Consider the following 57671-nt stretch of genomic DNA (forward strand, 5'->3'; position numbering starts at 1 on the left):
ACATCGCGGGCCGCCGCCGGCCGCCGTCAGGGCCCGCCCCGAGGGCGCGGTGAGAGGACGAGCATCGTGACGTCGTCCCGCACGTCCGGGCAGTACCGGACGAGGTCGGTCCACACCCGCTCGGCCAGCGCGGCCGGATCCTCGTCGGCGAGGCCCGGCAGCCGCTCGGCGAGGGGATAGAAGACCCCGCCGGCGTCCCTGGCCTCGGTGACACCGTCGGACGCGAGGAACAGCCGGTCACCGGCCCGCAACGGCACCGAGACGACCCTCGGCGGAGTGACCCCGGTGAGGCCCAGCCCCAGCGGCGCGCACGGCTCGACGTCCAGCTCGACGGTCCGCCCGTCCCGCAGCAGCAGCGGACCGGCCTGCCCGCACGCCATGATCCGCACCACACGCGCGTCGGCGGAGAAGTCCAGCAGCACCGCCGTCGCGAACAACTCGGCGTGCGGCTCGCCCGCGGAGTCCACCGCCAGCCTCCGGTCGAGCCGGGCCGCCACCGCCTCCGGATCCGGCTGGTCCAGCACCGCCTCCCGGAACGCGCCCAGCAGCGACGCGACCGTGGCGACCGCCGACAGCCCGTGCCCCTGCACATCGCCCATGACCGCCCGTACGCCGTAGGGGCCCGCGCGTACGTCGAAGAAGTCGCCGCCGACCAGCGTCCCGCTCTGCGCGGCCCGGTACAGACCCGCGCACCGTACCGGCCCGACCTCTTCCGGGAGCGGCGGCACGACCGCCCGCTGCGCGACCTCGGCGACGGCCCGTTCCGTCACGAGCTGCGCGTCACGCCTGCTGCGCACGAAGGACAGCAGCACGCTCAGCGCCGCCACAAAGCAGACGGTCAGCAGATCGGTGCTGCCGGGGTTGTCCAGACGGAAGACGGGAACCGTCAGCACCACCACCGCCAGCGCGCCGAGCACCGCCGTCATGACCGGCCCGTGGGCCAGCACGGCCAGCGGCGGGATCGCGCCCAGCAGGAAGCCGACGTCCAGCGGCACCGGACTGATCAGCTCCGCCGTGCACACGCCCGCCAGCAGTACGGAGGGCAGCAGCCGCGCCCAGACCGGCGGCGGTGCGCCGCGCAGCCAGCTCCGCCGGTCCAGGTCCCGATCCCGATCCCGGTTACGGTCCCTGTCCCGGCGCGGCAGCCGGGCGCGCGCTCTGCTCACACCACCACGCTGCTACGCCCCACCGGGCGCCGCACTCCGGGCCCGCGTCGCCAGGGGCGGCGGTCAGCGGCGGCAGACGGGGCGTGCGCGCCCGCTAGAACGGCGTGAGCGTCAGCCGCAGCCCCGTCGGCGCCGTGTCCTGGATGTACGAGGCGAAGTCGGCCACGTCGTCGAAGGCGAAGCCGTACGCCTTGCCGTCCCGCGCGGCCGCGTGCATGGCCTTGGCGTAGTGGTTGGTGAGCCCGGTCCGGTAGAAGGACGCGGGGTCGGTCGTCGGCTGGGCGGCGGAGCCCACCAGCGTCGAACGGTTGAAACCGGCGCCCAGGATCGCGGCGACCGGCCCCGTCGTCCCGTCGTTGGGAGCGGCGAGGGCGCCGTCGCAGAACAGCACGTCACGGGTGGACGGCTTCGCGAAGGAGACCTCGGCCGGCCCGGTGAACGACAGTCGCCCGCCGCGCGCCCGGCCGGTGAACGTACCGGCGTTGGTGGTCACCGAGAGATCCTTGCCGGTGTACGTGCTCCACACCTCGTCGATGTAGGGCGCGAAGTAGTCCTCGGAGAAGAGCCCGGCGTCCAGGCCGTGGCCGGGCGCGATGATCCGGGTGTCGTCCACGACGAGCCGCTCGAACTCTGGGACCTTCCGCACGGCGGCGAACGCGGCCGCCCGGCCTCCCTCGCGCAACGTGCCCGTCGTCTGGTCCTTCGCGCCGGTCAGCCGGATGCTCAGCGGCACGCTGAACATGTCGACCATGGTGGTGTTGCAGAACATCCCCGACGCGTTGTACGTGAACTCGGCGCAGTCGTGCAGCACCCCGTAGTTGGGATCGGACGTCACCCAGCCGGCGGGGTACTGGAGCGCCGGCCGGCCCGCCCCGTCCGCGACGACCTTGAACTTGAGTTTGGCGCCCAGCGACACGTAGATCCGGCCCGACATGTACGGCAGGGACAACCGCGTCTCGCCGCTGCCGGCCAGGGCGATCGCGTAGTCGGTGAAGCCGTCGGGCCCGTTGTCCGACAGGGCCACCGGGGCCGGTGTGCCGTCGGGCGTGAGGCGTACCTGCCGGCCGTCCGCGTTGCCCACGACGTAGACGTGGACGCTCGCGTTGCCGAAGGATCCGCTGTCGTTGACGAGGGTCAGGGGGAGGCCGGCCGCCGCCTTCGGTCCGGTCGTGTCCGCCAGGGCGTGGGGGGCCAGTGCGGCGACGGCCGGGGCGGCGACGACCGTGCCGCCGAGAGCGGTGAGGAGCGTACGGCGGGTGAGCGGGCGTCGGTGACGAGGAGTCATGTGGGGGGTCTCCTGGTGTGCGGGTACGGATGCGGGCCACCGTCGTGAGAGCGCTCTCAGGCGGCTCCGCGTCACGGATGGTATGGACGGGCAGTACTCCCGCCAACCCGTCTGTCATGCCGAAATCCCTTCTCGAGTTCGCTACTTGGGCGCCCTGACGGTCGCTTAACCGGCTCTTAAGGGCCACTTAAGCCGCGTCGGAAAAGCGATGGACGGTCAAGTCGGTGATCCCGTAGCGTGTCGGCGTCACGCCCCGAGACCGGTGGAAGGAGGGCAGAGCCGTGCAGTTCACACCGTTCCAGCGCTCCCTGCTTCTCGTCCCGGCGTGCCTCGACTGACCTCACCGGGAGCGCTCTCCGCACCATGCATCCCGGAGGAATTCCGTGACCGATGTGGTCATCCGCGCGCTCGACGCGAGCGACGCCGATCTCTTCGACACCCTGCCCGATCCGCTGGGCGCCCGTGAGGGCCACCGGCTGACCCGGCATCGCCCCGACTGGAAGCGGGTGGCCCTGCGCGACGGCAGGGTCGTGGCCCGCGGCGCCTGGTGGGGCGGCCCCGACGACACCGAGCCCCTCAGCCTCAACTGGTTCGACGTGGCGGAAGGCGAGGAGGAAGCGGGCGCCGCGCTCCTGCGCTCCGCCCCCTGGCAGGTGGAACTGGAACTGAACCTGCCCGCGGGCTGGCGCGACGACCCGGCCCTGCGCGCCGCGGCCGAGACCCGCTTCACCGCCGCACGGAAGGCTGGCTACGACCTCCTGGTGGAACGCCTGCTGTACCGGTGGACCCCCGACCGCGGCCTGCCCGAGCGGCCCGGGCGCCTCACCTTCCGCGCCGAACCGGACGACGCCGTGTTCTTCGACGCGCTGCGCCGCATCCACTCCGTCACGCTCGACGCCCACGCGCTGAAGGCCATCGAACAGGGCGGACTCGACCAGGCGGCCCAGGAGGAACTCGACTTCTTCCACTGGTGCCCCTCACCGCGCGAGTGGTGGCAGGTCGCGTACACCCCGAAGGGCGAGATGGCCGGCATCCACATCCCGGCCCACAACCCCACGGGCCCGTGCATCGGCTTCATCGGCGTCCTGCCGGACCAGCGCGGCCACGGCTACGCCTACGACCTCCTGGCCGAGTGCACGCACTTCCTGGCCGACCAGGGCGCGGACTTCATCGCCGCCGCCACGGACCAGGGCAATTTCCCCATGGCCGCGAACTTCGCCAAGGCCGGTTTCCCGGTGGTGAGGGAACGGCTCAACTTCGACTTGGTGTAGGAACCGGGCCGGCCGTCCTGCGGGGCTAACGCCCGCCGTCGTTCAGCAGTGCGTCGGCCGCCGTCAGGATCTCCGTGACCCGCAGGCCGAACGCCGCGTCGCACGCGTGCGGGCGGCCGGTCCGGGCGGCGGCGAGCAGGGCGTCCGCGGCCCGCCTCAGTGCGGGAACCGCTCCCTCGGAGCTCTCCGGCAGGACCGCGGCCCCGGCCTCCCCGAGGAGCTCCACGGCGGCACCGGACGCGGCGGGCGGTGCCGTCAGGCTCAGGGTGAGGGTGCTCGACGCGCCGCTGATGTGGTCGAGGACGACGTGTGCCGTGTCCCCGGGGCCGTACGCCGCCGCCGACACGCGCCGCACGTCGCCCAGCACCGGCAGCAGCACGGACAGGGCGTGCGGGCCGACGTCCCACAGGGCGCCCTTCTCCCGCCGCCACGGCGTGGCGAAGGGGCTCTCGCTGGTGAACACCGCCCCGAGCCACTGCGCCCGCCCCGTGAACCAGCCCGGGACCGCCGCCTGTTCGGCGATCCACGCCGCCGGCCCGGGCTGGAAGCGGGTCGTGAAGAACACGACCGAGGCGACCCCGGCCTCCTTGGCGGCCTCGAACACGGCCCGCCCCTGCTCCACCGTCGGCGCGAGGGGCTTGTCGAGCAGCAGATGACACCCGGCACGCGCCGCCCGCGCGGCGAGTTCGGCCTGCACGTCAGGAGGCAGCGCCACGGCGACCGCGTCCACGTCGGCGAACAGCTCGTCCACGTCGTCGTACGCCCGGACACCGTGCCGCTCGGCCAGCTCCTTGGCGGCCTCCGGTCGACGCCCCCACACACCGGCGAAGTCGAGCTCGCCATGCCCGCTCAGTGCGGGTGCGTGGGCCAGCTGCGCCCAGGGTCCGGTGCCGAGCAGTCCTATGCGCATGCCGCCGCCTCTCCACGCTGCCTGAAACCGCGGGCGGCCGGTTCCGGCCGACCGCTCGGCGAAGAGCGTGTCACACGGGACCGGCCGCCCGGGAGCCCGGTCAGGGGTCAGGGGGCCTACTGGGCCGCGGCGTCGAGCAGTACCGTCGTGTCGTCTTCGGCCTGTCCGCGCACATCGGCGAGCGGATCCGCGTGGAAGTGGGAGAGGTGAGAACGAAGAAAGGCAAGGAGAGCTCTCCTTGCCACTCTCAACCTATAGCAGACAGGGGGCCTTGCGGCAAGACCCCCTGTGTGCCGCAGACTGTCCGGCCTACCAGGACCTGCGGATACGGGAGCATGACGTGACCCCCCTGACCACCAGCGCGTTCGACCTTCCCGACCGCCTCGCGCACAAAGACGACCCGGCGCTGATCGCCCGGGACGAGCGGCACTTCGCCGCCATCGCCGCCCGTCTCGAACAGTCGATCGCCGAGCTGTCCGACCGCCTGGCCGCCGAGCGCAAGGCGCCCGGCGGGAAGGGCCGGCAGGCGATGGACCGGGACGCCGAGATCCACCGGCTGACCGCCCGCCTGCGGGCACTGCGGCGCTTCGGCCTGGACCTGTGCCTCGGGCACATGGTGGGCGTGGATGACCCCGAGCCCGTGTACGTGGGACGACTCGGCCTCACCGACAGCGAGGGGCGCCGGCTGCTGGTCGACTGGCGTTCCCCCGCGGCCGAGCCGTTCTTCGGAGCCACCCACGCCAACCCGATGGGCCTGGCCAGCCGCCGCCGCTACCGCTGGACGGACGGCCGGATCAGCGACTACTGGGACGAGGTGTTCACCGCGGACGGAGCCGTCGGGCACGCCGCGCTCGACGACCAGTCCGCCTTCATCGCCAGCCTGGGCACCAACCGCTCGCCCCGGATGCGGGACGTGCTCGGCACCATCCAGGCCGACCAGGACGCCATCATCCGCGCCGGTTCACGGGGCGCCCTCGTCGTCGACGGCGGTCCGGGCACGGGCAAGACCGTCGTCGCCCTGCACCGCTCCGCCTACCTCCTCCACTCCGACCCGCGGCTCGGCCACCGCCGGGGCGGCGTGCTGTTCGTCGGCCCGCACCGGCCCTACCTCTCCTACGTCTCCGACGTGCTGCCCAGCCTCGGCGAGGAGGGCGTGCAGACCTGCATTCTGCGGGACCTCGTCACCGAGGGAGCCGAAGCGGCCGTCGAGACCGATCCGGACGTGGCGCGCCTGAAGTCGTCGGCGGACATGGTGAAGGCGATCGAGAAGGCCGTCGCGTTCTACGAGGAGCCGCCCACCGAGGGCATGACGGTCACGACCCACTGGTCGGACATCCGGCTCAGTGCCGAGGACTGGCTCGTGGCGTTCGCGGCGGCGGAGCCCGGCACCCCGCACAACGACGCGCGCGGCCAGGTCTGGGAGGAACTGCTCACGATCCTGGAGGACAAGCACGAGGGCGACGCGCCGGCCGCCCTGCTGCGCAGGTCGCTGTCGCGCAACAGGGACCTGCTCACGGCCTTCAGCCGCGCCTGGCCGCTGCTGGAGGCGAGTGATCTCGTCGGAGACCTGTGGTCGGTGCCGGCCTATCTGCGGATGTGCGCTCCCTGGCTCAGCCGCGACGACGTGCGAAAGCTCCAGCGCGAGGATCCCCACGCCTGGACGGTGTCCGACCTGCCGCTGCTGGACGCGGCACGGCAGCGGCTCGGCGACCCGGAGGCGTCACGGCGCAAGCGCCGGCACGCCGCAGCCGTCGCCGCCGAACGCGAACGCATGGACAGGGTCGTCGACAACCTGCTGGAGGCCCACACCCACGACGACGGCGAAGGGGTGCTGGTCATGCTGCACGGGCAGGACATGCGCAACTCCCTGGTCGACGAGTCCGCCCTGCCCGCCGAAGACCCGGACCGGCTGGCCGGGCCGTTCGCGCACATCGTCGTGGACGAGGCCCAGGAACTGACGGACGCGGAGTGGCAGATGCTGCTGCTGCGCTGCCCGTCCCGCAGCTTCACCATCGTGGGGGACCGTGCGCAGGCCCGGCACGGGTTCACGGAGTCGTGGCGGGAGCGGCTGGAGCGGGTCGGGTTCGGCCGGGTCGACCTGGCCTCGCTGAGCATCAACTACCGGACGCCGGCGGAGATCATGGCGGAGGCCGAGCCGGTCATCCGGGCCGCGCTGCCGGACGCCAACGTGCCGACCTCGATCCGCAGCCGCGGCGTTCCCGTCGTGCACGGATCCACCGCGCAGCTGCACTCCGTCCTCGACTCCTGGCTCGCCGCCCACGCGGACGGGATCGCCTGTGTGATCGGCGATCCCGGGTTCCGGCCGGCTTCGCCCCGGGTCCGTTCGCTGACCCCGGAACTGTCGAAGGGACTGGAGTTCGACCTGGTCGTCCTCGTCGACCCGCAGGACTTCGGCACGGGCATCGAGGGCGCGGTCGACCACTATGTCGCGATGACCCGGGCGACCCGGCAGCTCGTCGTCCTCACGAGTTCCTGACAGGGGCTCCGGCCGGGGCCCTCCCGCAGTGGGGGCCCCGGCCGGAGGTTCTGGGACGCCCCCCTACGCGGCGAGCTCCTTGCGGATGCGGTCCAGCATGAACGCCGACGACTCCCGGGCCCGCTCCTCCCAGGCGAAGACACAGGACGTGGCGACACCGTCGAAGCCCAGCTCGCGCAGCGTGCCGAAGAAGGCGTCCCAGTCGACCTCGCCCTGGCCGATGTCGAGGTGCTGGTGGATCCGGGCCGCAGTGCCCGGCGGGTTGAGGATGTAGCGCAGGCCGGACGAGCCCTTGTGGTTGAAGGAGTCCGCGATGTGCACGTGCTGGAGCTTGTCACCGGCGTAGCGCATCATCGCCGCGATGTCGGCGCCGGCCTCCGAGGCCCCGGAGAGGTGGAAGGAGTGCGGCGCGCAGTACAGGTAGTTCACCCACGGCTTGTTGATCGCGCGGACGAGATCGACGGCGGGGGTGTTCTCCTCGCAGAAGTCGTCCGGGTGCGCCTCCAGGTTCAGAGCGATGCCTTCGCGCTCGAACACCGGCAGCAGCTCCTCCAGCGAGCGCCAGAAGGCGGCCTCGCTCTCGGTGGCGCGCTCGGGACGGCCGTTGAACTCCGAGTTCATCAGCGGGCATTCGAGCTCGACGGTGATCTCGATCATCCGCTTCCAGTAGCGGACGGCGGCCTGCCGCTCGGTCTCGTCCGGCGAGGACCACTTGTACAGCGGCAGCACAGAGGACAGCTGCACGCCGTGCGTGCGCAGCGAGTTCTTCAGCTCGGACACCCGCGCGTCGTCCGCACGGGGGTGCAGGAAGAACGGCATGAAGTCCGCGCGCGGCGACAACTCGATGTACTCGTAGCCGAGTTCGGCGACCGTGCGCACCATTTCGTCGATCGGCAGGTCGCGGAGCATATAGGGGTCGAGGGCGATTTTCACGCGGTCCCTCCGTAGAACGCGGGGCGGGGCTTCATGTCGACGGTGACTCTCTCGCCGCCGGTCTCCAGGGACCGGACGGCGGCGTCGGTGATGACGGTGGCGGCGTAGCCGTCCCAGGAGGACGGGCCGGTGGGCTCGGCGCCGGCGGCCACGCCCGTGACCCACTCGCGGAACTCGGTGTCGAAGGCCTCCGCGAACCGGTCCTTCCAGTCCTGGAGGACACCCGTGCCGTGCCGGGCGGCGGTGCGGATCCCGACGGCCGCCGGGTCGGGCAGCCGGACCAGGCCGTCCTCGCCGACGACCTCGCACTGGATGTCGTAGCCGTACTGGCAGTTGACGAAGACCTCCAGGTCGATCCGGACGCCCTCGGACGTCTCGAAGATCATGATCTGCGGGTCCTTGAGGTGCGCGAAGCGCTTGCTCGTGGCGCGCGGGGTGACCACCTGCGCGGAGACGATCTCGTCGTCGAGCAGCCAGCGCAGCACGTCGATCTCGTGCACGGCGGTGTCCTGGGCGGCCATGGCGGAGTGGTACGACTCCGGCACGGTCGGGTTGCGGTGGGCGCAGTGCACGATCAGCGGGGCCCCGAGCGAGCCGGTTGACAGGGCCTCCTTCATCTGGCGGTAGCCGGCGTCGAAGCGGCGCATGAAGCCGACCTGCACCAGGCGGCGGCCGTGCGCCCGCTCGGCCTCGACGATCCGCAGACAGTCCTCGGCGGTCGTGGCCAGGGGCTTCTCGCAGAACACCGGCTTGCCGGCCTCGATCGCGGCCAGGACGTGCTCGGCGTGGGTGGGCCCCCAGGACGTGACGAGGACGGCGTCCACGTCCAAGGAGGCGATCAGCTCCGCGCCGGTGGGCAGCGCGGTGGCGCCGGCCCGGGCCGCCACCTCGGCGGCGCGGTCGGTGTCGATGTCGGTCACGGCCGTCACGGACGCCCCGGTGACGACCTCGGTGAGCCGCCGGACGTGGTCCTGGCCGATCATTCCGGCGCCGATGACGCCTACACGTACGGTCATGGTCGTTTCCTTCGAAGGGAGGGTCAGGAGAGGCGGGCGCGGAGCTCGGCTTCGAGGGTTTCGAGGGTGCGGCCCTTGGTCTCGGGGACGTAGCGCTTGACGAAGGCGAGCGACAGCAGGCCCGCCACCACGAAGAGGAAGAAGGTGTTGGAGATCCCGATCCCGGAGACCAGGGACGGGAAGACCAGCCCGATCACGAAGTTGGTCAGCCACAGCACCACGGCCGCGATCCCCATGCCGAAACCGCGCATCCGCATCGGGAAGATCTCCGACAGCATCAGCCAGGTCACCGGCGAGATCGCACCCTGCTGGAAGGCGAGGAACGTGACCGTCATGGCGAGCACCGCGAACGCCCGCGCGTCACCCGAGGGCAGGACCAAGGAGAAGATGCCGATCAGCAACAGGGCGGCGGTCGTACCGGCCTGACCGGTCATCAGCATCGGGCGGCGCGGTACCCGGCCCAGCAGCCAGATGCCGACGAAGGTGGCCAGCACCGAGATCACGCCGTTGGCGATGTTCGCCGTCAGCGCGCTGTCGGCGGCGAAACCGGCGTCGGTGAGGATCTGCGTGCCGTAGTACATGATCGTGTTGACGCCGGTGATCTGCTGCACGATCGCGATGCCGAACCCGACGAACATCAGCTTGCGCACCCACGGCGTGCTCTTCATGTCCTGCCAGCCGCCGAGCTTCGCCTGCTCGTCCTTGACGGCGAGCGCGGACACCTCCTTCAGCTCGGCCTCGGCCCGGGCCTGCGACCGCACCTGCCTGAGAACTTCGAGGGCCTCCCCGAAGCGGCTCTGGGAGGCCAGCCAGCGGGGGCTCTCCGGCATCACCAGCATGCCGAACCAGAGCACCACCGCCGGCAGCGTGGCGATGACCAGCATCCAGCGCCACACGCCACCGGACTCGCCGCCGACCTGGGCGATGATCGCGTTCGACGTGAACGCCAGCAGCTGACCGCTGACGATCATCAGCTCGTTACGGGTGACGAGAGCGCCGCGCCGCTCGGCGGGTGACACCTCCGCGAGGTACACCGGCACGGTCACCGACGCGCCGCCGACCGCGAGACCGAGCACGAACCGTGCCACGATCATCACCTCGGTCGTGGGGGCGAGCGTGCAGCCGAGCGCGCCGACGAAGAACAGCACGGCCAGCAGCAGGATGTTGCGCCGCCTGCCGCGCGCGTCCGACAACCGGCCGCCGGCCACCGCGCCCAGCGCGGCACCCAGCAGCAGCGAGCTGGTGACCATGCCCTCGGTGACCGGGGTCAGGCCGAGGTCCTCGGTCATGTAGGGCAGGGCGCCGTTGATGACTCCGGTGTCGTAGCCGAAGAGCAGACCACCGAACGTGGCGATGATCGTGATCAGCCTCAGCCGCCGCCTGACCGCCACAGGGGCGTCGTCCGCGACGGCGGTGGCGGGCGGTGGGGTGGAGGCCGGTGTCGTGTCGTCCGTGACGTCCATGGCCGCTCCTTACCTGTCGATGTTCGGGCGCCGGGTACCCGACAGTCCGCAGCCGGCCAGGTGTTCACGGGTGCCGACCGCGATCGGCAGCGGCACCTCGGGTGCACACGGGTACAGGTCCTGCTCGACGATCACGAACAACTCCGCGTCCAGCCGGGCGAGTTCGGCCACGACATCGGCCGGCCTCGGTACTCCGGTCGGCGGTGACACGCACACTCCGCGCTTCACGGCCTCGCCGAAGGACAGGTCCTCGGCCGCGACCTGCGCCAGGATCTCCGGGTCCATCTGCTTGATGTGCACGTAGCCGACCCGCTCACCGAAGCGGCGGATCAGGTCGAGGTTGTCCCCACCGCCGTACGCGACGTGCCCCGTGTCCAGGCAGAGGTTCGTGTAACGGCTGTCGGACTCGTTCAGCAGCCGCTCGATCTCCGGCTGGGTCTGGATGTGGCTGTCGGCGTGCGGATGGACGACCAGCCGTACGTCGTACTCCTCCAGCAGCAGCCGGCCCAGCCGGTCGGCGGCCCGGCCGAACCCGGCCCACTGCTCGGCGGTCAGCTCGGGCGACTCGGTGAACGCACCCGTCTTCTCGTCCCGGTACATCGGCGGGATGAAGACGAGATGGTGCGCCCCCGCGGCGGCGGTCAGCGCGGCCACCTGCCGGACGTGGGCGAGCATCTCGTCCCACGCCTCGGGCCGGTGCAGCGCGCCGAACGCGGTACCGCCGGAGACCTTGAGCCCGCGGGCGTCCAGTTCGGCCTTCAGCCGCTGCGGGTCGGTGGGGAGATAGCCGTACGGGCCGAGCTCCAGCCACTGGTATCCGGCCTGGACGAGCTCGTCGAGGAAACGGGTGTACGACACCTGGTGCTCGTCCTGGGGGAACCAGACGCCCCAGGAGTCGGGGGCGGAGCCGAGGCACAGGTTGCCGACGGTCGTACGCAGCGGGGCTGGCGCCGTTGCCATGGTGAGGGTCCTTCGGGGAGAGGAAGGGGGGCCTGAAACTGATGCGCTCTACTAGCGCGCTCTAGTTCGAGTACGATGACCCCTGTCCAAATGTCATGTCAATAGGTTGTTGCCGGGAGATTGCGGGGTCCTCGTACGGATCCCGTGCGGGACGCCCCGTAAGGTGGTCGGCGTCGGAGGGTGGGTTCACACGTGGATGCATCGGGCAGGCAGCGGCCCACGATGGCGGACGTCGCCGAGAAGGCGGGCGTGTCCCGCGCGCTCGTCTCGATCATCTTCCGCAACCAGGCGGGGGCCAGCCGGGAGACGCGGGAGCGGGTCCTGCGCGTGGCCGACGAGATCGGCTACCGGCCCGACAGCGCGGCCCGGCTGCTGGCCCGTGGCCGCAGTCGCACGCTCGGCGTGATGTTCACCGTGCACCAGACCTTCCACACGGACCTCATCACCGGTATCTACCCCGAGGCCGAACGGCTCGGCTACGACGTCCTGCTCTCCGGGGCCACCCACGGCCGCAGTGAGGCCAAGGCGGTCGAGGCGCTGCTCAGCCACCGCTGCGAGGCCGTGATCCTGCTCGGCCCGGACGCCGAACCCGACTACCTCGCCGAGCTCGGGCAGCGCACGGTCGCCGTCTCGATCAGCCGCCGGGTGCCCCAGGCCCATGTCGACTTCGTGCACTCCGCCGAGGGCAAGGGCGTCCGGCAGGCCATGGACCACCTGGTGGAGCTGGGGCACCGCCGGATCGTGCACATCGACGGCGGACGCGGCCCCGGTTCGGCGGAGCGGCGGCGTGCCTACCGCGCCGCGATGCGCCGCCACGGGCTTGAGGCGCAGGCGCGGGTGATCCCCGGTGAGCACACCGAGGAGTCCGGCGTCGAGACCGGCCGGCTGCTGCTGGCCGAACGCGACAGCGGACGGCCGCTGCCGACGGCGGTCCTCGCCGGCAACGACCGCTGCGCGATGGGGCTGCTGATGGCCCTGACCCGGGCGGGCGTCGAGGTTCCGCGCGACCTGTCCGTCGTCGGCTACGACGACAGCCACCTCTCCCACCTGATGCCGCTCGGCCTGACCACCGTCCGCCAGGACGCGTTCCTCATGGCCGAGCACGCGGTCCGCTTCGCCGTCGAGCGGCTGGAGAACGGGGAACTGCCGCCGAGGGAGGCGGTGCTGGACCCCAAACTGGTGGTGCGGGGAACGAGCGGGCCCGTTCCGGCGGAGGACCAGCGAGTCCCCTCCTGAGCGAGTCCCTGTCTCAGCGCGTCCCCTTCTTCGCGAACTCGGCGACGCTGTCGACGTTGTCCTTCGTGACGAAGGCGGGCCCGGTGAGCACCGGCGCGGTGCCGCCGCCGCTGAAGTTGCCGTTCGTCCTGTAGAGCCACAGCGCGTCGACGGCGAGGTAGCCCTGGAGGTAGGGCTGCTGGTCGACGGCGAACTGGATGTCCCCGCTCTGGATGGCGCCGACGAGGTCCTTGTTGAGGTCGAAGGTGGCGATCTCGGCCTTGCTGCCCGCGTCCTTGACCGACTGCACGGCGGTCATGGCGATCGGGGCGCCCAGCGTGACCACCTGGTCGATCGTGGACTCCTTCTGGAGCTTGGCGGTCAGCGTCGACTTCACCGAGGGCATGTCGGTGCCGTTGACGTACAGGTTCTCCGTCGTGCCCTTGAAGCCCTTCTTCAGGCCGGCGCAGCGTGCCTCCAGCGCGACCTGGCCCTGCTCCTGGATCACGCAGACGGCGTGCTTGGCGCCCTGCTGGTTGAGGCGTTCGCCGAAGGCCTGACCGGCGATGTTCTCGTCCTGGCCGAAGTACTCGAGCATGCCGAGTTCCCGCCAGTTGTCCAGGCCGGAGTTGAAGCCGACGACGGGGATGCCGGCCGCCTTGGCCTTGGCCACGACCGCCTTCATGGCGTCGGGCTTGGCGGCGGTGAGCGCGATGCCGTCGACCTTCTGGTCGATGGCGTTCTGCACGAGGTTGGCCTGGTTCCCGGCGACGGGGTCGCTGGAGTAGACGAGCTTGATGTTGTCCTTCGCGGCGGCGGCCTGGGCACCCTTGCGGATCAGGTCCCAGAAGGTGTCGCCGGGCGCCGCGTGGGTGACCAGGGCGACGGTCATCCGAGGCGTGGTGGCCTTGCCCACGGCGGCATCGGTGCCGCCGGTCTCGGACTGCTTCCCGCCGGAGCCGCTGGAGCAGCCGGCGGCGAGCAGCGCGCCCGCGAGGACGGCGGTGGTCAGGGCTGCGGATCTGTGGTGTCTGCGCATGTCGGGTGCACCTCGGTGTGCTGGGAAGGGGGCCGTGCCCGGTCCGGGGAGGTAACTGGAGCGCGTCACTAGCGCGCTCTAGTGGCAGGTACTATGCGGGCGCCCTGGGGTGATGTCAACAGCTTTGTCAGGACGTTCCAACAAACAGGACGTTCCGACAAACGGGGCCGCCCGCACACACCGGCAGTGCACGGCGTGTGCGGGCGGCCCGCGGGCTGGACGGTCCCCGACCGTCCAGCGCTCTGCGCTGCTCAGCTCTCCGGTCTGCTGATGTTGACCATCCACGGGACGCCGAAGCGGTCCGTGCACATGCCGAACACGTCGCCCCACATCTGCTTCTCCAGCGGTACCGACACCGAGCCGCCCTCGGAGAGCTTCTCCCAGTAGCCGGTCAGCTCGGCGTCGTCGTCGCCGCTCAGGCTCACGGCGAAGGGCTGGCCCGGCGCGGACTCCATGTCCGGCGGATTGTCGGCGCCCATCAGGGTGAAGCCGCTCGGCGTCTCCAGCATGCCGTGCATGATCTTGTCGGCGTTGGGGGCCTCCGCCTGGCCGAAGTCGCCGTAGGTGTTCAGGGCCAGGGTGCCTCCGAAGACCTCCTTGTAGAACTCCATCGCCTGCCGGGCGTCGCCGTTGAAGGACAGGTACGGGTTGAGACGCGAGACCATGAGAACCTCCGTGAAGGGGCCGAGGGCCATGTGCGCGCAGCGTAACGCCGGGCACCGGCGGCGGCTCGTCGAGCGGTGCCGTGCCGGGGGCGGCGCGTCCCTCCCGGTGACCGGCGCCGTCGCCAACCGCGCTGTTAGCGTGGCGCCTTGAGCAGAGGGGGAGGACCGCGCTCATGACAACGACCACCTTCCGCATCGGCGGGGATCTGGACGTACGCCGGCTCGGATTCGGAGCCATGCATCTGCCGACCGAGGCCGGCCCCGCCCGGAAGAACGCCCTCGCGGTCGCCCGGCGGGCCGTGGAGCTGGGCGTCACACTGATCGACACGGCCCACATGTACGGCTGGGGAGCCAACGAGGAGCTCCTTGCCGAGGCACTGCACCCCTATCCGGACGAGCTGCTGATCACCACCAAGGTCGGTGTCGCGCGCATCGAGGGCGAGTGGCGGCTCGACGGGCGGCCCGGCACCCTACGCCACCAGGTCGAGCAGGCCCTGCGCCGGCTGCGCGTCGAGCGGATCGAGCTGCTCCAGCTCCACCGCATCGACCCCGGGACACCGCTCGCCGACCAGCTCGGCACGCTGCGGGACCTCCGGACCGAGGGCCTGGTCGGCCGGATCGGGCTGTCGGAGGTCACCGTCGCCGAGTTGGCGCAGGCCCGGGAGATCGTCGACATCGCGAGCGTGCAGAACCGCTACAACCTGCTCGACCGTGAACACGAGCCGGTGCTCGACGCCTGTGCGGCGGCCGGGATCGCCTTCCTGCCGTGGCGGCCCGTCGCCTGGGGGAAGGCGGGGGCCGAGGCGGAGATCGCGGCCGTGGCGGCCGACCTCGGTGCCACGCCCACGCAGGTCGCGCTCGCCTGGCTCCTCCACCGCTCACCGGTCGTCCTGCCGATTCCCGGCACGGCACGCATCGAGCACCTGGAGGAGAACCTGGCCGCGGCGGACCTCGACCTGACGCCCGCCCACCGCGACCGCCTCGACCGGCTGGCCGGGGGAGCGGGGAGCGCGGCGGGAGCGGACTGAGACAGGGCCTCGCCCGCGAGCGGACCCGGGCTCCCGGGTCCGCTTGCGGGCACACGGGGCTCCAGGAAGGCTCAGGCCTCGTCGGACGACCCGCTGTTCCAGTCGTACGGGCCGCCGCCGCGCCACTCGATCAGCTCGGTGTCGTCGACGGCCGTGTCGGCGGTGGGCAGGCCCTCGCGGTGCAGCAGGTCCAGCACGTCGAAGAGGCTGTAGGCGACGCCCATGCGCTCGCCGCGGATGGTCACCAGCCGTCCGCCGTCCGACGCGGGCGGCTGCACGACCACAGGGGGTTGACCGTCCATAGCCCCACCATGCTCCCGAAATCGCCGGTGCGCAGCTCGGCCGGGTCAAAAAGGGGGCACGAAGGGGGGCGAGCCGGTGAACCCGCCGGTGCTGAGCCGGTCCGGGCCACCGATCCCCGGCCCCGGTGACGGAGGCTCTGTGCGCCGGTGACAAGGCGCGATCCGGAAACTGAGTTCTCATCAGCACCCCCTGAGCGAGCTCCTGCCGGCGCCCTAGCGTCCGTGGCATGGACATGAACCGTAGGACAAGAGGGAAGTGGCGGGGGGCCGCACTGGCGGTGCTGCTGACCGCCGGGACGCTCACGGCCGCGGCTCCCGGTGCCCGGGCCGACGGCGCGCGGACCGAGACGCCGGTCGCGTCGACGTCGCCGGTGACCGGGGTGACGGAGTCGGTGGTCCGGGTGAAGGCGCCGCTGCCGCAGTCGGCAGGGCCGCGTCCGGCCGCCTGCGACTGGCTGTCGTACCTGCGCTACCGCTCCGCCGACGGACCCGCCGCCTCGGCCGACGCGGACCGGATCCTGGTCGCCCAGCCCGGCATCCTGGAGGGGGCCGGTGCGTTCGACAGCGTGGCCCGCAACACCGTGGCGCGAGCCGCCGAGCAGGGCCTGCACATCGAGTTCTGGGCGCTGGACCGGCGCTCCAACTGCCTGGAGGACCGCACCGGCATCGCCTCCGGCGACCAGCACACGGCCGTCGACTACTACTACCGGGGCAAACAGGTCGACGGCCGGACCTTCGCCGGCTTCACCGACAACGGGAAACTGGGCTGGATGGCGAGGCTTGGCATCCAGCAGACCGTGCGCGACCAGTACGACCTGCTCACCGCCGAGTTGCCCGACCAGACGCAGCGCAAGCGGAAGGTGCTGTGCGGCGGGCACTCGCTGGGCGGTGTGATCACCGGGTACTTCGCCGCCGCCGACTTCGACGGCGACCGGGCCACCACGGCGGACGCCGGCTACAACCAGTGCGCCGGCTACTTCGCCCTCGACACGACCGTCTCCACCTCGCTGGCCGACCTCAGCGGCAGCCTGCCGGACGACACCAACCTGCCCGACATCGGCCTCGGTTACGGCGTGGTGCAGGCCGGGCTCGACAGCGGGGTGCTGCCGCGCACGCTGTCCGCGCCGGTGCTGCTCAACCCCGAGACCATGACGCTGCTCGGCATCGCGGGGATGGGTGCCCTCAAGGACCCGGACGCCGAAGCGAGCCTGCCGCGTTACCTGCCCTCCAACCTCAACATCGAGGCCACCCACCGCGCCCTGTTCTCCAAGGACACCGCCGCGTTCCTCACCGGCAAGCCGGCCGTGAAGGACTTCCGGCTCACCAACGGGGCGGTGCTCGGTGCCTTGCTGGACGACAACTCCGTACCACTCGCCTTCCTCCAGACCAGCATCGGCTTCTTCGACGGCGGGCCGATCGCCGACAAGAGCTTCCCCGTGGCCAACGGCGGGACGCAGCAGCCAGGGCTGTACGGCACCGCGTACAAGGCCATCCCGGACCGGCCGCAGGGACCGCTCTACACCTGGCGCAACTACGATCGCGTCGGCGACACCGACGACCCCGGCCACCGGTCGGCCGACGGCACGCCGTTCACCGGCCCCGGCGAGGAGGTCACCGACGTGCGGCAACTGGCCCGCAGCCTGGCCGAGCAGCCCCTGGACTTCACCGAACAGTACTTCCCGACCAAGCTGGTGACGGACATTCAGATGGCCACCTCGCCGCAGGTCAAGAAGCTCGTCGTGCATCCGGCCGGGCTCAAGGCCAACCCGGTGCTCACCGTCCTCGCGGGCGAGGGCCTGCTGGCCGGCCGGATCCCGCCCGAGCTCCACCCCGTCATCGCCGACGGCTACCAGCACCTCGACGTACTGACCGCCGCACCCACCCAGAACAACGGCCGCCCGGAGCCCGTCTCCACGAGCCTCGCCGGTTTCGCACGGTCACCGCGCTAGCCCACCCGCCCGCACGCACGTCCGGGGCCCGGGAGGATTCCTCCCGGGCCCCTTCGCATGCCGCCACGACTCGGGCGTCACGGGACGCCCGCTGCGGTCGAACCTGCCGCCCGGCGCAGGTCCGCGCCGGGAGCGAGGTTCGTGCCGGAGCGAGGTCAATGTCAGGGCCAAGGCCCGTCGTCCGGTTCAAGCCGCGCCGGGGCCGGGCCCCCGCTACCGGGGCACCCCGCCGCGGCCAGGTTCGCGCGGCGGCCAAGGCCCGTGCAGCGACCGAGCCCTGTGCCGAGGCACAGGCCTGTGCCTCGGCCAAGCCCCGCCGCCCGGACCAGATCCGGGCCGGGAACGAGGTTCGCGCCGGATCGGAGGTCCCGTGCCGGGCCAAGCCCGTCGTCCGGTTCAAGCCGCGCCGGGGCCGGGCCTCGCTGCCCGGGCAGGGCCCCGCCGCGGCGGGGTCCGCGCCGCAGCCACGATCGTGCAGCGACCGAGGCCCGCGCAACGGCCGAGCCCCGCCGGGGCCGGGCCCCGCTGCCCGGGCAGGGCCCCGCCGCGGCGGGATCCGCGCCGCAGCCACGGCCGTGCAGCGACCGAGGCCCGCGCAACGGCCGAGCCCCGCGCCGCAGCACAGCTCCGTGCCGCGGCCAAGGCCCCACGCCCGGGCCCGCCCGGGCCAGGCCCCGTGCCCAGGCCACGCCCCGTGCCCGGGCCAGGGCTCCGTGCCCGGGTTAGGGCTCCGTGCCCGGGTTAGGGCTCCGTGCCCGGGCACGAGGCCTCGTGCCCGGGCCCTGTGCCCGCTTCCGGGCCCGCCCGGGCCAAGGCCTTGTGCCCGGGCCGAGGCTCCGTGCCCGGGCCGAGGCCCCGCGCGCGATGAGGCCCCGCGCCGGGGCCGAACCGTGCCCCGGCGCGGGGCCTCGTCGCTTCGGTGTGATGCGGGTCAGAGCCTGCCCGCCGCGAACGTCGCCGCTTCGTCCGCGTTGTCGCGGTAGCTCAGGTGGGCCCCGGTGTCGCCGCCGCCCCTCTCGCAGACGGGGTCGCCCTTGGCGCAGATGTCCAGGGTGCGGCTCTGGTACGTGCCGGTGACGCTCTTGCCGAGGGCTCGGATCGGGTTGCCGAACAGCAGCACCGCGGCGACCTTCGGCTCGACCGCCGCGGGCAGCGTGGCCACGATGGGGCTGCCGACCACCGCGCCCGCGCTGCTGATGCCGATCGAGTTGTCGACGACGTTCGCGCCCTGCGAATAGCCGACGAGAACGAAACGCTGATTCGGGCAGGCGGCGGCCTGGCTCTGCACGTGGTTCACCAGGTCCCTGTTGCCCTGCGCGGCAGACGTCAGGGAAAGGTTGGCGGGGTAGTCCACGGCGTAGCTGGACAGGCTTTTGCCCGTCACCTTCTTCTTCAGTGCGGAAAACACCGGGTCTCCGACGATGAAGCCGAGCGTGCCCGGCTCGAAGGTGCCGCGCGCCGAGACCACCTCGACGTCCGTGCAGGCCGCGGCCGCGTTCGGGGCCGCGTTCGGGGCCGCAGTCGTGGACGTGGCCGTGGCCGAGGGAGCCGAGAGGGTGGCGAGACCGGCCCCGCCGGCCAGCGAGAGCGCGGCGAGACACAAACGGATACGCATGGGGAATCCTCCGCGGGTGAGGCGCATGGAGCGCCTGCGAAAAAGGACGGCCCGAACGTATTCGCTGTGTCTCCCGGGGTGTTATGGACTGGATTATGGAATCGCCGCGGTTTTTTGTCGCCGATTGAGTGTGCCGCCGGTTGAGTAACTCGCCGATTGCGTTCCGTACGGGAAATCAGTTCTGCGGCACACGCAATGACTCCGCCCGCAACGCGAGAATCAGGTCGAGGCGGGTCCCCGGATCGTGCAGGGCGTCGCCGAACAGCTTCTCCAGCTGGCGCAGGCGGTAGCGGACCGTCTGCGGGTGGATGTGCAGCCGCACGGCGACGTCCGGCACGTTGCTGCCGCTGAGCAGCCACGCCAGCAGTGTCTCGGCGAGCCGGTCGCGCTGCCCGGCCGAGACCGTGTCGAGCGGCGCGAGGACCCGCTCCTGGAGCCGTTCGAGCAGCGGCTCGTCGCCGTACAGCAGCAGGGTCGACAGATGGTCGGCGCACCGCACCACGCCCTGGCGGGGGAGGAGCCCGCGTCCCATCAGCCCGAGCGCCCGGGTGGCGAGCCGCAGCGACTGCGCGGCGTCGGTGACCGCGACCGTCGGGCCGATCGCGGCGGGCCGGCCACGCAGCGCGAGCGTGAACGCCCGGCCGAAGCGGCCGGAGCCGTCCGGGTCGGGCACCAGCATGCGCGGCGGCCGGGACTCCATGTCCACCAGCGCGCCCGCCGCGGCCAGCGGCCGGTCCTCCTCCTGCCGGTCCGGCGCCGCCGCGAGCGCCACCACGGCGACCGTCCGGGGCACCGCCCAGCGCGCGCTGTGCGCCAGATCCTGCACGGCCTCCAGCGCCACAGGCCCGTCCTCCAGCAGCAGGTCGAGCAGCCGTCTGCGGCGCCGCTCCAGCTCGTCCGAGCTGCGCAGCTGGGCCTCCGCGTAGCCGGCCGCGGCCGCCTCGGCGACCTCGTGCACGGTCCGGAACGCCAGCTCGCCGAGTGCCGCGACGACCGAGGAGTCAAGGCCGAGTTCCTCCGCCGTACGGCCCATCAGCCGCCAGGCGTGCAGCCCCCCGACCCGCAGGGCCGACTGCAACGCGTCCAGGCTGCGGCCCTCCAGGGCCTCGCCGCGCCCCAGTTCGTAGTACGTCGCCGCGATCGCGCCCCCGTCGTCGCGCGGGTCGGCGATGTGGTCGACGAACAGGGTCAGTGCCTGCACCACCCCGGAGCGCAGGTTCCTGCCGTACGCCCCGTCGGCGGGCCGCGCGTACTCGGGAACCTGACGGCGGACCTCCTCCTCCACCTGGTCGGCGACGGTCGCCAGCTGGGCGCGCAGTAGTTTCGCCAGGTCGGGCGGCACCGGTGGCGTATGGGGGCGGTCCGGCACGCCGTGCGGGGCGGGCACAGCCATCACGGACACTCCTTTCGAGCGGAAGCGGCTCGCCCGCGGACTGTAACCGCTGGGACGAGCGGGAAGTCCTGTGTTGGACGGACGACCCCTGCGCTCCGTTCCGTGCCCCGACGGCACCCCCGTCACTCCGGCACGCCCAGGGCACGGGCGAGCATCGGCCACGAGGCGGTGAACTCCCGCTTCCAGTAGGGCCAGTCGTGTCCTCCTCCCGAGTAGAGGTGCGTGGTGGCCCGGATGCCCAGACGGGCGAGCGTGCCGGCGAAGCCCTGGGCCGAGGGCCACAGGGCGCTCTCCAGCAGCCCGGGCAGCGGGTCGCCGCCGCTGCCGCCGCCCACTCCGCTGCCCTGAGAGACGTACAGGGCGGTGCCGCGCAGTCCCGTGGCGCGGGCCCGCGGATTGAAGTCCCGCCAGGTCAGCAGGTTCAGCAGCGGATGCCCCCACAGGGACGAGGCCGGCAGGTTCTCGCGGGCCACGATGGCGTCCATGATGGCGGGCACACCGGGGGCGGTGGTGTCGAGGATGCCGCTGAACGAGGCCGCGGCCTTGAACGCCCCGGGGTGGCGGGCCGCGTGGGCCATCGCTCCGTAGCCACCCGTGGAAACCCCGGCGACCGCCCGTACACCGGAGGCCCGGTAGTCCCGGGCGAGCAGCGTCGGCACCTCCTTGACCTGGAACGTCTCGTAGTCGGGGCCGCCGCGCCAGACGCTGGGGATGCCGGTGGGGCCCGCGTCCGGCATCGCCACGATCAGGTCGCGGCCCTCGGTGAAGGCCTCGATGTCGGTCTCCCGGGTCCAGGAGGTGTAGTCGTCGTGGGCGCCGTGCAGCAGATACAGCACGGGATACGTCCGCTCCGGCCGCGCGCCGAAGTCCGACGGCAGGATCAGCCGGACCGGCGCGCTGCGGCCGAGCGCGGCGGAGGGCACGGACACGTCCAGCGTGCGCGGCCCGAGCCGGGTGGCGGCCGCGGCACGGGCCGTGCCGCCCGCGGCCCCGAACAAGGCGGCGAGGCCGGCGGCGGCCGTCGCTCTGGCGACGGTGCGCCGGGACACTCCGGCAGCGGGCTTCGGCGGCAGATCGGGCATGGCGGCTCCTCGGTCGGCGGTTCAGGGGGCCCGTTCGGCGAGCACCCGGCTCAGGTGGGCGGCGATCTCGTCGACGTGCGGCGGATCGAGCAGGGACAGATGGTGACCGGGCACCGGCACGACCTCCAGGCGCGGGCACACCTCGTCCCAGCCCAGCGCCTCGTCGTCGCGTTCGTACGCCGGGTCGCGCACGGTGTGGGGCGCGGGTTCGGTGGCCCGGTACAGGACGACCGGCCCGTCGTAACCGCCGGGCCGGTGCGACTCTCCGATGCCCATGTCCAGGTAGGAGGCGCGCTGGTGCTCCAGCGCGGCGGGCGGCACGTCGGCGGCCTCGCGCAGCGCCCGCAGCACGGCGTCGATGCGCTCCCGGTCGTCGTCCATGGCCACGAGCTCGTCGTACGGCAGCTCCAGCCGCACCCCGTAGGCGTCGGCGACGTGGCCGGCGAAGCCCTCGAAATGCGCCCGGATCCGGTCGGCGCGCGTCAGACCGGGCCGGGGGAGAGGGCGCACGGAGTCGAGGAGCACGACCAGCGGCACGTCCCGCCCGGACGCGGTCAGCTGCCGCGCGGTCTCCTGGGCGACGAACCCGCCGAAGGACCAACCGCCCAGCAGGCAGGGCCCGTCGGGATGTGCGGCGTCGATCGCCTCGGCGTAACGCCGTGCCTTCTCCGCCACGGTCCCGGCCTCCTCGATCCGCTCCAGCCCGTACACCGGCCGGTCCCGGCCGAGCCGTTCGGCGAGCGTCCGGTAGACGGTGACCGGGCCGCCGGCCGCGTGGACGAGGAACAGCGGGGGCCGGGAACCCGTGGCGCTCAGCGGGCGCAGCGGGGTGTCCTCGCGGGGGAGGGACTGCCGGATCCGGGCGGCCGCGTCCTCGACCGTGGCGGCGGAGAACAGGTCGCGCAGGGGCAGTCCGACGCCGAACTCGCGCTCCACGGCCGTGCGGACGCGGACGGCCATCAGCGAGTCCAGACCGAGATCGGCCAGAGCGGTGCCCGGGGTGACACGGGCGGGCGGGTGGCCGGTGACGGCGGCGATGTGGTGGGTCAGCCGGGCCAGGACCGACGACGGTTGCGCCACGTCGGTGTCAGGCTCCGCCGGCTCCGGTGAAACCGGCTCGGTGCGGGCCCGGCCGTCCGTCCACCAGTGGCGTACGTGCCGCCACCGGGGCACCGGCAGGTCGACGACCCGGCCCGGTGGCACAGGCAGCCGCTGGCCCCCCACGTACAGGGCGCCCAACTGCCCGGCGAACGCCTCCGCCCCGTCGGCGTCCCGGCGCAGGGTGGCCAGGACGAGGGCGTCGGGCAGGGTGTCGGCGACGGCCCCGCTCAGCACCGGGTGGGGCGAGATCTCGACGAACGCCGTGCGACCGTCGGCCGCGGCCGCTGCGAGCGCCCGGTCCAGGCGGACGGGACGCCTGAGGTTGGCCGTCCAGTGGGCCGCGTCGAACACGCAGTCGCCGCGCGGGTCGTCGAGGACGGTGGAGTACACCGGGACACGCGGCCGCCGGCCCCGGATGCCGGACAGCGCCTCGGCGAGCTCCGGCAGCAGCGGGTCCACCTGGGGCGAGTGCCCGGCGCCGACGACCCGCATGGCCCGCGCCGCCCGCCCCTGCCCCTCCAGCCGGCGCACGAGCCCGGCCACCGCGGCCTCCTCGCCCGTGACGACCTTCTGCCGGGGAGAGGAGTGCACGGCGACGTGCACACCGGGGAAGTCCCGTTCCAGGGACGCCACTTCGGTGTCGTCGAGGTCCACCACGGCCATCGCGCCGCCGCTCAGCCCGCTCAGCAGCCGGGCCCGTACGGCGATGACACGCGCCCCGTCCGCCACGTCCAGCGCGCCCGCGCACACCGCCGCCGCGACCTCGCCCATCGAATGGCCGATCACGGCGGCGGGCTCGACCCCGTACGAACGCCACAGCTCGGCGAGGGCCAGCTGAAGACCGAACAGCACGGGCTGGGCGATGTCCAGGCGGTCGAGACCGGCCCCGGAGGACAGGCGGTCGTACAGGGACAGGCCGCACTCCGGGGCGAGTTGCGGGTCGAGTTTCTGCACGGCGGCGGCGAACGCGGGTTCCTCGGCCAGCAGCCTGCGGCCCATGCCCGGCCACTGGCTGCCGTACCCCGAGAAGACCCACACCGGGCCGCGTCCGACCCGGTCGCGCTCCCCGGTCACCACCCGCGCGTCCGGGCGGCCGGCCGCCAACGCGTCCAGCGCCTCGGAGAGTTCGGTGCGGTCCCGGGCGACGACGGCGGCGCGTACGGGACCGCGGCCGGTGCGCCCGGCCAGGGTCCGGGCCACGTCGGCGGGGTGCGCGGTGCTCTCACGCAGCCAGTCGGCGAGCCTGCCCGCCGTGTCGCGGACGCGCCCGGAGTCGAGGTCGGACAGCAGATGCAGGCGGGCGGCGGGCTCCTCGGCCGGCCGTGCGGGGGCCAGGCCGGGCGGTCCCTCCTCCAGCACCACATGCGCGTTGGTGCCGCCGAAGCCGAACCCGGAGACGCCCGCGAGGGCGGTGCCGCCGTAGCGGGGCCAGGGCTCCGGCTCGGTCACCACCCTCAGCCGCTCGTCGGCGAGGGACGTGCCCTCCGCGCAGTGCAGGGACGGCGGAATGCTGTCGTGGTGCAGGGACAGGACGGTCTTGACCAGGCCCGCGATGCCCGCGGCGGACTCCAGATGCCCCAGGTTGCCCTTGACGGAACCCAGCAGCAGCGGCTGGTCCGGGTCGCGGCCCGCGCCGAGCACCGCGCGCAGCGCGCCCGCCTCGATCGGGTCGCCCAGCGGGGTGCCGGTGCCGTGCGCCTCCACGTAGTCGACCTGCGCCGGGGTGAGCCCCGCCCGCGCGTACGCGCTCTCCAGCAGCGCCTGCTGAGCGGCCGGGTTGGGCGCCATCAGGCCGTTCGAGCGGCCGTCGGAGTTGACGGCGGTGGCCCGGATGACGGCCAGCACGCGGTCGCCGTCGCGCTCGGCGTCGGAGAGCCGCTTCAGGATCACGGCCGCGCAGCCCTCGCCGCGCCCGATGCCGTCGGCCGCCGCCGAGAAGGGCTTGCAGCGCCCGTCCGGTGCGAGCGCGCCCGCTCTGCGGAAGGCGACGGTGACGGCCGGCGACAGCAGCAGGTTGACGCCGGCGGCGATCGCCGTGTCGCTCTCGCCCGTGCGCAGGCTGACGCAGGCGTGGTGCACGGCGACCAGCGAGGACGAGCAGGCCGTGTCGACGGCGAGGCTCGGGCCCCGGGTGTCCAGGACGTAGGCGAGCCGTCCGGCGGTGACGCTCAGTGCGCCCCCGGCCGGCGCCCAGGGATCGACGGCGGCCGGATCGGCGCCCGTGAGCTGCCCGTACTCGGGGGCCGACACCCCGACGAACACCCCGGTGGCGGTGCCCGCCAGGGACCCGGCCGGCACGGCGGCGTGGTCGAGCGCCTCGTGGACGACCTCCAGCAGGATCCGCTGCTGGGGGTCCGTCACCGCCGCCTCGCGCGGGGTGATGCGGAAGAAGTCCGCGTCGAACCCGGCGATGTCGTCCAGATAGCCGCCGTACGGATGCGCGTCGGCGGGCGGGAAGGCGGTGAAGTCGCGCCAGCGGTCCTCCGGGACGCGCCGGATCGCGTCGACGCCCTCGCTCAGCAGCCGCCAGTAGCCGTCCGGGCCGTGCACCCCGCCGGGCAGCCGGCAGCCGACCCCGACGACCGCGACCGGCTCGCCCGTCCCGCCCGGCAGTCCGGCTCGCGGCACCGGCGCCGCCTCGGCCACCCCCGGGCTCGCCGAGGCATCCGTGTCGCACAGCCGCGCCACCAGCGCCTGACCGGTGGGCGTCTCCCACAGCAGCGTCGTCGGCAGCTCACGGCCCGTCGCCCGGGACAGCTCACCGGCCAGGGCGACCGCGTCCCGCGAGGACATGCCGAGGTCGGCGAGCGGCCGGTCCATCGGGACGTTCTCGGGCGAAGCGCCGTACCAGACGGCAACCCGTTCGGCGATCAGCCGGCGCAGCGCGCCCTCGTCGACGGGGCTCATCCCGCGACACCAGCCGTCGGCGCACCGGCCTGCCCGCCGTACGCGCCCTCCAGATACCGGGCGCGGGTCAGGGCCCGGGACACCTTCCCGCTGGAGGTACGCGGCACCGTGCCCGGCGGTACCAGGACGACGTCGGCGAGCCGCAGGCCGTGCCGGGCGGAGACGGCGCCGCGCACGGCCCGCACCACGGCCGGCACGTCGAGCCCGTCGAGGCGCGCGGTCCGCGCGTGCTCCGCCACGATCACCACCCGCTCTCCGGCGCCGCCCGGCACGGCGAACGCCGCGAGCCGGTCCCGGCGCACCACCGGGTCCGCGTCCTGGGCCGTCGCCTCGACGTCCTGCGGATAGTGGTTGCGGCCGTCGACGATGATCAGGTCCTTCAACCGCCCCGTGACGACCAGCTGTCCCTCCAGCACCGTCCCCAGATCGCCCGTCCGCAGCCAGCCGCCCGGAGCGGCTTCGGCGTCCGCGAACTCGGCGCCGAAGACGTCCGCCGCTCCCCGGTTCCAGTAGCCCCGGCCGACATTCGGCCCCTGCACCCAGATCTCGCCGACCTCACCCTCCGAGAGCAGGGCCCGCGTCACCGGGTCGGCGATACGGACCCGCTGGCCCGCCGGGGTGCCACAGCCCGCCAGCAGCACCGCCCGGGGATCGTCCGGCCGCGCGGGCAGGGCCTTCCCGGCGGCCAGGGCGTCACGGTCGAGCGCGAACCGGTGGATCGGCTCACCCGGCCGGGCCGCGCAGACGAACACGGTGGCCTCGGCCAGCCCGTACGACGGGCAGTGCGTCTGCGGTGCGAGGCCCTGGCCGGCGAACGCGGCGTGGAAACGGTCGGCCGTGCCCGGGCGGACCGGCTCACTGCCGTTGATCAGCGCGGTCACCTGGTCCAGCCGCAGGCCCGCCTTCTGGTCCTCGGAGACGCTCGCGGCGCAGTAGTCGTAGGCGAAGTTGGGCGCGGCGCTCACGGCGTTCGGATGCGCGGCGAGCAGCCGCAGCCAGCGCACCGGCTCGTGCAGGAAGGCGGCGGGGTCCATCAGCACCGACAGGGCCCCTCGTGTCACGGGGGCCGCGACGCTGAGCACCAGCCCCATGTCGTGGTAGAGCGGCAGCCAGCCCACGCAGGTCACCGGGCGGGTGTCGGCGCCGTAGGCGGTGAGCGCCTGGCGGGCGTTGGCGACGACGTTGCCGTGGCTGATCTCCACACCCGCCGGGGCACGGGTCGAACCGGAGGTGTACTGGAGGTAGGCGATCGCCCCGGCGTCCGGCGGCACGGGCAGCCAGTCGCGGGACGCGTCGTCGGGCACCTGGTCCGCGACCACGATCCGCGGCCCGTCGGGGCCGAGGAAGTCACGCACCTCGTCCCGGCAGCGGCTCGTCGTCACGACGACCGAGGGACGCGCGTCGGCCAGGACACCCGCGAGCCGGTCCGCGTGCCCGGGCAGGCCCGGCGGATACAGCGGCACGGCGACCAGCCCGGCGGCCAGGGCGGCGAGGAAGGCGGTCACGTACTCCGTGCCCTGCGGACACAGCAGCGCGACCCGTTCCCCCGGACCGGCCTGGCCGGCGAGCCGCGCGGCCAGCGCCCGCACCCGTACGTCCAGACGGCGCCAGGTCAGGGTGCGGTGGACGCCGCGCGAGTGCGGTGCCGGGTGCTCGACGAAGGTGAACGCCCTGCGGTCCGGGGTGCTTTCGGCCCACTGCCGGACGTACTCCGGCAGCGTGGGGCACACGGGCGCGAGCGGGGGGCGGCGGCTGTCCATCAGGCGGGGCTCCTCACGGCGCGGATCGGCCTAGGGGTCGTAAAGGGGGAGAGGGGGGCGGCTAGAGGGGGATGTTGCCGTGCCGGCGTTCCGGCATCGGCGCGCGTTTGCCACGCAGGGCGCGCAGCGCGCGGCAGACCTGCTCCCGGGTCTCGCGCGGCGCGATGACGGCGTCGACATAGCCGCGCTCGGCGGCGAGATAGGGCGTGCCGTGGGTGCGCTCATAGGTGCTGAGCAGGCGGGCGCGCAGCGCCTCGGGGTCGTCGGCCGCGGCGAGTTCACGCCGGTGCAGAACGCCCACGGCCCCCTCGGCGCCCATGACGGCGATGCGGGCGGTGGGCCAGGCGAGGTTCACGTCGGCGCCCAGGTGCTTGGAGCCCATCACCGCGTACCCGCCGCCGTACGCCTTGCGCACCACGACCGTGACCTTGGGGACGGTCGCCTCGGCGTAGGCGTACAGCAGTTTCGCTCCGCGCCGGATGATGCCGGCCTGCTCCTGCCGTACCCCGGACAGGTAACCGGGCACGTCGGCGAAGGTCAGCAGCGGGATGCCGAACGCGTCGCAGAACCGCACGAACCGCGCCGCCTTCTCGGAGGCGTCGATGTCGAGGACCCCGGCGGCGTGCAGCGGCTGGTTGGCGACGACACCCACCGAGCGGCCCTCGATCCGGGCCAGGGCGCAGATGATGTTCGGCGCGAACAGCTCCTGCACCTGGAGCAGTTCGCCGTCGTCGACGACCGCGTGCAGGACCGCCCGCATGTCGTACGCCTCGCCCAGCCGGTCCGGGACGACCTCGTCCAGGTCGGCGCCGGGCGGCGGAAGCCCGGGGGCGTACTCCGGGGGTCGTTCCAGGTTGTTGGCCGGGAGGTACGACAGCAGGTCGCGCACGGTGTCGAGGGCGTCCTCCTCGTCGGCGGCCAGGAAGTGGGCGTTGCCGTTGACGGTGTTGCTGGTGCGGGCGCCGCCCAGCTCCTCGGCCGTGGTGCGTTCGCCGGTGACCGTCTCGATGACGTCGGGGCCGGTGACGAACATGTGCGAGGCGCCGTCCACCATCACGGTGAAGTCGGTGATCGCCGGCGAGTACGCGGCGCCGCCCGCGCACGGCCCCAGGACGACCGAGATCTGCGGGATCACCCCGGACGCCTTGACGTTGCGGCGCACCAGCTCGGCGTAGAGGGCGAGCGACGCGACACCCTCCTGGATACGGGCCCCGCCCGAGTCGTTCAGGCCGATCACCGGGCAGCCGGTCTTCAGGGCCAGGTCCATCAGCGCGACGGTCTTCTCGCCGAAGGCCTCGCCCATGCTGCCGCCGAACACCGTGGAGTCCTGGGCGAACACGCACACCGGGCGGCCGTCGACCATGGCGTACCCGGTCACCACGCCGTCGCCGTAGGGGCGGCGGGCGTCCTCCCCGGCGGGCCGGGCCCGGACGAACAGGCCGGTCTCCGTGAAGGAGTCCTTGTCCACGAGCCGTTCGATCCGCTCCCGGGCCGAGAACTCCCCGCGTCTGCGCGGCCCGCCCGGGGCCACCGCCTGGTCCCGGCGGCGCTCCAGGCCGGCGACGCGTTCCGCGGTGCTCCCGGGCGTGTACGCCGCCGTTTCCCCCGGACCGGATGCTGTCACCTCTGTGCTCACAACCACCTCCGAAGTGGTTCTCGAATATGGCAGCGAGGCGGGGGAGCGCCGTGCTGATCGCCGGTCTGTGTGGGGGAATTGAGTCCTCCGGTGCGGGGTTTCATCCCCGGGTGACAAGGAGCCGCCGACCCGGCCGGCGAGGGGCGGGCGCGATTCAGCTGCCCGGGTGCTGAATGCGTTCTCCTTCTTCTATTGGACCTCGGGCCGCCCGGCGCCCAGGCTGGAGTGCACCATCGCCCGACACCCTCAGCGACAGCCGGAAGAGGTCACGAGCACATGCACACCCGCCGCATCGGTGATGTCGACGTCAGCGCGATCGGCCTGGGCGCGATGCCCATGTCCATCGAGGGACGACCCGACGAGGAACGCTCCCTCGCCACCATCCACGCCGCGCTCGACGCCGGGGTGACCCTGATCGACACCGCGGACGCCTACCACCGGGGCGCCGACGAGGTCGGTCACAACGAGACCCTGACAGCCAAGGCCCTCGCCTCCCACGACCGCGGCGGCGACGTCCTGGTCGCCACCAAGGGCGGCCATCTGCGCCCCGGCGACGGCAGCTGGACGCTGGACGGCAGCCCCCGCCACCTCAAGGAGGCCTGCGAGGCGTCCCTGCGCCGGCTCGGCGTCGAGGCCATCGGGCTCTACCAGTTCCACCGCCCCGACCCGCGCGTCCCCTACGCCGATTCCGTCGGCGCGATCCGGGACCTGCTGGACGAGGGCAAGATCCGCATGGCCGGCATCTCGAACGCGAACCCCGAGCAGATCCGGCAGGCCGACGAGATCCTCGGCGGCCGCCTGGTCTCCGTGCAGAACCAGTTCTCCCCGGCCTTCCGCTCCAGTGAGCCGGAGCTGGACCTGTGCGACGAACTCGGCATCGCCTTCCTGCCGTGGAGCCCCCTCGGCGGTATCTCCAAAGCCGGCGAACTCGGCTCGGGCCACGCCCCCTTCGCCCGCATCGCCGAGACACACGGGGTGAGCCCGCAGCGCGTGTGCCTGGCGTGGATGCTCGCCAAGTCTCCCGTGGTCGTCCCGATCCCGGGCGCCAGCCGCCCGGAGACCATCCGCGACTCGCTCGCCGCCACCGACCTCACCCTGACGCCGGAGGAACTGGCGGAGCTGGACGCCGCCTGAGCAGGCAGTCAGAGACGATCAGTTTTCGTCAGATCCGCCCCTGCTGAGAAAAAGGTGTGAATGTTTCCGCGTGGTTCGGGCATACGCAGCGAAAACAGAGAGAGGGGCGCTACGTGCTCGTACCGGACCGGAAGGTCGTCAGGAAGTTGCTGACGCGGTATGCGTCGCTGAGGATCGCTCAGGCGGAGAGGCACGTGCCGACGGCGGCACGCGAGCTTGAGGACGTCAGCTACACGCTGTGCGTGATGATGGGAACGTCCGACATCACCGACGCCATCGCCAAGGCCGACGCCCTGCTGCTCACCAAGGAGCGGTCCGAGGAAGCGGACGCGGACGGGGAGAACGGTCTGAGGCTGGTCGGCTGACATCTCGTAGGGCCCGGTCATGAACCGGGTGTCGCCCCGGCGGCCTGTGATCGGGCCGCCGGGGCGTCCGCCTTCCCGTGGAACGCCGTGCGATACGCGTACGGCGTCGTGCCCACCACCTTGCGGAACCGCTCCCGGAACGCCGTCGGCGAGCCGAACCCCGCCTGCCGCGCGATCCGTTCCACGGAGTGGTCGGTGTTCTCCAGCAGGTACTGGGCGCGCCGCACCCGCGCCCGCAGCAGCCACTGCAACGGCGTGGTGCCGGTCTGCTCGCGGAAGCGGCGGCTGAAGGTCCGTTCGCTCATCCCCGCACGCTCCGCCAGCGCGCCCAGCGTCACCTCGTGCGCGAGGTTGTCCTCGATCCACTCCAGCAGCGGCTCCAGCTCCGACCCGCGGGGCACCGGCGGGTGCTCGTGCACGATGAACTGGGCCTGTCCGCCCTCCCGTTCCAGCGGCATGACCGACATCCGGGCGATGTTCGCCGCGACCGCCGATCCCAGATCGCGCCGGATCATGTGCAGGCACAGGTCCAGCGCGGCGGCCGCACCGGCCGAGGTGAGGATCTGCCCGTTGTCGACGTACAGCACGTCCGGCTCCACCTCGACCCGCGGGAAGCGGCGGGCCAGGTCGCCCGCGGCCACCCAGTGCGTGGTGGCGCGCAGCCCGTCCAGCAGCCCCGCCTCCGCCAGCACGAAGGCGCCCACGCACACGGACGCGATCCGGGTGCCGGCCGCGGCGGCCTGCCGCAGGGCCGCCAGCACCGGCTCGGACGGCGGTGCGGCCTCGGGGGAGCAGCCCGGCACGATGATCGTGTCGGCCTCCGCCAGGGCCTCAAGACCCCGGTCGACGCGCAGAGTGAAACCGCCGTCCGCGCGCACCTCCGGCGTCTCGGCACACAACCGGACCCGATAGGCCGGCCGCCCGTCCGGCATCTGTGTCCAGGCGAACGTCTGCTGGGGCGCCGCCATGTCGAACGGCACCACTCGATCGAGAACCAGGATCGCCACGGAGTGCATGACCGCCACCCTAGGGGCATTCCCGCCAGGCGCACGAACCGCCGAAATACCGGCCCGCGAGGCAAGAGGGCAGGTCACAGGAGTTGGCGGGAATCCGTTGGAAGCTGTCGTTTCAGCCCATGGGCGATCACGCCCGGGCTCCCTAACGTGGGCCCGGCACCGTCGACCGCATTACGGAAAGAGCCCCGGTGACCAAGATCCTGCTGTCCCTGCACGTGCTGGCCGCCATCGTCGCCATCGGTCCCGTGACCGTCGCGGCCAGCATGTTCCCGCCCGCGGCGCGCCGCGCCGTCCCAGCGGGCGGCGACGCCCCCGACCCGTCGGCGGTGAGTACGGTCGCGCTGCTGCACCGCATCTGCCGCGTCTACGCCGGTATCGGACTGACCGTCCCGCTCCTCGGGTTCGCCACCGGCGCCGCGATGGGCGTCCTGGGCAGTGGATGGCTCGTCACGTCCATCGCGCTGACCGCCGCCGCCGCCGGCATCCTGGTCGCCTTCGTCCTGCCCCGCCAGGAGGAACTCCTCGGCCAACTGAGGGGCGAACAGACCGTCGAGCACCGCAACACCGTTCAACTCGCCATGTTCACCGGCATCTTCAACCTCCTGTGGGCCACGGTCACCGTCCTGATGATCGTCCGGCCGGGCTCCACGACAGGAGCCTGAGCCCAGGCCGCCCGCATGTCACGGATGTCCGGTCTGCGTCAAGTCCACCCGGGTAATTCACACTCCGGGACACCGCTCCGCCTACACTCGGCTCTCTCGCCCCCGCTACGGGGCCGACGAGCAGAAAGGCGCGTTGACGGGTGTTCCAGGATTCCCCCATCTACGACCGACTCATCGCGGAGTGCGGCGATGTGCCCGCACAGGTTCGCCGCGAGGCCGAACGCGTGAGCAGGGAACTGGAGCTGGTCATGCGGCCCGCGCAGTCCCCCGGCTACGACCGCCCGCACTCCCCGGGCACGGGGTGGCAGCGCACGGCCATGCTGCCCGGACCACGGCCGCAGTGAACCGGGACCGGTGGACGGCCGGTCCCGGTCCTCAGCAGACCCTCGTGTTCGCGCCGTTGACGTGCGACGGCGCCTCGGGAACGGGGCGCGCCAGCCACTCGGCGATGGTACGGGCGATCGGCTGGCCCGTCTCCACCTCGACGAACCCGAACTGTCCCGACTGATTGCACTCCAGGAACCACCAGGTCCCGTCGGCGTCTTCCACGAAGTCGAAGGCCCCGTACGCCAGTTCGGCCTCCCGGAGATAAGCCCGCACACCCGGCGCGATGCACGACGGCACGTCGGTGGGCCGCCATGGCGCGCCGGGCGCGGCGAACCGCACGTCGACCTCGTCGGGATCCGCGTCCGCGTCGGTCGCCTTGCGGGCCGCCAGCATCCGGTCGCCCACCACGGTGAGACGGATGTCGGCCCGCTTGGAGACCCGGCGCTGAAGCAGCGTCGGCCCGAACGCGACCGCGGAGAAGTCCGTGTCCGGCGGGACCCGGCTCGTCGGCACGGCCCGGGGCGGGTCCTGCGGATGCGCGCCCGACACCGGCTTGACCACCAGGTCCGGATAGCGCTCCGAGAACTCGCGGGCGGCGAGCGGGAAAGTCGTGATCAGCGTCGCCGGCACGGGCAGGCCGCACCGCTGGGCGAGACGCAGCTGCCAGGGCTTGTGCCGGGCCCGGCGGGCCGCGTCGGGGTGGTTCATCCAGCGCGCGTCCGAGCCCCGCAGCATGCCGTAGAGCGCCTGGGCGGCCTCCTCGGTCAGCCACGCGGACGGCTGGGCCGCCCGCCCGGCCGGGGTGCCCGGCCTGCGCACCCACACCGACCGCAGCCCCCCGATGCTCACCAGCCGCCCCCCGGCGGACAGATGACCGCGGAAACGGCCGTGGACGTACTCCCCGGACAGCGCGACGCCGCCGGTCAGATCCGCGGGGTCGACGCGGACCACCGGAGCCCCCGACGCGTTCAGGTGCACGACCACCATGTCCGCGGTCACGTCCTCCTCGCAGGTGAGGATCAGTACCGTCATCTTCGGCGGCCGCGGTCAGTCGTCGAAGTGCGTCTTGGAGCCGGCGGTGGACGTCGTGGTGCCGACCTCTCTCAACAGGGCGAAGTCGGAGGCGGCCACCCGGCCGTCGTGGAGCACGTTCAGCTGCTGTCCGGCGTCGTACACGTACGGAATGGCAGCTTCCAACTCCACTGCCGGGCGCGCGTAGTTGAGCGCGAACGGTTGCATCGTCTCTCCCTCGTCGGTGCTGCGCCGATCAAGCCGGATCCAGGGGCACGGCCACCCGGTCCGCCGACTTTTTCGGCTCCCAGAGACTTATACGAATCGAACGGGTGGTTGGTTTCCTTACTTTCCGTAGTCATCGGGCCGGTTGGCGGTCCGGCCGGCGGTCCGGTCGGCGTGTCGTACTGCGCTCCCGCTCGCCGAGGGAGCCGCGGACGGTGCGCAGAGCGAGCAGCAGGACGCCGATGTCGTCCAGGTACACCGGATCGGGCAGCACGTCGGCAGGCAGCACGAAATAGAGAACCGCGCCCCAGAACACCCAGCGCGGGCCCGTGGGCAGTCCCGCACGCCGCAGTTCGCGCCGCGTTCTGACCAGCCGCACGAGGACGCCGACGGCGAAAACGAGGACGATGGCCGCGAGAACCGCGGCCAGGGTGATCACCGTTGTGGTCGTATCCACGGGCTGCCCTCCTCCTGGCGTGCCGCGACACGGGGTGTCCCTTTCTGGATTCCCGTTTCCGGCGGCTGTATGGCGGCCCGGGCCCGACATGTCGTCGTGTCGGCGGATTTCCGTGCCGCCGTGGGTGCGGGTGGTCATCCCGGAGGCTCACCCGAGTGGCACGGCGTGACGGGGGCGCCTAGTAATGGTCAGCGTAACGTCGCTCGTCACACGACGGAGGGCGCAGGAGCGGCCGCACTCTTCCCCATGGAGGCGAGTATGACCACCTGCTCTTCATCACCCCGCTCGAACGAACCTGCCATACCCGACGAGCCGAACGGGTCCGCCCAGCCGTCCGCCGAGACAACCGTTGCCACCGGCACGTACCAGGTGGAGCAGACGAGCACGCAGCCCGCCGCCGGTTCGCACGATTCTTCCGACCGGCCGGGCATGCAGCCCGGCGCCCTCGGCTCTCACCCGGACGCGGGTGCGGGCGCGCGGCCCGTTGCCCCGGGCCCGGACGAGGCGGGCATGAGCTTCACCCGGGCCGCCGCGACCGGCTCGGACCACTCGGACCAGGCGGACGCGCGGGTCGCTGCTCCTGGCTCGGGCCAGCCGGGCGAGGAGCGCGCGCGGACCGCCGCCCTTGGCTTCGGCCAGGCGGGCGAGGAGCGTGCGCGGGCCACCACCCCCGGCCTGGACCGGGCGGATCAGGCGTCCGCACGGCCCGCCGCCCCCGGCTCGCGCACGGCGGCCGAGCCGCCTGCCGGCCCCGCCCCGGGCGACGCGGGAGCGTACTCCGCTCCCTCCGGCTCGGAAGCGGCTGCCGAGCGGTCCGCCGCGCCCGGCTCGGACCCGGCTGCCGAGTGGTCCGCCGCCCCGGGCCAGGAGTGGACGGACCCGGCGGAGGCGCGCCCCGCCCCGCCCGCACAGGAATGGCTGGATCCGGCTGAAGCACGGCCGGGCGCCTTCGCCCCGGACCGCAGGGATCAGGCGCCGGGCGAGGCCGCGCACTCTCCCGCGCCCGGCCCTGGCGACCCCGCTCGGCCCGCCGAGCCCGGCCAGGACGAGACGGACCAGCCGCCGGCCGCGCGGCCGTTCGTCATCCGGTCCCTCGACGACAACCCGGTCGAGCTCCGGCCAGGCACCGGGCCGACCGCCGGCCCGCCGTACGGCGACGCGGTGAGCGACCTCGTGCACGCCGCGGTGGCCGACCGGCCGCTGGAGGAGGTCGTCGACCTCATCACCTCGCTGGAGGAGTCGCCCGACCACACGCAGGCCAAGGTCGACGCGCTGCGCACCGCCGGGGTGAGTCGGCCCGTGGAGGACGTCTCCCGGCTGATCGCCATGCTGACGAAGCCCCCGCGCGACGCCGACTGCGCGGACGAGGCCATCAGGGCCGCCGCCGCCCACCGCCCGGTGGAGGAGGTGACCCGGCTGGTGACCCTCCTGCACAAGGAACCGCAGATGCCTCACGTCCGCGAGGAGGCCCTCCGGGCAGCCGCCACCGGCCGGGCCGTCGGGGAGTTGGTCGAGCTGATCGACAGCCTGGGCCTTGAGCGTCTGGACCGCGACGGCCGCCTGCCGGACGGCACTTCCCGTCCGGACGACGAGACCGGGGAGGCCGAGGAGCCCGGCCGGCCGGGCAAGCGCCGTGCGGCACGCCCGGCTCCCGCCCGTGAGATCCCCCGGACGCTCGACGACCCGCCTGCGGACCGCGTCCGTGCGACGGACCGGCTCGCCAGGTCCGTGTCGTGGTCGGGCTGGCTCGCCGCCCTGGCGCTGGCCCTGTGCGCGGTGGCCCACTTCCCGCTGCAACGCGGCGGAGCGTCCCTGCGCCTGCACGCGTTCGCCCTCGGCCTGACGGTGCTGTGCACGGTTCTGGCCCTGCTGCTGGCGCTGCGCCCCGTCGCGGTGGTGCTGGCCGGGGCGGTGGTGGTACCCACGGTCCTGGTCGCGGCCCAGGCGTACGGGAACTCCTCCCCGTCGGCGTCCCTGTCCCGGGCGGTGGACCTCGCGCTCGCCCCGCCGTGGCTCGCCGCCACGGCCGCCGTCCTTGCGGCACTGCTGTCCCTCGTCGCCCTGCTCTTCCGTATGGTGGCGCCTCTCGCGCGCAGACAGTGGGCGCCCGCGCCGGCGCCCGAGGCAGGCCGGATGGCGGAGTGAGGCCTACACGCCCCGTACCGGACCGGATCCCCCCGTAGCGGGTCCGGTCCGGGCGTGGTTCGTCGCACGCCGGTCGAGCAGCCCGGCCAGCACCCGGTCCGGCGTCAGGGGGAGTTCACGGAAGCGGACGCCGGTGGCGTGGTGGACCGCGTTGCCGATCGCCGCGGCCGTCCCGACGATGCCGATCTCCCCGATCCCCTTGCTGCCCATGGGGTTGAGACGGGGATCGTCCTCGTCCAGCCAGTGCGCCTCGATCTCGGCGACGTCGGCGTGCACCGGCACGTGGTACGACGCCAGATCCGACTCCGTGAAGTCACCGAACGCGGCGTCCATCGTGCTGCCCTCGGTCAGCGCCATGCCCAGGCCCATCGTCATGCCGCCGACGAACTGGGAGCGTGCGGTACGGGCGTTGAGGATGCGCCCCGCGGCGTACACCCCGAGCAGCCGGCCGACCCGGACCTCGCCGGTGACCGTGTCCACGGCGACCTCGGCGAAGTGCGCCCCGAAGGCGTGCCGCGCCCAGTCGCTCTCGGCGTCCGCCGTGCCCTGGGTGTCGGCGCGGGCGTCGAGACCCTGCTCGGGCAGCGGCCCCGGGTGCTCGGCCAGCCGCCGCGCCAGCCGGGCACCGGCCTCGTGGACCGCCCAGCCCCAGGAGGCGGTGCCGGACGAGCCGCCGGCCAGCGGCGCCGGCGGGAGTTCGGTGCTGCCGACCTCGATCCGCACCCGCTCCAGCGGCACGCCGAGGGCGTCGGCGCCGATCTGTGCGAGCACCGTCCGGGCGCCCGTACCGATGTCCGTGGCGTTGATCCGCACCAGGAACGTGCCGTCGGGCAGTGCGCGGGCCGACGCCGCGGCGGGCGACACCATGACGGGGTACGTCGCCGCCGCCACGCCCGTGCCCAGCAGCAGGGGCCCGTCCCGGCGGGAGCCCGGCCGGGGATCCCGCCCGGCCCACCCGAAGCGGTGGGCGCCCTCCCGCAGACACTCCACCAGGTGCCTGCTGCTGAACGGCTTGCCGCTGTCGGGTTCGACGTCCGGTTCGTTGCGGACGCGCAGCTCGACCGGGTCCATGCCCAGTTCGTCGGCGAGTTCGTCCATCGCCGACTCCAGCGCGTACATGCCCGGTGCCTCGCCCGGCGCCCGCATCCACGACGGCGACGGCACGTCCAGCGCAGCGACCCGGTGCTCCGTACGACTGTGGGGCGAGGCGTACATCACCCGCGCCGGGACCGCCGCCTGCTCCACGAACTCCTTGATCCGGGAGGTGTGCGTCGTGACCTCGTGCACGAGGGAGATGAGGCGTCCGTCGGCGTCGGCGCCGAGCCGCATCCGGTGCAGGGTGGGCGCACGGTGCCCGACGACGGCGGGCAGATACCGGCGGGGCAGCGCCACCGTGACCGCCCGGCCGGTCTGCCGCGCCGCCATCGCGGCGAGCACCACGTCCGGCCGCGGCGTGCCCTTGGAACCGAAGCCGCCGCCGACGTGCTCGGCGGTGACGACGATCCGCTCCTCGGGAACGCCGAACAGCCCCGCGAGCACGCTCCGCACGGCACCGGCGCCCTGGCTGGAGGTGTGCACGGTGAGCCGGCCGTCGTCCCAGCGGGCGGTGCTGGCGTGCGGCTCCATGGGGTGGTTGTGCAACGGCGGCACGCGGTAGGCGACATCGACCCGGGCGGTCGAAGACCCGAACGCCCCGTCGGGGTCGCCTCGTTCGCGGACGGCCGGGTATTCGGCGTTGGCGTCGTCGGGGACGTACACCCCCGGGTGCGACGCCGTGAGGGTCACATCGTGTTCCTCGGCGGCATAGTCGACACGGACCGCGGCGGCACCGGCCCGCGCCGCCTCCAGTGTCTCGGCCACCACCAGGGCCACGAACCAGCCGCGGTGCGGAACCCGGGGGTCCTGGAGCACGGCGAGCGTGGGATCGTCCGGTTCGGCGAGCCGCGGCGCGTTCTCGTGGGTGAGGACGGCGAGCACACCGGGGACGGCCAGGGCGGCCGCCGTGTCGACGCCGGTCACCCGGCCCCGGGCGACAGCCGCAGGCACGGGCCAGGCCTGGGCCCGGCCGGAGTAGTGGTGCTCGGCGGCGTAGCGGGCGGTGCCGCTGACCTTCTCCCGTCCCTCCCGGCGCTCGGCGGGGGCTCCCACGCTGCCGGTCATGAAGTCCTCCTCGCAGGCGCCGCGTCCGCGAGCCGGGACAGCACGTCCACGGCGATCCCCCGGGCCAGCGGCACCTTGTAGGCGTTGTCGCGCAGCGGCTGCGCGGCGGACAGTTCCAGGTCGACCGCGTGCTCGAACGCGGCGGCCGTCGGAGCCGCGCCCAGCAGGGCCTCCTCCGCCCGCCGGGCCCGCCATGGCCGGTGCGCCAGCGCCCCGAACGCGAGCCCCACGTCGGCGACCACGCCGTCCGACACGCGCAGCACGACCGCGACGGACGCGAGCGCGAAGGCGTACGAGGCCCGGTCGCGGGCCTTGCGGTACGCCGACGGCAGCCCGGCCGTGGCGGCCGGCAGCACCACGCCGGTGACGAGTTCGCCCGGGCGGATCTCGGTGTCCCGCTCCGGCCGGTCCCCGGGCAGCCGGTGGAAGGCGGCCGCCGCGACATTCCGGGCGCCCTCGGGGCCGTACAGCTCCACACGCCCGTCGAGAGCGGCCAGCGCCACCGCCATGTCCGACGGATGGGTGGCGATGCAGTGCTCGGAGTGCCCGAGCACCGCGTGATCGCGGTGGACGCCGTCCCGCGCACCGCAGCCGCTGCCCGGGTCGCGCTTGTTGCACGGCTTCGACAGGTCCTGGAAGTACGGGCACCGGGTGCGCTGGAGCAGATTGCCGCCGGTCGTCGCCGCGTTGCGCAACTGCCCCGAGGCGCCCGCGAGCACCGCCTGCGACAGCGCCGGGTACCGGTCGCGCACCAGCGGATGGGCGGCGAGGTCGCTGTTGCGGACCATCGCCCCGATCCGCAGCGCACCGTCCGGCAGTTCCTCCACCGCGTCCAGCGGCAGCCGGGTCACGTCGACGAGGGCGGCGGGCCGCTCGACGCCGAGCTTCATCAGATCGACCAGGTTGGTGCCGCCGCCGAGATAACGGGCACCGGCGTGGGAGGCGTACGCGGCGGTGGCCTCCTCGACGCTCCCGGCGCGGACGTAGGCGAACTCCTTCACGGGATCACGTCCTCGACTGCCTCGGCGATCCGCGGATACGCGCCGCACCGGCACAGGTTGCCGCTCAACCGCTCCCGGATCTCCGCACGGTCCAGCGGCACCGGCTCGGCCGAGGGCGCCGCCGGATCGGTGACGTGCGAGGGGTGACCGGCCGCCGCCTCGGCGAGCATGCCGGCCGCAGAGCAGATCTGGCCGGGGGTGCAGTAGCCGCACTGGAAGGCGTCGCGCTCAAGGAAGGCCCGTTGCAGCGGGTGCGGTTCCTCCCCGTCGTCGGAGAGCCCCTCGACGGTCGTGACCTCACAGCCGTCCAGGGCGACCGCGAACAGCAGACAGCTGTTGACGCGCCGCCCGTCCACCAGCACCGTGCAGGCGCCGCACTGGCCGTGGTCGCAGCCCTTCTTGGCGCCCGTGAGGTCCAGATCCTCCCGCAGGAGGTCCAGCAGGACCCGCCGGTGGTCGACGGTGAGGGTGTGGGGTTTGCCGTTGACGCGGAGCGTCGTCTCCGAGTGGTACTGGTCGTTGTCCATGCCGTGGAGGACCTTCCCGGACGGGCCGTACTGCCGTACGGACCGCGTATCCACCAGACCACGACTGACACGTGCGCCCCGACAGGACGAGCTCTAGGTGTATTGACCTGGAGCGTTGTTCACGCGGGGTGATGGGTGGGTGGCCGCCGAGTGCGGTGTGGCAGCGGTGGTGGTTGTAGGTGTGCAGGAAGTCTGCCAGGGCGGCGGTGCGTTCGGTGTTGTTGGTGTAGGGCCGCTGGTAGGCCCATTCGTCGAGCAGGGTGCGGTTGAAGCGTTCGACCTTGCCGTTGGTCTGCGGCCGGTAGGCGCGGGTCAGCTTGCCGGCCGCGCCGAGGTCGGCCAGTGCTTGCCGCCAGGCGAAGCTCTTGCGGTAGGGCCAGGCGTTGTCGGTCAGAACTCGCTCGATGCGGCGGATGCCGTGAGCGGCGTAGAAGGCCGCGGCCCTGCGCAGGAAGTCGGCGCAGGTGGCGGCCTTCTCGTCCGGGTGGATCTCGCTGTAGGCGAGGCGGGAGTGGTCATCGACGGCGGAGTGGATGTAGTCGAAGCCCATGCCGCTGCGGGTGGCGCGGCCGGCCTGGCGGCCCAGGGCCTTGTGGCCTCCGCCGTCGGGGATCCGGCCGAGTTTCTTGACGTCCACGTGGACCAGTTCGCCGGGCCGGTGGCGTTCGTAGCGGCGGATGACCTGGCCGGTGGGCCGGTCCAGGTGGGCCAGGCGGTTCAGGCCGTGGCGGGCCAGGATGCGGTGCACGGTCGATGAGGGCAGGCCCAGGATCGGCCCGAGCCGGGCGGGGCCGAGTTTGCGGGCCTGCCGCAGTCGGCACACTCGCGTCTCCACCGCTGCCGGGGTGCGGTGCGGTGTCGTCCGGGGACGGCTGGGACGGTCGTGCAGCCCTGGCTCGCCTTCCGATCGCCAGCGGCGGATCCACTTGTGGGCCGTGACACGTGAGATGCCCATCTCCGCGGCGACATGCGCTACAGGACGACCGGAGCGGACACGCTCGATCAGCAGTCGCCTGCCGTGAACGGTCAGCCGGGCATTACGGTGGGACACGAAGGCCTCCGTGCGGTGAAGATTCGACACCTCCACCACACACGGAGGCCTTCGCCATGATCAAGCCCGGCCAGCGTCAACAACGCTCGTGATCAATACATCTAGGGCTCGTCCTGGGACGGGGCCACGGGACGCTGGGTCCTGCCCTTGAAACGTTCGAACGTCCGTGTGAGCTGTTGCAGCGGAGACGCCACGGGAGTGTCGGAGGACCGCTGCCGCACGGGAGCGGCCTCGGCGGACTCCTGGTAGGCGGCCAGGGCCTCGTGGGCGCGTTCGGCCGCCTCCCGGTACAGGTCACGCGACTTCGTCATGGCCTCGAGCGCCTCGGCGTACATGGCCACCAGCCCGCGCTGACGCTCCAGCTCCTCCTCGACGGTCAGCAGGTGCCAGTCCTCCCGCAGCGCGGTGAGGGCGTCCCCGGCACCGTCGGGCAGCGGTCTCGGCAGCGCGGCGTACCTCCTCACCGCGTCGACGAGGTCGGTGGGTTCCGAGCCGTCGAGGAAGACCGCGCGGACGGAGAAGTCCTCGGCCTCGTAACCGTCCGGCGCGGGGCGGCCGGGCAGCACCGCGGCACCGCCGCGCGGTACCTGGACACCCACGTCGCGCAGGGCCCAGTTGAGGCCGCGGTGCTGCTGGGGCGCGGCGCGGTGCTCCACCACACGGTGCCGCAGGCCCGGCGGGAGCCACCGCGTCACCGGCAACCGGCCTCGCTCGTCCGTGGTCATCGCCTCGTGGACGACGACATGGATGTGCCACCCGCCGCGCACCGCGTTCCTGAACAGGCGCCGCGTCTCCTTGTCGTCGTGGGGAAGCGGATTGATCTTCCGCAGGGACAGCTCCGCGGCGCCGTCCCGGTCCCAGGCGACGTCCGGCTCCTCCGGCCAGAACAGCGCGGCGGGCGACGGCCAGTCGTCGTTCCACGGCTGCTCGGCCTCCGCGACCAGGATCCACTCCTGCCCGCCGTCCGGCCCGGGCGTCACACCGATCCGGGCCCGCACGGTCACCGTCTCGTCGACGCGCCAGCGGGCCTCGAAGACCCGCTCCGCCGGGGCGGCCCCGGCCTCGGTCCCGGCCTCGCTCTCGGTCTCGGTCTCGGGCAACTCCATGAAGTCGTCGATGGCCCGACTTCGCTTGCGCTCCTCCAGTGAGCGCCGGAGCACGTCTTCCGCGGCGCCTTCGGCATGGCGGCCGCGAGCCAGCCACACCGTGGTGGGAGTCATGGGGCGGACGGAGGGGGAGGTCGGCATGGGTCCAACTGTGAACGGGGGCAGGTGCGCATGCCAGTATCGTCGCCGCAGGCCGACGGGCATAACCCGGGGTCACACACGGAGCAGCGCCCGGCGGCACCCGGCGGCGCCAGGGGGCGGTACCGGGTGCGCGGAGGCGCACAGCGCGCACGGGGTGTGAGCGCCGCGCGCACACCGGCGGATCACACTCGTGGCCCCACCGGCTCCAGGTCCCGACAATGGTCCGCACGAGCAGGGCCCGCCCACCATCCGCATCGGGGCGGGTCCTGCTTGTCTGCCGTCAGGCCTTGAGGACTGGTTTGATGCCGTCACCTCGCCACAGGTCATTGTCCCAATTACTCCAGATATGCCGGAATGATCCGTGTGTGCCCGGATACCTGGGTGAAATGGCTCCGACAATGAGACGACATGGAAGGCGCGGCGGCCACACCACGGCCGACCGCGAGGCCGAGACCGCGACCGACCGCGAGGCCGAGACCGCGCGGGGGACGGGCGCCGGACCGGATGAGCGGGTGGAGCAGCGGGCCCCGGACAGTCCGAAGGACCTGCCGAAGCGCTCCTGGGGAGCGGTGCTGAAAGGCACCCTGAGAGAGTTCAAGAAGGACGAGCTGACCGACCGGGCCGCGGCGCTGACCTACTACGGGATCCTGGCGCTCTTCCCAGCCCTTCTGGCGCTGGTCTCGCTGCTCGGGATCGTCGGCCGGTCGGCGACGCAGCAGGTGCTGGACAACATCCAGAAGCTCGCTCCCGGCGCGGCCCGGGACGTCCTCACCAACGCGGTGCAGCAGATGCAGGGCAACGCCGGCCTCGGCTCGATCATGGCGATCGTCGGGCTGGCGCTGGCGGTGTGGTCGGCGTCCGGCTATGTCGCCGCGTTCATCCGGAGCGCGAATGCGGTCTACGACGTCCCGGAGGGCCGTCCGGTGTGGAAGGTGCTGCCGGTCCGGCTCGGTGTGACGGTGGTGCTGATGGTCATCGCCGTGATCAGTGCGTTGATCGTCGTCTTCACCGGCGGCCTGGCCCGCCAGGTCGGCACCGCCCTGGGGGTGGGGGACACGTTCCTGACGGTGTGGTCGATCGCGAAGTGGCCGGTGCTGATCATCCTTGTCACGATCATGATCGCGATCTTGTACTGGGCGACGCCGAACGTGAAGGTCCGTGGCTTCCGCTGGGTCACGCCGGGCAGTTTCCTGGCGCTGCTGATCTGGGTGATCGCCTCCGCCGGGTTCGCGCTGTACGTGGCCAACTTCGGCTCCTACAACAAGACCTACGGCGCTCTGGCCGGTGTGATCATCTTCCTGGTGTGGCTGTGGATCACCAACCTGGCGATCCTGCTGGGCCTTGAGTTCGACGCGGAGATGAACCGTCAGCGTGCTGTCGGGGGCGGTCACCCGGCCGAGGAGGAGCCGTACCTGGAGCCGCGCGACACCCGGAAGTGGGACGAGGACGATCGCCGCCGCTCTGCGTCGTGAGCGACGCAAAGCATCCTGGAACCCGCTGACTTGACCGATCCGGACGCATGCAGGGCGTGATGTATGCCGAGTGCGCGCTCGGATACCCGCCTGTCATGGCACGGAACGTCACGACGCGGAAGCTGGGCCGGTACGACGCGACCGGCCAGGACACCGAGCCCGGGCGCGAGGGGGGTGCGGGGCCGGACGAGCAGGTGCGGCGGCGGGCCCCGGACGAGCCGACGCAGTTGCCCGGGCGCTCCTGGCGGGCGGTGCTGAAGGGCACCGTCAAGGAGTTCAAGGACGATGAACTGGCCGACCGGGCCGCAGCGTTGACCTACTACGGGGTTCTCTCCCTCTTTCCGGCGCTGCTGGTGCTCGTGTCGCTGCTCGGGATCGTCGGGCAGTCGGCGACGCAGCAAGTGCTCGACAACCTTCAGAAACTCACTCCAGGATCGGCCCGCGACGTCATCCGCGATGCCGTGACGCAGTTGCAGGGCAACGCGGGTATCGGCTCGGTGGTGGCGATCGTGGGTCTGGCGGTGGCGGTGTGGTCGGCGTCCGGCTATGTCGCGGCCTTCATCCGTACGGCCAACGCCGTGTACGACACGCCGGAGGGACGGCCGGTGTGGAAGGTGCTGCCCGTGCGTCTGGGAGTAACGGTGGCGCTGCTGGTGCTGGCGGTGGTCAGCGCTCTGATCGTGGTGTTCACCGGTGGTCTGGCTCAGCAGGCGGGTGCGGCTCTGGGGGTCGGGGACACGGCGCTGACCGTGTGGTCCATCGCGAAGTGGCCGGTGCTGGTCGTGCTGGTCACGATCATGGTTGCGCTTCTGTTCTGGGCGACACCGAACGTGAAGGGCCGCGGCTTCAGGTGGGTCACGCCGGGCAGTTTCCTGGCTCTGGTGATCTGGGTGATCGCGTCGGCCGGATTCGCGTTCTACGTGGCGAACTTCTCGTCCTACAACAAGACCTACGGCACCCTCGCCGGTGTGATCGTCTTCCTGGTGTGGCTGTGGATCAGCAACATCGCGATCCTGCTCGGCCTGGAGTTCGACGCGGAGATGGCCCGCCAGCGTGCCGTCGCCGGTGGTCTGCCCGAGGATGAGGAGCCCTATGTCCCGCCCCGCGACACCCGGGCGTGGAGCGAGGAAGACCGGCGCCGCCTCGAATGAGGTATCCGCCGAGGGCGAGTTAGGCGCTGCTCGGAGCGGGAAGTCGCAGGTCATGGGAGTGTTGAGGGATCTTCGTGAGCGTGATCACCGGGTGACGCGGTGGGTGGCGTCGTGGCGGTCGGGCTGCGTTCGGCGGGTCCTGCCGGCGGTGGAGGAGACGGCCGAGCACACCAAGCTGTGGTGGGGTGCCGCCGTGGCCCTGTCGGCCACCGGGTGGCGGGGGCGCAGGGCCGCGACCGTCGGCCTGGCGAGCATGGCCGTGGCGGAACTGGCCTCGAACTGCGTCCTCAAGCGCGTGTGGCATCGGCGTCGGCCGCCGAAGGAGTGGATCTCGCACGAGGACGTCCATGAGCGCCCCGACTCTTCGTCCTTCCCTTCCGGGCACACCGCCGCGGGGGTGGCGTTCAGTGCCGCCGTGGCAGCGGTGTGGCCGTGGATGGGCGCGGTTTGTGCGGTGCCGGCCGTCATGGTGGCCACCGAACGCGTGCACACGGGTGCCCACTACCCCTCCGACGTCGCGGTCGGTGCCACGACCGGCCTGGCCGCGGCGGCCTTGGTCCGTCGTGCCCCCCGCCTGGTACGCCGACTGCTGCGCTGACAGGCACAAGCCACCCGATCGCCGGAGATCCGCTGGATGGCGTACTCGCGTCCGGGTACCCGGGGCCCGTGAGGTGGGCGTATGCCGTTCAACGGAACTGGCCGACGCCTCCATCGCGGGGAGACGCACGATCACCGCCATGCTGGCGTTGATGGGTAAGAAGGAGGTCACCCAGGCCGCTCCACCGGCACCCGAGCAGACATTGACAGCGTCAAGGCCGATGTGGCCGAGATCAAGGAGAGTGCACAGCGATGACCCAGCCGCCCCACGACGAGCCCACCGCCTCGAGCCCCGAGCAGTTGCGGGAGCAGGTCGAGCAGACCCGCGAGGAACTCGGGGAGACCGTCGAGGAACTGGCCGCCAAAACGGATGTCAAGACCCGCGCACAGGAGAAGGCGATTGCTGTGAAGAAGCAGGCGGGCGTGCTGACGGAGCAGGCGGGCGCCAAGGCCGCGGAGGTGACCGGGCAGGTCAAGGTGAAGGCCGCCGAGGCTACGCACCTGGTGCAGGACAAGCTGCCCGACCCGGTCAAGGACAAGGCCGCCGCAGCCGCCGAGCAGGTGAAGGCCAAGGCCGGACAGGCCGGTCAGGTGTGGCAGGACAAGGCACCCGAACCGGTCCGCACCAAGGCTCAGCAGGGTGCCCGGGCCGCCCGCGCCAACCGCACCGTGCTGATAGCGGTCGGCGGCGTGGCGGTGGCCGCGTGGCTGCTGCGCCGCCGAGGCAGGAGGTAGCCGTGAAGGCACCCCGAGTCGCCTGTGAGCCGGTCGGCATGGCGCTCGGCGCGGCTCAGCGGCGTGCTCGCCGACGGGCTGTTCCAGCAGGCGTGGAAGACGTTCGGACATGACGAGGATGCCCCGGACGCCACCGACGAGGAGCGCGGCCGTCGACAGGGCAGGAGCCGGCGGCACCCGCCGCCTGGCCGGAACATGGCCCGGCTGATCCGCCTTCCACCGGCGGCGCCCCGCCCTTCCGGGCGTGGGCGCCGCGGGGAGGCCCGCTCGGGGGCCGGACCGGTGAGCCGAATCGTGGACCGCTTGTCTCCGCTGTTGGCATGGAGGACAACGCGGCGGGTACACGCCGCGCGGAACGGGGGCAGAAGGACGATGCTGTGGGAGCCGCAATCCGGCGACAGGGGCCGTGCCGGGCCCGACGCCGACCCGATGCAGGTCGGCTACGCCCTGGGTGGAGATGACGGATGCATCGCCGAGGCCCGTGACCACGCTGCCGAGTTCCTCGTCCGGCTCCGGGACGAGCACGACCTGGAAGTCTCCTCGCGCGCCATGGACCTGACCCGGCTGGTCGTGAGCGAGCTGGTCACCAACGCCCGGAAGTACGCCCCCGGCCCCGTCCTCGCGGAGCTGCGGATCATCGGCGCCTGGGTCGAAGTCGTCGTGTGGGACAGCGACCCTACCGTGCCTACGGCCCACGGCGCCGACCCCGATCGCGTCGGCCGGCATGGCCTGGAGATCGTCAAGGCCGTCGCCCAGAGCCTCGACATCCAGCGGGAGCCGGTCGGTAAACGCATCACCGCCCGCATCGCCCTGACCGACACGCCCGACGTCGACGCCACCGCTCGCGCTCTGCCGTAGCAGTCGGTCGCGCCCGCGGCGGCGCTGACGCAGTGCCCTACGCTCCTGTCACCAGTGTTGGACGGAGCATGGCTGGATGGCATGACCTCTTAAATGTCGGATGAGCTCGAATCCGACGCTTGAGGCCGTGGTTCCGTCCGCTCTGCCGCTGTCCGCTCTGCCGCTGTCCGCTCCGTCTGGAGGCGTCTCTGTTCCATATCGCCCCGGTCTCCGCAGTGCGGCCCTTGCCCGGGAGCAAGAAGGCCACGGAGACCGTCCCCGCCCCCGGGATCGCCGCGCCCACCAGGCTGGTGTGAGCCACCGCGTCGGCGAAGGGCGAGCTGACGGCGTCCGCCATCTGCCGGGCCCCATCGGCGAGTTGCCCGCCCTGCTCCTTGAACTGCGCAGCCTGCTGCGGGTCGGTCGCCCGCGCCGCCTGCTCGGCGAGCTGCCGTGCCCGGTCACCGATCCCCTGGGCGTCCCCGTACCCCGCGGCGACCGAGTCCCGCGCCTGGCTCAGGCGTCGGCCGGGAGCTTGCTGTCCGCTGTCGCATCCGACAGACCCGACGAGTACGAGGTCGACAGCAGCGAAACGAGTATGGCGATGCCGGGAACGCACCCGTGATCGCGTCCGTGCGGGGCGAGAGCGCCAGACCGATGCCGAGCCCGAGTGCGAGCAGGGGTGCCACGAGATCACCGTACGACGACGACTTGTCGACCTGGGTGAGCAGCGCGAGTGCCGTCGTGCCGCCGACCATGCCCGCGACGATCGTCGCCTTCATGCCGATGCGCGGGGTGAGGTAGCCGGTCAGCGCGGAGCCGGCGAAGACCGCGCCGGCGAGCGGCAGCATGCGGATGCCAGTCTCCGCGAGGAGGAACAGTACGACGGCGATGTCGGCACCCGTGAACGCGCGGTTCGCCAAGCGGCGCGGGTCGAGGAGGGGGTGCGGGTGGTGCAGTTCCCAGAGGACGAACGCCACGAGCCCCACGACCCCGATGACCGTGCCCGTGACCGCCTTGGCGTCCCAGCCGTGCGGGGCCTCGATGAGCGTGAAGACCAGGGCGGCGATCCACACCACCGACAGCAGCCCACCGACGTAGTCGATCCGCGGCGCGTGCGCGGCCTTGGACGGCGGTACCAGCGGATGACGGTGGGCCGGCCAGCTCAGCAGAGGCTGACTGGCGTGTCCCCTCACGGGACAAGTCCTGCTCGCTTCGGATCGATCACGTACGCACCCTTGTCTGCTCCACTGCACATTCATTTGGAAAATGCCAAAGCCTTCACCTGGGCCGAGTACTTTCCGTAGTGTCGTGCTCACGTTCGCGGGAACGGCCGTGCAGGGGAGGGGGATTCGGCGTGCCCGGAATTGACGAGAGTCTGCTGGAAGCCATGCGGCTGCCCGGTGCGCGAGGGGCGGCGGTGGTCGACTGGATCAGTGGTCTCGCCCTGGGCGCGGTGGGTGACGCGCCGGGCGGCGACCTGGAGGCGGCGGCCGCAGAGACCGCCGAACTCGCCCGCCTCGCCACGGAGAGCGGCGCGCTCGCCCCGGCCGGCGGCGACGTGGACACAGCGTCCGGCAAGGAACCACCCGTACAGGACCTGATCATCACGAACACCGACTCGTACCACCTGCTGAGGTTCGTCACCACGACCTTCGACAGCACCGTGTTCCTGCACTTATGGCTCGACCGAGCCGAGGGAAACCTCGCCCTGGCCCGCATCCGGCTGGCCGAGATGGCGGACAGACTGGTGCTCGGATGATCACGCCGACCCGGACCGCACGCACGGACGAACCGGCCTCGGCCCTGCTCGGCACCCTCGCCGCGCAGGGCGCGAGCGGCGCCGTGTCCACCGAGGCGGGGATCGTCTACCTCGCCACGGGACACGTCGTCCATGTCGAATCCGCCCTCACCCCCGACGTCGGCGATCTGCTCACGCACAGCGGCGCGCTCGCCCCGGACGGCTGGTGGGAGGCCATCGACCAGGCCGGCCGCCGCTGCCGCGTCGGCCGTCAGCTGGTGGACAGCGGACACCTCGCCGCCGGCGCGCTCGAACTGTGCCACCTGGGCGCCCTCTTCGACGCGGCGTACTTCGTCCTCGCCCACGACGGACCGGTGCTCCGCTTCCGCCCCGGAGTCTCGCACTGGCTGGGCGCGGTCCGTGCGGTACCGGTGGACAGCGTCCTGCGGGAGTCGAGACGCCGCCGTGAACTGCTGCACCGCATATGGCCCGAACCCACCATCGACCTCGCCCCGCTCGCCCGCGTCCCCGGCACCGGCCCGGCGGATCTGCCGTCCCGCCGCAGCCGCACCCTCGCCCAGGTCGACGGCGTCCGCACCGCCGCCCAGATCGCCACCGCCCTCGCCTGCCGCACCTTCCACACCCTCGTCGAACTCCGCCGCCTGGCCGCCGCCGGGCTGGTCGTCCCCAAAACCCCAGCCGCTGTCCCCGCCTCAGCTCCGGACCCTCCGCCTGCCCCCGCTCCCGCCCCAGTGCCCGCCGAGCCGGGCCCCGCCCCTCGTCCCACGGCACCGGACGAGCCCGACACCGCACTGCTGCGACGGCTCCTGCACGCCTTGGAGGCACTGTGATCCGCGCGCGACGACAGCGTGCCGAAAGGAGACTGCTCATGGCCGTCGAGACCGACGTCCTCGACGAACTGCGTCGGCTGCGCACCCGCATACCCCGGCTGACCGGTTCGCTCGCGGCCACCGTCGACGGACTCGTCCTCGCCCACGACGCCCCGGACACGGAACCGGAGGGACTCGCGGCGCTCACCGCGGCCGCCCTCGGCGTCGCCCACCGCATGACCGACGCCGCAGCGCGCGGCGACTTCCGCGAGCTGCTGGTGCGCGGCTCCGGAGGCTACGTCGCCACCTACGCGGCCGGGGCGACCGCCGTCCTGACCCTCCTCGCCGAGGACCGCGTCAACGTCGGCCGCCTCCACCTGGAGGGCCGGCGCAGCGGCGCCCGGATCGCGGACCTGGTGGCCACCCACGTCGGACCTGGCACCGGCCGCCACGCCGACCGGCCCGTGCCCGCCGAACACCTCGCGGCGGCGCCCCCGGCCACGGCCCGTCCCATCGGCACCCTCCCGGTCCGCCTGCCGCAGCGGCCCACCCACCAGCCGCGCCCGCAGACCGGCATCTGAAGCTTCCGTCCCCTCCCGACCCTCCCGAACCTCCTGACCGAAGAATCCGCGAACGAGGAAACACCGAAGGAAAGGAACCACCCGCATGGCCAACACCGAGACCGCACTGAAGGAATGCCTGAGCTCCATCGACGGAGCGACGGCCGCGGCACTCGTCGACTACACCAGCGGCATGGCGCTCGGCACCCTGGGCGGCACCAAGGACTTCAACCTGGAAGTCGCCGCCGCCGGCAACACCGATGTCGTACGCGCCAAGCTGCGCACCATGGAACTCCTGGGTCTGAAGGAGGAGATCGAGGACATCCTGATCACCCTGAACTCCCAGTACCACCTCATCCGCCTGCTCAGGGGGCGCGGAGGCAGCGGACTGTTCCTCTACCTCGTGCTCGACGCGAGCCGCGCGAACCTGGCGATGGCCCGCCACCAGCTCCGCCGGATCGAGAACGACCTGGAGGTCTGAGCCGGCACCACGGACGGGAGCCCTCCGCCACGGACACGTCGCGGAGGGCCCCGGCACGCCGGACAGCCAGCCTACGAGGATCACTTGACCCCGGGCAGACCGGAGAGCCAGTCGGTCAGGAGCCGGTTGGTCTCCGCGGGGCGTTCCTGCTGGAGGAAGTGGCCGCAGCCGTCGAGGATGTGAGAAGCCGTCAGTCCGGGCAGGGTGGCCGGATACGCCTCGATCGCGTCGGCGAGCCAGGTCGTGGACGCGTCCAGGGCGCCGCCGATGAACAGCGACGGCTGTGTGACGGGGGCGCCGGCGAAGTCCGCCAGGTCCTGCCAGTCCCGGTCCATGTTCCGGTAGCGGTTCAGGGCGCCGGTCATCCCGGTGCGTTCGAACTCCCCGGCGAAGACGTCCAGGTCGGCCTCGCTCAGCCAGCCCGGCAGGCGACCGACGGGGAACCGGTCGCGCAGCGTCCCTCCGCGGGCGACGAAGTGCGGACCGGCTTCGGGCATCGTGTCGGCGGACAGGGCGGCGTAGAAACCCGCGAGCCAGCCGCGCACGTCGGGCTCGATCTCCGCTTCGGCCCGGCCGGGCCGCTGGAAGTAGGAGACGTAGAACTCCTCCTCGCCGCCCATCCGCGCGAAGACCTCACTGGGCCTGGGGCCGCCGGGCGGCGTGTAGGGCACGCTCAGCAGCCCCACCGCGCGGAACACCTCGGGCCGGACCAGCGCGGACGTCGCGGCGATCGTCGCGCCCCAGTCGTGCCCGACGACCACCGCGGACCGCTCGCCCAGCGCCTCCACCACGGCGACGTTGTCCTCCACCAGCTCGACCATCCGGTACGCGTCCACCGCCGCCGGCCGGGACGAGCGCCCGTAGCCGCGGACATCGACGGCCACCGCGCGATAGCCCGCTGCTGCCAGGGCAGGCAGCTGATGACGCCATGCGTACCAGGTCTCGGGGAACCCGTGGAGCAGCAGGACCAGCGGCCCGTCACCCTGCTCGACGAGGTGGACGCGGCCGGCCGGTGAAGGGACGAGGCGGTGCGTGCGGTCGCCGGCGGACGTCTGCGACATGGATCCTCCTGCGGTCCGGAGAAAGGTGCTCGGTCCACCGATCATCCGGCGTCCGCCGCGCCGCACGCGAAGCCCGTTGCCGGTTCGGCAAAAGGCTCAGCCGTGGTACGTGATGTACCCGTTGCCGTCCTTGTCGGAGCCGCTCTTGGTGTACGAGTGCACGTCGGCACGGCTGCCGGACGGCTTGTACACGTAGATCGTGTCCTTGTCGTTGTTCCACATGAAGTTGCAGTTGTCGCGGTAGACGACGTTGCCGGCGTCGGAGTCGGTCCCGTTGCCGCCGCGCAGCTTCACGTAGTCACCCGGCTGAAGGGTGTGGCTCGCGGTGAAGGTGAACTTGTTCCCCGCGGCGTCCTTGACCACGTAGCCCTTGAGGTTCACGGTCGTCGACCGCGAGTAGTTCTTGATCGTCAGGTACTCCTCGTCGGTGTTCCCCGTCGAGCAGCGGTTGGAGTCGCTCCCGGGAGCGTCGTACTGGATCCCGCGGATCTTCAGCGCGGAGTTGTACTCGGCGGCATGGGCCGGAACCGCCGTCAGGGCGGCCAGGGCTCCGGCAGCGGCGGCCGTGGTGGCGACAAGGCGTATACGCATGGACGTTCGTCCCCCCTTGCGTGACCTTCTGATGAAGGCCATGTGATGGTTTGGTGAAGCATCCGGATTGTACACGGTTCAAGCACGCATAAGGGCGGGTCCGGTGACATCGCCACCGGACCCGCCCGCAGGGTGTATTGGACGTCAGGCGCCGCTCGCCCGCAGCATGTCCTCACGCTCGACGATCTTCACGCGCTCGCGGCCCTCGGGCTCGCCCAGCGCCTTCTCCGCGGCGTCCAGCTTGTACCAGCCGTCCCAGGTCGTGAAGCGGACGTTCCGCTCGGCGAGGAACGCGTCCAGGGCCTCGGGGGCGGGAGTGGCGGGCGTGTGCAGCCGGCCGTTCGCGTAGTCGTCCAGCAGGTTGGCCACCGTCTCGTTCGCGTCGCCCTTGGTGTGGCCGATGAGGCCCACGGGGCCGCGCCGGATCCAGCCGGTGACGTACGTGGACTGGAGGGGTTCGCCGGTCTCCTGCATGACCCGTCCGCCCTCGTCGGGGACGGTGCCGGAGTCGATGTCCCAGGGCAGCTTGGGGAGTTTGTCGGACAGGTAGCCCACCGCACGGTAGACCGCGCCGACGTCCCAGGTCTTGAACGTGCTGGTGCCCTTGACGTTGCCCGTGCCGTCGAGTTCCGTGCGCTCGGTGCGCAGTCCGACGACCTTGCCGTCCTCGCCGAGGATCTCGACCGGCGACTCGAAGAAGTGCAGGAAGAGCTTGTGGGGCCGGTCGCCGGTGTCGCGGATCGCCCAGTTCTCCAGGGTCTTGGCGACCATGTCGGCCTGCTTGTTGCCGCGCCGGGTCGCGATCGAGCCCTCGTCGTAGTCGATGTCCTCGGGGTCGACGATGACCTCGATGTTGGGGGAGTGGTCCAGCTCCCGCAGCTCCATCGGGCTGAACTTCGCCTGGGCCGGGCCGCGGCGGCCGAACACGTGGATCTCCTTGGCCCGGTTGGCCTTCAGACCCTCGTAGACGTTCGCCGGGATCTCCGTCGGGAGCAACTCGTCCGCGGTCTTGGCCAGGACGCGCGCGACGTCGAGCGCGACGTTGCCGACGCCGAGCACGGCGACCTTCTCCGCCTCCAGCGGCCAGGTGCGCGGCACGTCCGGGTGGCCGTCGTACCAGGAGACGAAGTCCGCGGCGCCGTACGAGCCGTCGAGGTCGATGCCCGGGATGGACATCGATCGGTCGGCCATGGCGCCGGTGGCGAAGATCACGCCGTCGTAGAACGCGCGCAGGTCGTCCAGGCTGATGTCGGTGCCGTAGTCCACGTTGCCGAAGAGCCGGATCTGGGGCTTGTCGAGGACCTGGTGCAGGGCCGTGATGATGCCCTTGATCCGCGGGTGGTCGGGCGCCACGCCGTAACGGATCAGTCCGAACGGCGCCGGCATGCGCTCGAAGATGTCGATGGACACGCCGGGTTCGGCGGCCACCTCGGACTTGAGCAGGGCGTCGGCGGCGTAGATCCCGGCGGGGCCGGATCCGACGATGGCTACCCGCAGGGGGCGGGGCATGGTCAGGTTCCCTTCGAGCGGCGACAAGCGATCTCGCCGTGAAGCCTAAACTGAGGCATGCCTAAGTTGGTACGCGGGTCCGGTCTATGAGCTCATAAGGCTACTTTATGGGTACTCCCCGGTGGCCCTTATGGCAGGGGCTGCTCCGCCCAGATCACCTTCCCGGCGGGCAGATAGCGCGTCCCCCATCGCTCGGCGAGCTGTGCGACCAGGAACAGCCCCCGTCCGCCCTCGTCCGTCATCGTCGCGTACCGCAGGTGCGGCGATGTGCTGCTGCTGTCGAACACCTCGCAGATCAGGTTGCGGTCGCGCAGCACCCGGACGTGGATGGGGCCGTCGCCGTACCGGAGCGCGTTGGTGACCAGCTCGCTCAGGATCAGCTCGGTGGTGAACGACAGCTCGTCCAGTCCCCACTCGGCCAGCTGCCGGGTGACCGCCGCCCGCACCTCGCCCACGGCCGCCGGGTCGGCCGGCACCGGCCACTCGGCGACATGGTCGGCGGTGAGTGCCCGGGTGCGCGCGACGAGCAGGGCGATGTCGTCGCTGGAGCGGGCCGTGAGCCGCGCGTCGAGGACGGTCCGGCAGGTGTCCTCGGGGGACTGGCCGGCCCGGCTCAATGCCTCCCGCAGCATGTCGAAACCGACGTCGATGTCCCGCTCCCGGTCCTCGACCAGCCCGTCGGTGTAAAGGACGAGCCGGCTGCCCTCCGCCAGCTGAAGCTCCGCCGTCTCGAACGGCAGACCGCCGAGCCCGAGCGGGGGACCGGCGGGTACGTCGGGGAACTCGACACTGCCGTCGGGATGGATCAGCGCCGGCGGGGGATGCCCGGCACGGGCGAGGGTGCAGCGCCGGGTGACCGGGTCGTACACGGCGTACAGACAGGTCGCGCCGGTGACCGGGGCGCTGCCGTCCTCCTCCGTCTCGTCCTGGTCGATGCGGCCGACCAGCTCGTCGAGCAGGGCGATGAGTTCGTCGGGCGGGAGGTCGAGCGCGGAGAAGTTGTGCACGGCGGTGCGCAGCCGCCCCATGGTGGCCGCGGCGTGCAGCCCGTGCCCGACGACGTCTCCGACCACGAGCGCGACCCGGGCCCCCGACAGCGGCAGCACGTCGAACCAGTCGCCGCCCACCCCGGCCTGCGCGGGCAGATAACGGTAGGCGATCTCCAGGGCGTCCTGCTCGGGCAGGTTCCGGGGGAGCAGGCTGCGCTGGAGCGTCACCGCCATGCTGTGCTCGCGGGTGTAGCGGCGCGCGTTGTCGATGGAGACGGCGGCCCGGGCGACCAGCTCCTCCGCCAGGGCCAGCTCGTCCGTGTCGAAGGGCTCCGGCTTCTCGCAGCGCCAGAAGCTGACCACGCCCAGCACCAGGGAGCCCGCCCGCAGCGGCACGGTGATCAGGGAGTGGATGCCGTACTCCACGATCTGGGCGGAGCGCTCGGAATCCTGTGCCTGCCAGCCGGCGGCCTTGCCCAGCCGGGCTTCCAGAACGGGCCGGCCGGTGCCGAGACTGCGGCCCTGCGGAGAGGACTCGACGAACCTGATCCGCTCGCCGACGGGGTAGAGGGGAGCGTCCTTGCGGATCCCGCTGAGCGCCGTACGGCTGAGCGCGGCCGCCGCGTCGGGCTGCCCGCCGCCCAGCACGGCGTCGAACAGGTCCACGGTGGCGAAGTCGGCGAACCGGGGCACCGCCAGCTCGGTCAGCTCCTCGGCCGTACGCGTCACGTCCAGGCTCGTCCCGATGCCCACCCCGGCGTCGTACAGCATGTTGAGCCGTTCCCGCGCGGTCTCGGCCCGGCCGGAGAGGGCACGCAGCTCGGTGGAGTCGCGGAGCGTGGCGACACTGCCGGGCGGGACGCCCGCACGGTCCGTGGTGCGCTGGTTCACGGCGAGGAGCCGGTCCCCGACGCGGTGCACCTCGTCCGTGGCGACGCGCCCGGAGGCCAGCAGCTCGGCGGTGCCCGGGTCGAGACCCAGGCTGAGCACGTGCCGGCCCTCGGCGTCGGCGGGCAGTCCGAGCAGACGGTGCGCCTCGTCGTTGGCGAGCAGCAGGGTGCCCCCGTCGTCGACGATGAGCACGCCCTCGCGCACGGCGTGCAGCACGGCGTCGTGGTGTTCGTACATCCGGGTCATCTCGTGCGGCCCGAGCCCGTGGGTCTGGCGCATCAGCCGCCTGCTCACCAGCGCGGCGCCCGCCGTCGCCAGGATGAGCGCCACCGCCGCGGCGGACAGTACGAGCGGCAGCTGACGGTCGGCGGTGCCACCGACGTTGGCGGTGGTGATCCCGGCCGACACCAGGCCGACGACCTCGCCGTCCGGAGCCTTCACCGGGACCACGGCCTGCACGAGGGGGCCGATCGTGCCGGTGATCTGCTCGGTCACCGGCCTGCCGGCCAGCGCGGGCTCGAGCGTCCCGACGAACTTCTTCCCGATGCGGTCCGGCTTGGGGTGGGTGTAGCGGATCCCGTCGGTGTTCATGACGACGATGAAGTCGACCTTCGACTGCTCACGGGCGGCCTCGGCACGCGGCTGGAGCACCGCCGTGGGGTCGGGACTCTCCAGCGCCTCGATCATGCCGGGCGCGTTGGCGAAGGTCTCCGCGACGGCGAGCGAACGGTTGCGGGCCTCCTGGGTCGTGTCGTGCCGCACTTGAAGCACCAGCGCCACAACAGCCGCCACCACCAGCAGCAGCACGATCACCACGACGAGCAGGAACACCTGCCGGGCGACACTGCGTCCGCCCAGCACCGACCGCAGTCCCGCCACCGGATGCCACCGTGACGGGCCCGCCTCCCGCCGCTGCCGTTCGGACGGCGCAGCGCCGGGCCGCAGGGGCGATCGAGTCCCGGATCGACCCAAGAGTCGGACCATGTGCCATGTCTACACTGCCCGGCCGCGCGAGGCGAGGGGCATCACCCATGGTGACAGGGGGTCCTCACCGTATCGTCACGTCTCCCGGCGCCCGGGACACCCGCGTACGGTGTCCGCCCCCGACCGGGCACGGACGGCGGACCCTCCGGGAGGTCCCGCGGCCTCAGGTGGCCAGCGAACGGGCGAGTTCGGTCGTGGCCCGGGCGATCTCCGTGTCCTCGTCCGCCATCAGCCGGCCGAGCTCACCGCGCCGGGCCCGCACCGCCTGGCGCGCCGCACGCTCCCACACCACCGGGTTCTCCCGGCGGTTCATCAGCTTCGGATAGACGGCCGCGGTGCTCTCCCACTGCCGGGCTTCGGCGATGCTCTTGAGCAGCCGGATGATCTGAGCGCGGCAGGTCACCTGCGGCAGCTTGGCCAGCTCCCACAGGAAGGGAACCGTGGCGGCCGTCGCCTGCTCCACGACGAAGCCGAACTGGCAGATCCGCTTCCGCAGGTCGGCGAGCGCGGAGCGGGCGGTGTCGGCGTCACCCCAGGCGATGCCGTTGAGCAGGAGGGGAATGGCGGCCGCCGAACCGGTGGAGTCCTGGATCTCGCTCCAGGGCACGCGGTCCAGGGCCGTGAGCGGCGTGTTCCCGGCCACCCCGGAGGGGGCGTCGGGGCGCTGTGGGCGCTCGCTGCTCGGGGGGTCCGTCGAAGCGCTGCGCATGGCGTGAGGCCT

Annotated in this window: 48 protein-coding genes and 2 pseudogenes; 19 read left to right on the forward strand and 31 right to left on the reverse strand. The window is 72.5% G+C overall.

Annotated features, from left to right (window positions below; all coding sequences use genetic code 11):
• Positions 1-26: 26 nt before the first annotated feature.
• Complete coding sequence (locus QC385_RS21170) at positions 27-1166, reverse strand: PP2C family protein-serine/threonine phosphatase (RefSeq protein WP_279542872.1); 1140 nt, start codon at positions 1164-1166, stop codon at positions 27-29.
• Between the two features lie 94 nt (positions 1167-1260).
• Positions 1261-2451 carry a beta-1,3-glucanase family protein gene (locus tag QC385_RS21175; RefSeq protein WP_279542873.1) on the reverse strand — a complete coding sequence of 397 codons (1191 nt, stop codon included), beginning with the start codon at positions 2449-2451 and terminating at the stop codon, positions 1261-1263.
• 383 nt (positions 2452-2834) lie between these two features.
• Here QC385_RS21175 and QC385_RS21180 point away from each other — a divergent pair, with 383 nt between their 5' ends.
• A complete protein-coding gene (locus QC385_RS21180) occupies positions 2835-3722 on the forward strand; it encodes a GNAT family N-acetyltransferase (protein ID WP_279542874.1) in 888 nt (295 codons plus the stop codon).
• Positions 3723-3747: 25 nt separating this feature from the next.
• On the opposite strand, the gene QC385_RS21185 is transcribed toward QC385_RS21180, so the two are convergent.
• Entirely contained in the window at positions 3748-4632 is an 885-nt protein-coding gene (locus tag QC385_RS21185; RefSeq protein WP_279542875.1) for a Gfo/Idh/MocA family protein, read from the reverse strand.
• Positions 4633-4972: 340 nt separating this feature from the next.
• Here QC385_RS21185 and helR point away from each other — a divergent pair, with 340 nt between their 5' ends.
• Positions 4973-7129 carry an RNA polymerase recycling motor ATPase HelR gene (gene helR / locus QC385_RS21190; protein WP_279542876.1) on the forward strand — a complete coding sequence of 719 codons (2157 nt, stop codon included), beginning with the start codon at positions 4973-4975 and terminating at the stop codon, positions 7127-7129.
• A 63-nt stretch (positions 7130-7192) separates the two neighbouring features.
• Here the strand turns inward: helR and QC385_RS21195 are convergent, their stop codons facing one another.
• Genes QC385_RS21195 through QC385_RS21210 form a run of 4 tightly spaced genes read right to left on the reverse strand, consistent with a single transcriptional unit; the run spans position 7193 to position 11501 of the window.
• On the reverse strand, positions 7193-8062 hold the full coding sequence (locus tag QC385_RS21195; protein WP_279542877.1) for a sugar phosphate isomerase/epimerase family protein: 870 nt from the start codon (positions 8060-8062) through the stop codon (positions 7193-7195).
• Positions 8059-9078 carry a Gfo/Idh/MocA family protein gene (locus tag QC385_RS21200; RefSeq protein WP_279542878.1) on the reverse strand — a complete coding sequence of 340 codons (1020 nt, stop codon included), beginning with the start codon at positions 9076-9078 and terminating at the stop codon, positions 8059-8061. Before QC385_RS21200 ends, QC385_RS21195 begins: the two co-directional genes overlap by 4 nt.
• A gap of 23 nt (positions 9079-9101) precedes the next feature.
• On the reverse strand, positions 9102-10541 hold the full coding sequence (locus QC385_RS21205) for a sugar porter family MFS transporter (protein WP_279542879.1): 1440 nt from the start codon (positions 10539-10541) through the stop codon (positions 9102-9104).
• 9 nt (positions 10542-10550) lie between these two features.
• A complete protein-coding gene (locus tag QC385_RS21210) occupies positions 10551-11501 on the reverse strand; it encodes a TIM barrel protein (protein WP_279542880.1) in 951 nt (316 codons plus the stop codon).
• Positions 11502-11723: 222 nt separating this feature from the next.
• Here QC385_RS21210 and QC385_RS21215 point away from each other — a divergent pair, with 222 nt between their 5' ends.
• A complete protein-coding gene (locus tag QC385_RS21215) occupies positions 11724-12737 on the forward strand; it encodes a LacI family DNA-binding transcriptional regulator (protein ID WP_279543133.1) in 1014 nt (337 codons plus the stop codon).
• Positions 12738-12750: 13 nt separating this feature from the next.
• On the opposite strand, the gene QC385_RS21220 is transcribed toward QC385_RS21215, so the two are convergent.
• On the reverse strand, positions 12751-13755 hold the full coding sequence (locus QC385_RS21220; RefSeq protein ID WP_279542881.1) for a substrate-binding domain-containing protein: 1005 nt from the start codon (positions 13753-13755) through the stop codon (positions 12751-12753).
• Between the two features lie 251 nt (positions 13756-14006).
• Entirely contained in the window at positions 14007-14420 is a 414-nt protein-coding gene (locus tag QC385_RS21225; RefSeq protein ID WP_279543134.1) for a VOC family protein, read from the reverse strand.
• A 173-nt stretch (positions 14421-14593) separates the two neighbouring features.
• On the opposite strand from QC385_RS21225, the gene QC385_RS21230 reads away from it, so the two are divergent.
• Positions 14594-15448 carry an aldo/keto reductase gene (locus tag QC385_RS21230; protein WP_279542882.1) on the forward strand — a complete coding sequence of 285 codons (855 nt, stop codon included), beginning with the start codon at positions 14594-14596 and terminating at the stop codon, positions 15446-15448.
• 71 nt (positions 15449-15519) lie between these two features.
• On the opposite strand, the gene QC385_RS21235 is transcribed toward QC385_RS21230, so the two are convergent.
• The gene (locus QC385_RS21235; RefSeq protein WP_279542883.1) at positions 15520-15750 is read right to left on the reverse strand and encodes a hypothetical protein; all 231 of its coding nucleotides are present in this window, start codon (positions 15748-15750) and stop codon (positions 15520-15522) included.
• Positions 15751-15977: 227 nt separating this feature from the next.
• Here QC385_RS21235 and QC385_RS21240 point away from each other — a divergent pair, with 227 nt between their 5' ends.
• The gene (locus QC385_RS21240) at positions 15978-17699 is read left to right on the forward strand and encodes a hypothetical protein (protein WP_279542885.1); all 1722 of its coding nucleotides are present in this window, start codon (positions 15978-15980) and stop codon (positions 17697-17699) included.
• Between the two features lie 931 nt (positions 17700-18630).
• Here QC385_RS21240 and QC385_RS21245 read toward each other — a convergent pair.
• The 6 genes from QC385_RS21245 to QC385_RS21270 all read right to left on the reverse strand — a co-directional run bounded on the left by QC385_RS21245 (position 18631) and on the right by QC385_RS21270 (position 29181).
• Entirely contained in the window at positions 18631-19314 is a 684-nt protein-coding gene (locus tag QC385_RS21245; protein ID WP_279542886.1) for a cutinase family protein, read from the reverse strand.
• A 175-nt stretch (positions 19315-19489) separates the two neighbouring features.
• Positions 19490-20707, reverse strand: a complete 1218-nt coding sequence (locus tag QC385_RS21250) for a PucR family transcriptional regulator (protein WP_279542887.1) — start codon at positions 20705-20707, stop codon at positions 19490-19492.
• A 122-nt stretch (positions 20708-20829) separates the two neighbouring features.
• On the reverse strand, positions 20830-21789 hold the full coding sequence (locus tag QC385_RS21255; RefSeq protein ID WP_279542888.1) for an alpha/beta hydrolase: 960 nt from the start codon (positions 21787-21789) through the stop codon (positions 20830-20832).
• Positions 21790-21810: 21 nt separating this feature from the next.
• Complete coding sequence (locus QC385_RS21260; protein WP_279542889.1) at positions 21811-25797, reverse strand: acyltransferase domain-containing protein; 3987 nt, start codon at positions 25795-25797, stop codon at positions 21811-21813.
• Positions 25794-27557: a fatty acyl-AMP ligase gene (locus tag QC385_RS21265; protein WP_279542890.1), complete on the reverse strand. Its 1764-nt coding sequence runs from the start codon at positions 27555-27557 to the stop codon at positions 25794-25796. The genes QC385_RS21260 and QC385_RS21265 overlap by 4 nt, the downstream gene beginning before the upstream one ends.
• Before the next feature lie 61 nt (positions 27558-27618).
• A complete protein-coding gene (locus QC385_RS21270; RefSeq protein ID WP_279542891.1) occupies positions 27619-29181 on the reverse strand; it encodes an acyl-CoA carboxylase subunit beta in 1563 nt (520 codons plus the stop codon).
• A 288-nt stretch (positions 29182-29469) separates the two neighbouring features.
• Here QC385_RS21270 and QC385_RS21275 point away from each other — a divergent pair, with 288 nt between their 5' ends.
• Entirely contained in the window at positions 29470-30327 is an 858-nt protein-coding gene (locus QC385_RS21275; protein WP_279542892.1) for an aldo/keto reductase, read from the forward strand.
• A 113-nt stretch (positions 30328-30440) separates the two neighbouring features.
• Complete coding sequence (locus QC385_RS21280) at positions 30441-30692, forward strand: DUF5133 domain-containing protein (RefSeq protein ID WP_279542893.1); 252 nt, start codon at positions 30441-30443, stop codon at positions 30690-30692.
• Positions 30693-30709: 17 nt separating this feature from the next.
• On the opposite strand, the gene QC385_RS21285 is transcribed toward QC385_RS21280, so the two are convergent.
• A complete protein-coding gene (locus tag QC385_RS21285; RefSeq protein WP_279542894.1) occupies positions 30710-31708 on the reverse strand; it encodes a GlxA family transcriptional regulator in 999 nt (332 codons plus the stop codon).
• A 188-nt stretch (positions 31709-31896) separates the two neighbouring features.
• Here QC385_RS21285 and QC385_RS21290 point away from each other — a divergent pair, with 188 nt between their 5' ends.
• Together QC385_RS21290 and QC385_RS21295 are read left to right on the forward strand one after the other, a co-directional pair.
• Positions 31897-32370 (forward strand): hypothetical protein, encoded by a 474-nt coding sequence (locus QC385_RS21290; protein ID WP_279542895.1) that lies wholly within the window; start codon positions 31897-31899, stop codon positions 32368-32370.
• Positions 32371-32510: 140 nt separating this feature from the next.
• Complete coding sequence (locus QC385_RS21295; RefSeq protein ID WP_059414305.1) at positions 32511-32714, forward strand: hypothetical protein; 204 nt, start codon at positions 32511-32513, stop codon at positions 32712-32714.
• Positions 32715-32745: 31 nt separating this feature from the next.
• Here the strand turns inward: QC385_RS21295 and tgmB are convergent, their stop codons facing one another.
• The 3 genes from tgmB to QC385_RS21310 form a co-directional block, all read right to left on the reverse strand.
• A complete protein-coding gene (gene tgmB / locus QC385_RS21300) occupies positions 32746-33729 on the reverse strand; it encodes an ATP-grasp ribosomal peptide maturase (RefSeq protein ID WP_279542896.1) in 984 nt (327 codons plus the stop codon).
• A gap of 15 nt (positions 33730-33744) precedes the next feature.
• Positions 33745-33936 (reverse strand): putative ATP-grasp-modified RiPP, encoded by a 192-nt coding sequence (tgmA, locus tag QC385_RS21305; RefSeq protein ID WP_037669517.1) that lies wholly within the window; start codon positions 33934-33936, stop codon positions 33745-33747.
• 130 nt (positions 33937-34066) lie between these two features.
• A complete protein-coding gene (locus QC385_RS21310) occupies positions 34067-34390 on the reverse strand; it encodes a YkvA family protein (protein WP_279542897.1) in 324 nt (107 codons plus the stop codon).
• Positions 34391-34648: 258 nt separating this feature from the next.
• On the opposite strand from QC385_RS21310, the gene QC385_RS21315 reads away from it, so the two are divergent.
• A complete protein-coding gene (locus QC385_RS21315; protein ID WP_279542898.1) occupies positions 34649-36535 on the forward strand; it encodes a hypothetical protein in 1887 nt (628 codons plus the stop codon).
• A gap of 3 nt (positions 36536-36538) precedes the next feature.
• Here the strand turns inward: QC385_RS21315 and QC385_RS21320 are convergent, their stop codons facing one another.
• The 5 genes and pseudogenes from QC385_RS21320 to QC385_RS21340 form a co-directional block, all read right to left on the reverse strand.
• Positions 36539-38695 (reverse strand): xanthine dehydrogenase family protein molybdopterin-binding subunit, encoded by a 2157-nt coding sequence (locus QC385_RS21320; protein WP_279542899.1) that lies wholly within the window; start codon positions 38693-38695, stop codon positions 36539-36541.
• Positions 38692-39696, reverse strand: a complete 1005-nt coding sequence (locus QC385_RS21325; RefSeq protein ID WP_279542900.1) for an FAD binding domain-containing protein — start codon at positions 39694-39696, stop codon at positions 38692-38694. The genes QC385_RS21320 and QC385_RS21325 overlap by 4 nt, the downstream gene beginning before the upstream one ends.
• The gene (locus tag QC385_RS21330; RefSeq protein WP_279542901.1) at positions 39693-40223 is read right to left on the reverse strand and encodes a (2Fe-2S)-binding protein; all 531 of its coding nucleotides are present in this window, start codon (positions 40221-40223) and stop codon (positions 39693-39695) included. The genes QC385_RS21325 and QC385_RS21330 overlap by 4 nt, the downstream gene beginning before the upstream one ends.
• Before the next feature lie 93 nt (positions 40224-40316).
• Positions 40317-41274, reverse strand: a pseudogene (locus tag QC385_RS21335) (IS481 family transposase).
• Positions 41275-41375: 101 nt separating this feature from the next.
• On the reverse strand, positions 41376-42521 hold the full coding sequence (locus QC385_RS21340) for a hypothetical protein (protein ID WP_279542902.1): 1146 nt from the start codon (positions 42519-42521) through the stop codon (positions 41376-41378).
• 386 nt (positions 42522-42907) lie between these two features.
• Here QC385_RS21340 and QC385_RS21345 point away from each other — a divergent pair, with 386 nt between their 5' ends.
• The 5 genes from QC385_RS21345 to QC385_RS21370 all read left to right on the forward strand — a co-directional run bounded on the left by QC385_RS21345 (position 42908) and on the right by QC385_RS21370 (position 47334).
• Positions 42908-43993, forward strand: a complete 1086-nt coding sequence (locus tag QC385_RS21345) for a YihY/virulence factor BrkB family protein (protein WP_279542903.1) — start codon at positions 42908-42910, stop codon at positions 43991-43993.
• A 95-nt stretch (positions 43994-44088) separates the two neighbouring features.
• Positions 44089-45144: a YihY/virulence factor BrkB family protein gene (locus QC385_RS21350; protein WP_279542904.1), complete on the forward strand. Its 1056-nt coding sequence runs from the start codon at positions 44089-44091 to the stop codon at positions 45142-45144.
• A 103-nt stretch (positions 45145-45247) separates the two neighbouring features.
• Entirely contained in the window at positions 45248-45742 is a 495-nt protein-coding gene (locus tag QC385_RS21355; RefSeq protein ID WP_279542905.1) for a phosphatase PAP2 family protein, read from the forward strand.
• A gap of 251 nt (positions 45743-45993) precedes the next feature.
• Positions 45994-46476 carry a DUF3618 domain-containing protein gene (locus tag QC385_RS21360; protein ID WP_279542906.1) on the forward strand — a complete coding sequence of 161 codons (483 nt, stop codon included), beginning with the start codon at positions 45994-45996 and terminating at the stop codon, positions 46474-46476.
• 372 nt (positions 46477-46848) lie between these two features.
• Positions 46849-47334: an ATP-binding protein gene (locus QC385_RS21370; RefSeq protein WP_443032954.1), complete on the forward strand. Its 486-nt coding sequence runs from the start codon at positions 46849-46851 to the stop codon at positions 47332-47334.
• Between the two features lie 37 nt (positions 47335-47371).
• Here the strand turns inward: QC385_RS21370 and QC385_RS21375 are convergent.
• Positions 47372-48455: pseudogene (locus QC385_RS21375) on the reverse strand (hypothetical protein); the annotation flags it as partial.
• 215 nt (positions 48456-48670) lie between these two features.
• Between QC385_RS21375 and QC385_RS21380 the strand changes: the two are divergent.
• The 4 genes from QC385_RS21380 (at position 48671) to QC385_RS21395 (ending at position 50925) form a co-directional block, all read left to right on the forward strand.
• Entirely contained in the window at positions 48671-49075 is a 405-nt protein-coding gene (locus tag QC385_RS21380) for a hypothetical protein (RefSeq protein ID WP_279542907.1), read from the forward strand.
• The gene (locus QC385_RS21385; protein WP_279542908.1) at positions 49072-49905 is read left to right on the forward strand and encodes a hypothetical protein; all 834 of its coding nucleotides are present in this window, start codon (positions 49072-49074) and stop codon (positions 49903-49905) included. Before QC385_RS21380 ends, QC385_RS21385 begins: the two co-directional genes overlap by 4 nt.
• A gap of 38 nt (positions 49906-49943) precedes the next feature.
• Positions 49944-50465: a roadblock/LC7 domain-containing protein gene (locus tag QC385_RS21390; RefSeq protein WP_279542909.1), complete on the forward strand. Its 522-nt coding sequence runs from the start codon at positions 49944-49946 to the stop codon at positions 50463-50465.
• An 85-nt stretch (positions 50466-50550) separates the two neighbouring features.
• Entirely contained in the window at positions 50551-50925 is a 375-nt protein-coding gene (locus tag QC385_RS21395; protein ID WP_279542911.1) for a hypothetical protein, read from the forward strand.
• 80 nt (positions 50926-51005) lie between these two features.
• Here the strand turns inward: QC385_RS21395 and QC385_RS21400 are convergent, their stop codons facing one another.
• The 5 genes from QC385_RS21400 to QC385_RS21420 all read right to left on the reverse strand — a co-directional run bounded on the left by QC385_RS21400 (position 51006) and on the right by QC385_RS21420 (position 57659).
• A complete protein-coding gene (locus QC385_RS21400) occupies positions 51006-51986 on the reverse strand; it encodes an alpha/beta fold hydrolase (RefSeq protein WP_279542912.1) in 981 nt (326 codons plus the stop codon).
• Between the two features lie 96 nt (positions 51987-52082).
• A complete protein-coding gene (locus tag QC385_RS21405; protein WP_279542913.1) occupies positions 52083-52577 on the reverse strand; it encodes a lamin tail domain-containing protein in 495 nt (164 codons plus the stop codon).
• A gap of 144 nt (positions 52578-52721) precedes the next feature.
• Positions 52722-54086: an FAD-dependent oxidoreductase gene (locus tag QC385_RS21410; RefSeq protein ID WP_279542914.1), complete on the reverse strand. Its 1365-nt coding sequence runs from the start codon at positions 54084-54086 to the stop codon at positions 52722-52724.
• A 128-nt stretch (positions 54087-54214) separates the two neighbouring features.
• Positions 54215-56950, reverse strand: coding sequence for a SpoIIE family protein phosphatase/ATP-binding protein (locus QC385_RS21415; protein ID WP_279542915.1), 2736 nt, complete (start codon positions 56948-56950; stop codon positions 54215-54217).
• A 163-nt stretch (positions 56951-57113) separates the two neighbouring features.
• The gene (locus QC385_RS21420) at positions 57114-57659 is read right to left on the reverse strand and encodes a hypothetical protein (RefSeq protein WP_279542916.1); all 546 of its coding nucleotides are present in this window, start codon (positions 57657-57659) and stop codon (positions 57114-57116) included.
• Positions 57660-57671 lie beyond the last annotated feature (12 nt).

The sequence above is a fragment of the Streptomyces sp. DH10 genome, from assembly GCF_029813805.1.
Lineage (GTDB): Bacteria > Actinomycetota > Actinomycetes > Streptomycetales > Streptomycetaceae > Streptomyces > Streptomyces coeruleofuscus.

Coding starts and splice junctions, on each gene's coding strand:
- QC385_RS21185 (WP_279542875.1), bottom strand. CDS start 4,632: ATGCGCATAGGACTGCTCGGCACCGGACCCTGGGCGCAGCTGGCCCAC.
- QC385_RS21315 (WP_279542898.1), top strand. CDS start 34,649: ATGACCACCTGCTCTTCATCACCCCGCTCGAACGAACCTGCCATACCC.
- QC385_RS21395 (WP_279542911.1), top strand. CDS start 50,551: ATGGCCAACACCGAGACCGCACTGAAGGAATGCCTGAGCTCCATCGAC.
- QC385_RS21210 (WP_279542880.1), bottom strand. CDS start 11,501: ATGGCAACGGCGCCAGCCCCGCTGCGTACGACCGTCGGCAACCTGTGC.
- QC385_RS21200 (WP_279542878.1), bottom strand. CDS start 9,078: ATGACCGTACGTGTAGGCGTCATCGGCGCCGGAATGATCGGCCAGGAC.
- QC385_RS21205 (WP_279542879.1), bottom strand. CDS start 10,541: ATGGACGTCACGGACGACACGACACCGGCCTCCACCCCACCGCCCGCC.
- QC385_RS21410 (WP_279542914.1), bottom strand. CDS start 54,086: ATGCCCCGCCCCCTGCGGGTAGCCATCGTCGGATCCGGCCCCGCCGGG.
- QC385_RS21250 (WP_279542887.1), bottom strand. CDS start 20,707: ATGGCTGTGCCCGCCCCGCACGGCGTGCCGGACCGCCCCCATACGCCA.
- QC385_RS21285 (WP_279542894.1), bottom strand. CDS start 31,708: ATGCACTCCGTGGCGATCCTGGTTCTCGATCGAGTGGTGCCGTTCGAC.
- tgmA (WP_037669517.1), bottom strand. CDS start 33,936: ATGCAACCGTTCGCGCTCAACTACGCGCGCCCGGCAGTGGAGTTGGAA.
- QC385_RS21400 (WP_279542912.1), bottom strand. CDS start 51,986: ATGTCGCAGACGTCCGCCGGCGACCGCACGCACCGCCTCGTCCCTTCA.
- QC385_RS21225 (WP_279543134.1), bottom strand. CDS start 14,420: ATGGTCTCGCGTCTCAACCCGTACCTGTCCTTCAACGGCGACGCCCGG.
- QC385_RS21370 (WP_443032954.1), top strand. CDS start 46,849: ATGCTGTGGGAGCCGCAATCCGGCGACAGGGGCCGTGCCGGGCCCGAC.
- QC385_RS21350 (WP_279542904.1), top strand. CDS start 44,089: ATGGCACGGAACGTCACGACGCGGAAGCTGGGCCGGTACGACGCGACC.
- QC385_RS21420 (WP_279542916.1), bottom strand. CDS start 57,659: ATGCGCAGCGCTTCGACGGACCCCCCGAGCAGCGAGCGCCCACAGCGC.
- QC385_RS21340 (WP_279542902.1), bottom strand. CDS start 42,521: ATGCCGACCTCCCCCTCCGTCCGCCCCATGACTCCCACCACGGTGTGG.
- QC385_RS21320 (WP_279542899.1), bottom strand. CDS start 38,695: ATGACCGGCAGCGTGGGAGCCCCCGCCGAGCGCCGGGAGGGACGGGAG.
- QC385_RS21230 (WP_279542882.1), top strand. CDS start 14,594: ATGACAACGACCACCTTCCGCATCGGCGGGGATCTGGACGTACGCCGG.
- QC385_RS21390 (WP_279542909.1), top strand. CDS start 49,944: ATGGCCGTCGAGACCGACGTCCTCGACGAACTGCGTCGGCTGCGCACC.
- QC385_RS21260 (WP_279542889.1), bottom strand. CDS start 25,797: ATGAGCCCCGTCGACGAGGGCGCGCTGCGCCGGCTGATCGCCGAACGG.
- QC385_RS21405 (WP_279542913.1), bottom strand. CDS start 52,577: ATGCGTATACGCCTTGTCGCCACCACGGCCGCCGCTGCCGGAGCCCTG.
- QC385_RS21245 (WP_279542886.1), bottom strand. CDS start 19,314: ATGCGTATCCGTTTGTGTCTCGCCGCGCTCTCGCTGGCCGGCGGGGCC.
- QC385_RS21215 (WP_279543133.1), top strand. CDS start 11,724: ATGGCGGACGTCGCCGAGAAGGCGGGCGTGTCCCGCGCGCTCGTCTCG.
- QC385_RS21235 (WP_279542883.1), bottom strand. CDS start 15,750: ATGGACGGTCAACCCCCTGTGGTCGTGCAGCCGCCCGCGTCGGACGGC.
- QC385_RS21220 (WP_279542881.1), bottom strand. CDS start 13,755: ATGCGCAGACACCACAGATCCGCAGCCCTGACCACCGCCGTCCTCGCG.
- QC385_RS21175 (WP_279542873.1), bottom strand. CDS start 2,451: ATGACTCCTCGTCACCGACGCCCGCTCACCCGCCGTACGCTCCTCACC.
- QC385_RS21275 (WP_279542892.1), top strand. CDS start 29,470: ATGCACACCCGCCGCATCGGTGATGTCGACGTCAGCGCGATCGGCCTG.
- QC385_RS21360 (WP_279542906.1), top strand. CDS start 45,994: ATGACCCAGCCGCCCCACGACGAGCCCACCGCCTCGAGCCCCGAGCAG.
- QC385_RS21330 (WP_279542901.1), bottom strand. CDS start 40,223: ATGGACAACGACCAGTACCACTCGGAGACGACGCTCCGCGTCAACGGC.
- QC385_RS21255 (WP_279542888.1), bottom strand. CDS start 21,789: ATGCCCGATCTGCCGCCGAAGCCCGCTGCCGGAGTGTCCCGGCGCACC.
- QC385_RS21385 (WP_279542908.1), top strand. CDS start 49,072: ATGATCACGCCGACCCGGACCGCACGCACGGACGAACCGGCCTCGGCC.
- tgmB (WP_279542896.1), bottom strand. CDS start 33,729: ATGACGGTACTGATCCTCACCTGCGAGGAGGACGTGACCGCGGACATG.
- QC385_RS21240 (WP_279542885.1), top strand. CDS start 15,978: ATGGACATGAACCGTAGGACAAGAGGGAAGTGGCGGGGGGCCGCACTG.
- QC385_RS21415 (WP_279542915.1), bottom strand. CDS start 56,950: ATGGTCCGACTCTTGGGTCGATCCGGGACTCGATCGCCCCTGCGGCCC.
- QC385_RS21265 (WP_279542890.1), bottom strand. CDS start 27,557: ATGGACAGCCGCCGCCCCCCGCTCGCGCCCGTGTGCCCCACGCTGCCG.
- QC385_RS21345 (WP_279542903.1), top strand. CDS start 42,908: ATGGCTCCGACAATGAGACGACATGGAAGGCGCGGCGGCCACACCACG.